Here is a 57,671-nt window from a genome sequence, read left to right as displayed (position 1 = left end):
AGCTGTATTGATGCCCATAAACTTCAAACGAGCTTGTATTTTTTTACCTATGCCCCAGATGTCACCTGCACCGAGCTTCGACAGTATGGTTCTGCGCTCTTGCTCGCTATCGAGAACACAGACTCCGTTATACCCTTGTATTTTTTTAGCGGCATGGTTAGCGATTTTTGCAAGTGTAAGAGTTGGGCCAAAGCCAACACAAACGGGTAAGCGACATTCTCGCCATACAGCTCGTCTCAGCTTCATTCCATGCGTTTTAAAACATGGAATGGCAGGGTAACAACGTTCGAATGATAGGAAAGATTCATCGATACTGTAGATGTGTTGTTCTGGAGCGAATCGACCAATTACTTGCATCATTTTGGACGATAGGTCGGCGTACAGTTCGTAATTGGATGATAATACAATTACTCCTTTCTGCTCACAAAGTGCTTTAACTTGAAAGAATGGTTTGAACTTTTCAATGCCCGCTTCTTTGGCTTGTCGATTTGCAGCCACTACGCACCCGTCGTTGTTGGAAAGAACAACTACGGGCTTACCTCGCCAGTCGGGACGGAAGACTTGCTCAGCACTACAATAAAATGAGTTCGCATCGACTAAGGCATACATTATTTTGTTCTCAGCAGGTGACTTGGTCTGTGACAACGTATCGAACGGATGACCACACCTTCTAGCGAGAAGGAGTCACATTCGGTAATCAGGGTTGGTTGATATTTATTGTTTGCTGACAGTAGCATCTTGCGATGGATATCAATCTGCTTACATATGAATTCACCATTAAGATTCGCGACAATAACGTCGTTATGTTTCACATCCACATGTCGATCAACGATCAGCAAATCTTGGTCAAATATACCTAGCCCTTGCATGGAATCACCACATGCTCTCCCGATGAAAGTTGCACTGGGGTGCTCGACTAAAAGCTCATCGAGATCTAGAGATAGTTGACTGTACTCGGTAGCTGGCGACTCAAATCCAGTGATGCCAGCTTGTGCGCTGATTGGGATAACTTGCATAAATAATACTGTATAAATAGACAGTATTATTTTGGTGTCAAAAAGCCAGTTTGGCAAGTAGGTGTGAACTGTTTGCCCACTATCTAAGCAAATTTAATTTGGCGATTTGAAAGTTTGTTTCTATGTTTCTGATAATCGGTATTTTATGAGGACAAACGTAGTGATGGAATTAGATCAAAGGCGACTTATAGTGGTTAAGAATTTGCTTAATCAGCTCGAGTTTTACACTGGTGAGGTGATCGAAGAGGGGAGTCGAAAAGGGTTGTGTATAGATATAAACGGTTGGCACCTTTACCCAGTGTTTCAGTTTGATGAAAACATGGAATTACAAAGTCAACTAAAGAGACGTCTCGATGACTTAAGAAGAGGCCGAGATGACATTGATGTCCTCTACTGGCTATTTGCTGAGAAAACCGTGCTGATGTGCAAAGCGGTTGCGCCTTACCAGTTGGTAGAGAAAGCTTTGGGTAATGGTGATCTAAAAACTTACGATGCGTTAGTTTCGGCAGAAGCTAGCCAGAGTGAATATCTGACCGCTCGTCCTATTGATTTACTTGATAGAGACGAATTCGACGTATTTGTCGACGATTGGAAGCTAGGAGACTATCGAATGATCCCAAGGAAAGAGGTTAAGGGCATTTCGGGCTGGTGAAGCTGAAGCAGAAAACATCAAAGCGTGACTGTGGGATAGCTGCTGGCTCATTGTTGCCTGAAGCCGCTCACAGTAAACACACCTTTGCCCCTTTCTGCGTCAGTAGCAATGAAGCCCATTGTGTACCGACTCCAATTTGAATTAGTTTTTCTAATTGCTTGCAACTACTTAAAACCAGAGCTACGCATTTTTTGACGCAATGATAAGCGCATGGTGACTTTTCAACCTAACTTTGCTTACCTCTTTGTTCCAAGCATCAGTTACGTACTCTATAAAATCAGCATAACGATCTTTGGGTATGTAGTCATAGATAGGCTGACTATCGAGTATAAAATCTAAATCCCTGTCCGAATTATTGAATGGGTAGTAAGACTCTTCTTTTGAATAGAGGACTGTAAAACCAATTAGTTCAAGCTGAGTCAAGAACCTTGTTAGATTTAGTTGTGAATAGAAAAAGTCGTCAACGTGTGCTCCGTTAAATTCAACGATTTTATTGTGGAGATATCTTTTTATATTTAGAGCGTTATCACTTAATGAAAATCTTAGGGCGATCATGCCATTATGTTTCAATACTCGGTAGCAATTCAATAGAACAGGGGGGAGTTGCTCATGCGTACCCAACCAATGAAATACAGCGTTAGAAAAAATTACATCAGATGAAGACTCTCTTTGTTTATCTAGCCACAATGCGATGTCTGCATGTTCGATTTCTGTAAAATCAGAAGAGTGCTTGCGAGTAAAAACATCGATCATTGAAGCGTCAGCATCAACACATTTCACTGTCATATTGGTATGCTGAGAAATTAACGATGAAAGCTCACCATTTCCACACCCCAAGTCAATTACCGACTTACCATTCAGATGATTTAATTCTGTAAGTTTTTCGAGTAAGGCTAGGCCTGAATGGTATTGGTACTCCTTTTGGAAACAGTCATATTTATTACCATTCCATCCCATAGCTAACTCCAAATTGTTGGGCATCTCGTGCATGGATACTTGCTGATTATTGCTTTGTCCGACATTAGATTGCAAACGCTTATCGGTACAGTGAGATCTTGCTAACACGAATAGTGATATGTGTGAAGTTGAGCAAATCAAGCGTAAGGAGTGGTTTGCTTGTTGGAAGATATGAGTAGTGTTTTTCGATACCAAAAATTATCCGTACAAATCTAAATTAGTAAAAGCCCTAAAATGGAATTGTCCAAAAAAGTGTTGAACCTACTGCGCTGTGTGAAACAGGGGCTCTAAAGCCCCACGCGTCATCATGCCTTAGATTTTTTCCCCACATTTACGGCTCTTCCCCTTAACGCTTCAAAGGTTGCTCTAACGCGAGATGTGGTGTTGGAAGTAGCGTTCCCTGAAAGCGGCGTCAATAAGCTTTCATCGCAGTTAGTGAAACGGGCTAAACAGTCTTGCTCGAATTTAGATTGCTTCTCCTTCTTGCCAAGACCTCCAATCGTTCGACCCATGTCATACTTTTTGTCCATGAATTTGGAGATCTCGTCATTTTGGTACTTCTCTACATTAAAGCTTTTATAGCCGTAGCCCATGTTAGACAGTATCGATTCTAGACGGGCCAAGGCCTGCTGAATGTCCTCGGCTTCATCCGCCTTTAGCTCTAATCCTCTTGAATCAGTTGTGCGACTGCCGTCGGCACGTTCAATTTGACCAATAGTTTCACACAAATGGTGGATCGGGGCAGCGAACTGATGAACGGTATCGCCGTTTTCGAGAGTAACTGTACCTCGCTCTTTGTTTGCAACGCGTTCGAGGTTTTCTTTGACTGCAAGTCTGCAATACACTTGTATTTTGTCGAAGTAGCTGTCCTTAAGAGACATAATGTCTGGTTGAAAATACTCTGTGGCGTATCTGCGCTCTATTTCGTACTTTGAGCGTGGTATGGTGGTGACCGCATCCAGTGGGATCTGAAAGATAACCTCAGAGGAGACCACTGAGTCGTTATCAATGACTGTTCCTCTTACTGATATAGACTTACCATTATCATTCGGTAGGCGAAGTTGATACCAGACCTTAATGTTTGCAGTATTTGCATTTTCTTCTCTCATGTCGGAAATGATTTTATTTGCTTCAATTACACTGAGCATAAGTTGTCCTTTTTATTATATTTATTAGTAAGGTTAATTAAATAGTAAGTTCTTATTTTTTTCTATGCAATAAAAAGTTATTTTACATATTTTTATTATTAAATATGAATTTGTAGTTATTTATATTTTTGGGTTTTTAAGTTAATGATTACTCTGTGTTAATTTTTTGGGGATTCATTTTCTTATATTAAAAAAAGAATTATAGTCAACTTACTATTCTGATTAAGATCCATAGTAAATTGACTAAAAGGAGTAAGCTAGAGTTTACTTTTTAAGGTTAGATCTAGCTCGTGCTCCTCGCTCATCTCCAAGTAGCGTTGGATATGTTCGCTTGCATTTGCATCTTTTATGGCATTTAGAATTTGGGGGATGGTGTGGACAGTGTTTAGTCCGTCGTCGCGCTTCAACTGAAAGTCTGGTTGCTCTCTGTAGTCTCCCAGGTGGCTTTCTGCATTAATATCAGGGGAACCAAAGCCCAACATATGCAGCAATGATTCGATGAACTCAATCAATAGCTCTGCTAGATGTTGATTGACCAATGCAGAGTATTCATCACGAGTCATTTTTGGAGAATTGAACCAAGATTGGCTGTAGCTCTCTTTGTGCCATCTTTGATTGATTCTGATCCTGAAGACAAAACCATGAAGCTTGGAAACGTACTCCCTTGAGCCTCCCTCATTGTATAGCTGAAGGTAAGTTCGGAGGTGAGAGTACTTGACAGCTTTATTGATTTTTGTGAAGTCTTTATCTCTGAAGCGAAGCACCACATTGCAGTAGCGGTCACCGTTACTAAGAAGATGACAATGCTCATTGTCAATCGTCTGGATTGGGTCTTTGACAATAGCATAAGCACGTTTAGATTCGCGAATGTTTAACTGTTTAAGGCTTTGACTGTCACTTTCGTTCATTGTTAATCGACCGTTATTCAGCAGGTTTTTTAGGGAATATGCGTTGCTGTGTCCCATCTTTGAAGAAGGAAAGTACAGGGCTGGCCTGTTAGTCCTGTTTCGTGCTTTGTTGGGCTTACTCAATCGATAGGACATACCGTTGGGTAGTTTGTCAGTTTGAGCTTTGTAGCTAAGCCTAACTTGTACACCAATAGCTTCTAGCTGCTCAAGAAAAACTGGAAGGGTGGGGGTGATATCAAGAAGCCTATTTTGCTCAAGTACAAAGTCTAATTTGCGTCGTATCTGGGCTTTATCACCTCCTTTAGTTTTCTTGTTTGGTGTGATGTGAATGGGCTTTAGTTTAGAGTTCTCAACTCTGTCGTTAAACTTATCGCCTGGGTTAGCGACGCTGCCGAGTCCAAATTCATTTTCAATTTCACGCATAACTTTCGTGGCTTCAGGATAGTTTTGCCATTCATTGACGACTTTTTTCGTTTTTACGTCTACGGTGCCGCAGTTGATGTGGATGTGGGTATGGTCAGTGTCATGGTGAATAAACACAACATATTTTGTGTGTTGAAGTCCCATCCTACGCATATACTTCTTCACGAGTTTGCGCCATTGTTCATGGCTAAGCCGCTCGCCTTTCTGAAGAGATATCATTCGATGGCTGGTGGGTTTCTGCATGCCAGTCTTGCTTTTATAATTTGCTATCTCACGACCGATGTCAGACCAATTCATCTCGTGAACCTTGAGGTGGGGCGTTTTTAAGATAGGGAGTGGTGATGAGATATTGTGCGCCATCAGAAATTCAGTTTTTTCACTAATGATGTCGTCTTCTTCATGGGGCTTGAACTTGCCAGAAGCGTATTCGACACGCACGCATTGCTCTAGATCTTTGGTTGTGCCCGCGGCGTAGTTGGTAGTTGTAGCAGACTGGTCTTCAATAGATTGTTTTTTGCTTGGCGTTTTAGTTTCGAATATCTTGTGAATAGCCATAAGTACACCTTTTTATAATTGTTATGTGGTGATGTAGATTCGATAGGTTCGACCCAACGGGGTCGGAAGGGAGCGACATAGTCGCCCCTTGGTTACATGTAAGTTGCTTCTTCGCGCAGTTCTTTGAAGTCAGCGAGTTTTTGAAGCTGCTCTTGGGTCAAATGCCTATTAGCAAGCATCAAAGCGAAATCTGAGTTGTATTCACCCAGCTCTTGTTGCTCTCGCTCAGCAAGTTTTTGTTGAATCAGTGATAGGTATTCGATGATGAGGTTTACTGTTTCTTTATCTAAAACATTCTCTTGCAGGGCATGCATCAGTTGAACGCTTGAGAACTGGATATCTTCATTGATAGATTCAAGAACACATTCATCAACGCTGGGCCTCTCAATCTGGCTGACTTGCAGATCTGGTGTAAGGTTCAGAGTGATATCACGCATGTAGGTGGACAGGTGTTTGTATCCTAGCCTAGTTTGGCGGTACTCGAGCTCTGCTCTTTCTTGCGGGGTTATATTTATTTTGACTTGTTCACTGCATTTGGCTTCTGCTGGTTTTCGTGGTCTACCACGGCTAGGTTTATTGAGGTATTGTTCAATAAGCTCTAAGGCTTGAAGCTTTTCTCCAGAGTCACGTAGATGGCGATACACGCCTCGTTCTTCGAACACGAGCTGACGTTGTTCAATAAGTTCAGCTTTGCTCATTTTTTCTAGTCTTTCTCTGATACTTAGATCGAAAATACTCATACTTGTTACCTTTATTATTTTTATTAGTGGTACTAGGAGCGGAGCGACGAGCGCAGAACCGTAAGGTTCGAGCACCGCAGCGCTAGCGAGGAAGCTCCGCAGGACAAGCTGCTAATTAATTTCGAGGAACGAGAAATAATTAGTACTGGCTTGTTTCCGTGTTTTTTAATTTAGTGGAACCATTGTGATTATTCTTATGCTCGCACTCACGGAGTGCGTTACCATTATTCATGGGCGTAAATAAACAGAGTGTTCCTATATTATATTTTAATTCACTGCATGCGCTTTATTCAACTTACATGAACTTTAATATTGAGTATGGTTTGATATTTTTTGGAAACTAAATTGTTTTTGTTACATAAAGTAAATTATGTATTGATAGGTTATTAAATGATAAAGTACTTACAATGGGAATATATTAGAATAGCTTACATCCCGTATGATATATAATTATAGTTAGTCAACTTATTACACTTTCAAAGGTATAGTGTGGTGATTTATTGTCTTAGATTGATTAAGTTAATAATTAACGATTCGAACCAAATTAATTGAGTAGGAGAAGAAATGCCATTATGCTTAAGGTTGATTATATGAGTATGTTGGCCGACTTCGTCGAGTTGACGTAACAAGTTATATGGGAGGCGTATGGCAGGTAAAGTAAAACAGCGCAAAGCTCGAAAGGTGTATTGAATTTGCGAAGGCGGTAAATTCGTCAGCTAGAGCTAGAAAAGCTGTTCTAAAACAGTCTCGCTGTAACTCAGATATTTCTACAAATAGTTTTCATGAATAAAGGTAGCCTTATCCATGCTAATACCTTTTGGTCTAAAAGACGGCAAGTACTTTGATGTCAGTGAAGTAAAAAGAGGGGAGGGCGTGTGCCTGTGCTTGCCCTAGCTGTAAACAGAACTTAGTTGCCAAAAAATGCCCCAATCCCGACAAGATGATTCATCATTTTGCTCACGATAACAAGTCGAAAGAGGAGCAGAGTGAGACGGTAGAGTGCAAAAATTTATTTTGTGTCGTTGCAAGGTTAGTAATCAAGCAGTGTTTACGAGAGCTAAGCCGATTTGAGATCCCCCTTCCTGAATGGAAACTGTTATTTACTAAGCAGGATAAGTACGGGAGGGAAGTTTCACTGGTCTGGTGACTCAGGCGCACGTATTGAACATTGATGCTTTTGAATTTGAACCAAATCCACCAATTTCAGAATTAGACGTGCTGTGTCATGTAAATGGTTATGCATTTGGGATCCATTTTAGCTATCAAGGTCGTACAATGATTGACAGTAATAGATATGAAGGAATCTCAGTTGTCGATATTAATCTTGAACCATTGCAATTATTGTACGCAACGTATGAACATGAAACTCGCGACTCTTTTAAGTCACTTGTGATAGATTATGTGGGCGTTGTTGATCAATTCAGCCTTGGAGACGCTTGAAGCCATTAACCTGCCATATTACTCAGTCTCTGACGAACAGGCATACCAAGCCCAGTGAGTTTGTTCAACGCCTTAACGTTAGCCAAGATCTCACCTACTTGACCATTGTATTTTCTCAGCGTCACTTTCCCACTAAGCAGTTGCTTGGAACGATACATCGCCGTCTCAGCTAGTGAGCGTTGGTGATAACGGCTGTCCACTTACCATTGCTCTAGTTGGTCTGACTGCTGGGCAATAACAGCTTCGTTTCTTGGGTGTTCGTCGTCCCAGAGAGCAGCATTCTTTCGGGGAGGGATCACCGCTTTCGCTCCCTTTGTACCTATCACTTCATAGCAACCTCGTGTGTCATAGGCACCATCTGCCGATACTTGTTCTATTTTCCTGCGTAAAGGATTCAAAAGGCCAGGCAGTACCTCGCTATCATGGACGCTATCTAGCGAAACTACGGCAGAGACGATATCGTGGCTATCTGCATCTACAGCAAAGTGGACTTTGCGCCATGTGCGTCGGCCTTCGCTGCCATGCTTACGAACCTTCCATTCCCCTTCGCCAAAAACTTTAACACCAGTGCGTCAATGACCAGGTGATCTACTGTATCTTTAGGAGGTTGGCGATAGTTCACTTCTACTGTCCGTGCTCGCTTGCTTATGCTGGTGTAATTTGGTGAACGTAAATCTACATGCATCAGACCAAACAGCGAATCAATAAAGCCCTGTAGAGCGCGGAGTGGCAGGTTGAAAATCCCTTTCAGCATCAGAGCAGTCTCTATCGCGGAATCACTGAACTCATTGCTTCTACCTCTGCGTCCAGACGGAGTATCACAGTACCAATTGGCGATAGCATCTTCGTCCATCCAGAACGTCAGCGAACCTCGGTTTATTAGCGCTTGGTTGTATTCTTTCCAGTTGGTGATTTTTTTCTTCGATTTACCCATCTGTTTCTGCCTATGCTCTGGTCTCAAAGGATCAGATCGCTGGTTTACGGAAAGGTTCCATCGATTTGGTCAACAACGCCGATTATGTGCTCAATTCAGGGCAAAGAAATTGGGTGGTTCATGCCCGTTATACGGGGAGACACAGAGAGCTTAGTCAGAAGCTAAATAAAATGCTCGAAGAGTCAGACCGAAACCCACCAGTAGAGACTCTACGCAAATCGGCTATTGAGACTGTTAAGCATAAACCTTACAAGAAGCCAAGAAAAGCTAGAGCAGCCGCATCTCATGTCCAGGCCACTACTAGGGAACAGGGACAACCATGTGTCAGATGTGGTCAGAAAAAGGCTGGTTATATTGATAATTTGATATGTACGCCTTGCTTGAAGAAATACTATAGCGAAGGAATTTTTCACACTGGGGCTATTAAGAAAGTAGTTTTAAGTACCTATTTTTAGATTGCGTTAACTATTCAATATGGCTTTGAAGGGCTATCTATGGTGAGATTTTGTCAACGCCCCATTCATGCACGACAGCCCTTAGTACCGAGTAAAGTATTACGACCTTATGTTGAAGTCTTTACCGCCAAATTACAAATAACGATTCCGAAGATGATTTTGGAAATGTAGAGGGTTTAGAGTTTCCCCTGTTGCCTGAGTGACTAGCTCGTCAGTCGTTAATAAGCTGCCTTTGCTCCAGATGTTATCGCTTAACCAAGCAAAGATAGGTGAAAGGTCACCCGCCTGAATCGCACCATCCACGTCTACAGTTTTCTTCATAGAAGCCATAAACTGTGCGGCATACATAGCTCCTAAAGTGTAGCTAGGGAAATATCCAAAACTTCCATCACACCAATGAATGTCTTGCATGCACCCATCTTTATAATTGTGCTTTTTCAGTCTTTTTCCTTTATTATCAGTGGTTTGAGTTGGAGTTATCACTGTTCGTTTGCCGTCTGTCCAATGGATATCTTGCATGCAACCGTTTTTAAAGTTGCCTTTGGTCGACAAGCCTAAGTAGGTTTGCATTTTCTGATCCCACAACTCCGGTACATCAGTATGTTTGATCACGCCATTGATCAAGTCACGCTCGATCTCGTAACGCAAAATAACGTGAGCAGGGTAGGTGAGCTCATCGGCATCAACGCGAATAAAGTCTTTCTTAACGCGTGTGTATAGCTTTTGGAAATTTTCTTGCGAGAATAACTTAGGATCGTGTCCTGTAAAGTGATTACCTGCAAGGCGTGCTAAGTGTTCAATAAACGCATTACTACGACCAATCTGCATCTCAAAGAACAGAGATTGAGATTCGTGAATCCCCATCGAACGTGCCTGCCCAGACGGTAAGCCGGCGAGAGATTTCGGCAGGCCTTGCTCGTAACGAGCATGACCTGTCTCGTGAACAATGCCCATTAGAGATTGTACAAACTCGCTGTCATCATAGCGTGTAGTGATACGAACGTCAGTGGGAACACCACCGCAAAATGGGTGGACACTTTCGTCAAGTCGGCCGTGTTCGAAATCGAATTGCAGCAGCTTCATCACGTCCAAGCCCAGCGCCTTTTGTGTGTCGCTCGGGAAGGTACCCTTTGGCTCAATGAACTTTTCTGATGACTGTTTTTCGATTGCTTGGTCAATCATTTCTGGCAACCAAGTTTTTACATCGCTAAATAATACATCTAATGAAGCAGTCGTTGTGCCCGGTTCATAGATATCAAGCATTGCATCATAAGCGGAAAGACCAGTTACTTCAGCGCGGATTTGGGCTTCTTCCTGAGACAGTTTTACCACTTCTGCCCAGTTCTTTTCAAAACCTTGCCAATCATTTTCACCACGTTGAGTACGCCAGGCATGTTCACACTTTGAACCAGCTAGAGATTTGGCTTGCACCAACTCTTCTGGTAGTACGTTAGCTTGCTGCCAGTTGCGTTTTAGTTCGCGAAGTGTCGTGCTATCTTGAGCGTTTAGTGCCTCTTGATCCGCTTCAGAAAACCAGTCAACGAGTTGTGGCTGAGTTTGCAAGTTATGCATATGAACATACAATTCAGCCATAGCTTCAGAACGAGCCTGGCTACCACCATTAGGCATGACCGCCGCTTGGTCCCAGCCGCAAATTGCTGCGAGATGTTGAAAATGTGAGAGTTTTAATGAGTGTTTTTTGAGTTTTTCGAATGCGCTCATGTGTCGCCTTCCATGACTATAGAGAAAACAAAAGTTTACCAACCCTCTCAGGGCTTACCAAGTTATTCGCGTAGAAAGTTAGATTTATTCCAATATGTTTCATAAACATTTTCGAAAGGATTTTACGATATGCAATCAAAATTTATTGAAATAACAGCGTAAATATGACAATAAAGGAGAAGTTTCTCTCTTTGCTTGGTGGATGTAAGCTTGATACACAATTTTGAAGCGTTTTTAATCGCTATAACCATACTGACGCTCACTCCGGGATTGGATACCGCGTTAGTCATTCGTAATTCGTCACGCGGTGGCTTTACTGATGGAGCGGTCACTAGCCTTGGTATTTGTCTAGGGTTATTTGTTCACGCGACATTTTCAGCGATCGGTATTTCTGCGATCCTTGCCCAGTCTGCAGAATTGTTTCATGTGGTGAAGATGGTCGGCGCGGCTTATCTTATCTACTTGGGCTTTACGACGCTTAAAGGATTATGGAACAACACAGCAGCACCGCAAGATACGGCTGGGAGAGTTATCCGTCACGAGTTCAGCTTCTCTCGTTCCTTGAGGGAGGGTTTCTTGTCTAATGTGTTAAACCCGAAAACCGCCGTTTTTTATCTGGCCTTCTTACCACAGTTCATCAACCCAGAAGGATCAGCATTTTTACAGTCGACCTTTATGGCGGCAATCCATTTTGTTATCGCAATGGTTTGGCAATGTGGTTTGGCTGGGGCGCTAACCTCCGCGAAAAGCTTACTTAAGAGTGCACGCTTTATGAACTGGATGGAAGGCACGACCGGTTTTGTGCTGGTGGGACTTGGCGTTAAGTTGATGTTAGAAGACAAATAGTCTTCATAAAGATGAGCAAAAGAGCGGCTGGATAGCCGCTCTTTTTTATGCTGGCTACTGCATTTGTTCGTTTTTTAGCTCAGCGAGCAATTCATAAGAACGTAGTTTCTTCTCGTGATCAAAGATTACTGAGTGAGCGATGATTTCGTCCGCTTGAGTACGCTCTAGTAGAGAGTTGATCTTCTCTAACACAAGGGTTTTGTCACCATGAATGGATTCTCTGAGCTGATGAGTGACTTGGTGCTTTTCATGTGGTTTCCAGAGCTGATCCATGTCGGCAACAGGGGCGGGAATTTTACCTTGGCCACCGCGAATCAACTGCAAGAACTTCTGATATTCTGTCGTCGCTAAATAATTTGCTTCTTCAGTGCTCTCGGCAACGACCACATTGACGCCAATCATCACGTAAGGTTTATCAAGCTGCTCTGATGGTTGGAAGTTTGCTCGGTAGATGTCCAGTGCACGCATCATTGCATCCGGGGCGAAGTGCGCGGCAAAGGCAAATGGCAATCCTTTTACAGCGGCAAGGTGCGCGCTGTAGGTACTTGAGCCCAGTAGCCAAATTGGAACCGATGAGTCGGCGCCAGGGCAGGCTTGTACTGGTTGAGCTTTAGATACCGGGCCCATAAAGAACTGCAGTTCCTCAAGCAATTCAGCGAAGTCCGGATCCATTCTTTCTGGGTCTCTGCGTAGGGCGTGCATGGTCGGGTAGTCGGTTCCCGGCGCTCGCCCGAGTCCGAGATCAATACGTCCTGGATATAGCGCTTCTAATGTACCGAACTGTTCTGCAATAACCAGAGGTGCGTGGTTTGGGAGCATGACACCGCCAGAACCGAGACGGATAGAGTGAGTATGAGCACCGATATGACTCATCAGCACAGAAGTCGCAGCGCTGGCTATGTCTGGCATGTTGTGATGTTCTGCCAGCCAAAAACGGTGGTAGCCTAACTTTTCTGCATGCTGAGCTAGGGATACCGACTTTTGGTAGGTTTCCGTATAGTTGGAGCCTTCTGCAACAGGGGCTAAATCTAAGATGGAGATTCGTGGGAATGGCATATGACCTCAGAGTTTCTTTCTTTATTCTTACTATGTGGAGTCAGTGTGGCACGAAATAAACCCCTAGCTCCTCAATGAGATGATTTGAAATCATAATGGTTAGGAATATGAAAAAAGGGAGCGAAATGCTCCCTTTTGGATGAATCTAACCTTTAAAGCTAGCCTTCGACTTAACTTGCGTTAGCGATAGATACCTTACCAATTGTGTTGGCGAAGTAATGTTTTGTCTCTTCTACAACAACTTGGCGCAGAGCAATCAAACCAATCAGGTTTGGAATCGCCATTAGGCCGTTCACGATGTCAGCCAGTATCCAAATCATGTCCAGATGCAGGAACGCGCCTGACGCCACTAAGCCAACAAAAACCAGTTTGTATGGAAGTACCGCTTTAGTGCCGAACAGGAATACAACGCAACGTTCACCGTAGTAGTTCCAACCAAGAATGGTGGTAAAGGCGAAGAACATCAGGCCGATTGATACCAACATTGGACCAAAGGTATCAGCATTTAAACCAACCGCAAAAGCGTGTGTTGTCATTGCTGCACCAGAGAAGTCACTCTGCCATGCGCCAGTCAAGATCAGAGCAAGACCGGTCATTGTACAAATGATGATGGTATCGAAGAAGGTACCTGTCATTGAAATCAGGCCTTGTTTGACACAAGAATCTGTTTTCGCCGCCGCTGCCGCCATTGGTGCACTACCCAAACCAGATTCGTTTGAAAATACACCTCGAGCGATACCCGATTGGATAGCCAGCATGATGCTTGCGCCTAGGAAACCACCTGTTGCCGCTGTCGAAGTGAAGGCTGATACCAACACTAACTCAATCGCATTCAGTAGTTGGTCTGCATTCATGATAATCACGCTTAGACATGCTAATACATAGAATACAGCCATGGTTGGTACAACTTTACCTGCGACCTTGGCGATAGATTTGATACCACCTAAAGTAACAAAAGCGACTAATAGAGTTAGGATGAAAGCAGATACCTCACGGTTAGCACCGAAAGAAATCTCTGTCGCATCCAAAATCGCATTTACTTGAGGAAAAGTACCGATACCAAAACAAGCCACACCTAAAGCAAATACAGCGAACATAATCGCTAGTGCTTTAGAGCCAACGCCATATTGTAGGTAGTACATCGGGCCACCAATCATTTGGCCTTTATCATCAACTTGGCGGTATTTTACGGCAAGTAGACACTCAGCGTATTTGGTTGCCATTCCGAATAGGGCAGCAAGCCACATCCAGAATAATGCACCCGGACCACCAAGTTTGATTGCAGTAGCAACACCAACGATATTACCGGTACCGATAGTTGCTGAAAGTGCAGTACATAATGCTGCAAAGCTAGAAACGTCACCCTGTTTATCAGATGACTTATCTTTACTAAATACCATCACTAATGCGGTCGGTAGATGTTTAAACTGGATCAAGCCGAGGCTAAAAGTGAAGTAAACACCGGTACCCACAAGCAAAAGCAGAAGTGGTGGACCCCAGACAAAGTTATCGATGGTTTGAAGTAAAGATTGTAGGTCGTTCATGATTTCCCCTTAATAAAACAACTATAAGGAGAAGAGGGAAAGGGCGAGATACAAGATCTCTAATAGAACAGAGCTATTTAAAAGACGGGAACGCCAAATAGTTAGGTTACAACTTTCCACTCCTCTGTCCTTTTGCCTGAGAGTTTCACCCTGTGCATGACACAGGACTTGCTCCTTCGGCGACCGATTAAACGGTTCTCTCCAGAGGTTCCTCCAACTACAGTCCCCGCTACCTAAGTAGCACCTGAAATAGTTAATTCTTCGGCAGGTTATGCTAATCAAACGTAAAACTTTGATTAATAACCACTCTCCTGCAGTCTTCATCGGAACAATTACCTAAAAAGATTCATAAACTTAGTAAATGTTACTAAATTGTTACAAACTCTCAGGTAATCAGATAGTTAGCTTTCGCTAACGCAGGTAATCTACCAAAAGTGTGATGTAGGTTTCAAGTGGTTTTTGAGTGAAAAGACAATTTGTATGCCAACTTAAACTTGGTTTTATCACTGTTGAATTGATCCATTTGTGTAAAGAACGCTCAAACACTGCTGAAATAAATAGTACAAAGCCCGCTGCTGATTCAATATGTATAAAACGGTTTATCGGACGATCAATCCAATCAATATATTGTCTTGGTCGGCGAGTCGGGTTAGGTGACGCTCTTTTTGCTTTTTACTCATTGTTTATCGACAATAGGTATTAAGTTCCCTTCAATGCCATTGAGAAACTTGAATAAATCGCTACTAGTAGACAAAACAAGTGTTGTGTTTTCAGAAATGACAGTAGAGTAAGATTGCATCGTTCGTGTGAACTCATAAAGATGTCTCGCTTGAGGGCTTTTATTGTAAGCTAGTGAGTAAATTTCGGCAGCTTTGGCATCGGCTTGCCCACGAATCTCCTCGACTTCACGATAGGCCTCGGATTGAATTTTATTCAAATCTCTGATTCGGTCGCCACGAATCCTCGCAGCCTCCCCATACCCTTCAGATAAAAAACGTTCTGCAATTTGACGACGCTCACTAATCATTCGTTCGTAAATTTTAGGGCGAACACTTTCATTATAATTAATACGTTTGAAGCGAATATCGAGTAATTCAATACCAAAGATTTTTATTTTTTCTGACGCTTCAGAGAATATTTCTTGTTCTACCAATTGACGACCTTTTTGGATAGGAACAAGGGCACCAATTTTCAATTCTCCTTCAGCATCACTTAATAAGGAATCTCGTAACGGTGTACGATTTTTGTTTGTACGAATGATTTCGATTAATTCATGTTTTGCCACAGCATTTCGCGTCTCACTACCCAAAATATCGTCAAGCCGAGATTGTGCACTGCGTTCATCTTTGAGCCGTAAAAAGTATTGAAGTGGGTCGGTAATTCGCCACCGAGCGAATAAATCAACAGAAATATACAGCTTATCTTTTGTTGGCATATCGGAAGGGTTGCCATCCCACTCTAACACTCGTTTATCTATTGTGTTAATCTCTTGAATGAACGGTATTTTTATCTTCAAGCCAGCATCCACAACAGGTTCCCCTATCGGTTTCCCAAACTGAGTAATAATGACCTGTTGTACTTCACTCACCGTGTAAAGTGTGCTGTATAGGCTAAGAGAGGCACCTAAAGTCAATGCGGTTATGATCCCTATTTTAATCGGTTTCATTGTGCACCTCCTTGCGTTTCGTTGAGGTTGAGCAAAGGTAAAATATTATTTGCTCGCTCATCAATGATAATTTTGGCACGAATATTCGGTAATACAGCTTGCATGGTTTCTAAATAGATTCTTCGTTTGGTCACTTCCGGAGCTTTAATGTACTCGAACAATAATGCATTGAAACGAGCAGTATCCCCTTCAGCCTCATTAATCCGTTTTAGACGATAACCATCAGCCTCCCTGATCCTTTGATCTTTTTCTCCTAAAGCTAAAGGGATCACTTTGTTGTAATCGCGACGAGCTTCATTAATGAGTTTTTCTTTCTCCTGTTGAGCTTGGTTCACTTCGTTAAACGATGCCTGGACAGGTTGCGGAGGGTTGATGTTTTTCAATTGCACTTGGTCAATACTTATCCCTAATGCATATTTCGTTGAGAGCGCCTGCATTTTTGAAAGGGCTTCATATTCAATTTCTTGTCGACCTATCGTGATCACTTCATCCACGGTTCTATCCCCGACGACTTCACGCATTACGGATTCAGAAACATATCGAAGCGTTTCACTGGGTTCTCGGACTTCGAACAAAAACTTTATAGGTTCAGAAATTCGATATTGAACTACCCACTCCACAAGGGCGGCATTTAAATCGCCAGTGACCATTTGTGTCTCTTGGCGACGATCGCTAACGGTTGGACTTTGATGAGGATCATTAGCTCCTGGAGTCGTAAAACCAAACTCTTGTTTGAGCTGCCGTTTAACTGGCACTATTTTTACCGTATCAATACCAAGTGGCACCTTGATATGAAGCCCCGCTGGAACATTATGTACATATTTGCCAAAACGTTGTATTACAGCGACAGAGTCACTTGGAACCGTATAAAATGCTGACCATAAAGTGAGCGCTAAAAGTAAAATAATAAATGGAGTAAAAAAGCTTGAAGGCCCGCCACCTATAAAAATTTTCTTGAAGTGATGAAGAATAGTATAAAAAGCTCTTTTCAAATGTGGGGGTTCTTGTTTCCCTCCACCCCAGGGGTTTCCTGAAGGATGGTTACTTTGGAGCATGAGAATGCCCTCCGATATAGGCAAGAATTTTTGACCTATATAAATTGAATGAGGTAGGAATCACTCAATCAACTCGAGGCAATTGTGCAGAATTTACCATTAATTATTGAGCGTTACCTTAAGATGGGAACTCTATTTCAACTTCTCATAAAAATAGGGTTCAACAACAAGCATAACTCCTTTCTGTTGTATCTACAGTAGACCTTAAATAAGCTCTTTGTGTCACAAATACAACACGACGCATCATTATGTAAAATTATACAAGTTCACCTATTTATTATAGGTTATATAGTCCCGTATGAAGGCAATTTTATTAGTTTTGCCATACTGCTATACCTATACGCTGGAACGAATGCTTTGAAAGGTTTAGGGGGTATGAGCTTACCTGTTCAAAAAGCTGAATAGCCACCAGTGTCGTAGCCACTTTTACAGTCCACATTAGATCATAAGTAAGGAAAGCTTTGTATCTGCCCTAAGCAACGATACTAATCTACCTGAAGAATTGGAACCTTGTCATAGTTGAATCGACTCCAAAAATAACACTTCGTTATTCAATCATCTGATCACCATCACTCCAACCATGCCAAGCACAAAACCTAGCACCGCGCCCATCGGGGGCAACCAATGTTTTGCGAGTTTTACTCTTGGAGCGATATCTTGAAACACGGAATATAAAATACCTCCCGAAGCCACAAGCACAATCACAGCAATGGCAATAGCTTGTTCTTGCATCCATAGATAGCTGGACACCCCGCAAACAGGACCGAGAAATGCCATCAAAAAGAAAATGGCCATAATTTTCTTCGGACCAAAATGATAAGAGCTGTTCAACTCACGATATGCGTTAAAACCCTCTGGGATATTTTGTAATGTGATTAGAGCCGCAAGCAACGCCGCATCTGTACTTCCGATTGCAAATGCGGTTCCAAGCGCCATGGATTCAGGGATGAAATCAAGGAGCATCGCAACGAGTTGACTAGCTGGCGTCTCAAATTTTTAGAAGATACACGTCAAGCATCATGAAAATGAACCCACCAACCAGGAGGCAGGTCGATGCTATCAACGGGTCAAGCTTGGCAATACCATAAGGAACTAATACGAGAGCTACAGCAGACAATAGAGCACCACCACCAAATGCTGTGATGCTGTGACTGAACTCGGCCTCGAACAATCGTGACTTAAATTTTCCGATGCTGGCCAGAAGCGCGCCGAAAGGCATAGCCAGTCCCGCTGCCAATGTGAGTCCAACAAGAATTACGAGGTTATTCACGAGATGTACTGCATAGACATAATGATTCCCTGCGCTGTGTCAGCCTCCTGTACAAGTCGTGGTGTCAACCGTTAGGAAAGCTACTTATTGCATAATATGTACATTAGACGAAATACGCTGGCATGTCTGAAGCAAATGTTATGGGGTATCCCACATTACGTCGCATTGAGCATCTATCGCAGACTTTAATAGTTCTATTAATGGAGCGGCGCGGAGATTCAGGCTTACTACCTGTTCAGATAGAGCTTCCTCTTCATCATCTTCAACATATCCAGTGGCAGAGGTGTCTTTTTGAACTTCTGTACTTTCTGCAGCGAGTGAAAACGTTAATTTAGAAAGTGCCTCAGGGATATCTGGGGCAAGAATAGCACCGGGTACTGTACCACTATGACCCATCATCTTTATCAGTTGCAGCCCAATGTCACCGAACATTGTGACGTTAGCATAGCTTTTGCAACGAAATGTAATAAGCATGTACAGCTCCTGTTTTCACTTGATTCTTTTGAAAAGAATTACGCTCTTATCCTAAGTTTAGCGTGTACGCATTTCCTTATACATTTCATTTTCAGCCCTAAATCACCTCCTTCAATATGTGATTATCATTCGCTTCGACTCTGCCTGTAGAACTACTTCTAGAGATGAAGGGTTATCATGGTTATTCTGTGACTCTCGATAAGTAGTTCAATTAAGAGCACAAAATTGATCAAAACAACCGTACTCATTTTAAAATCTACGTTATGTTGACGTTGAGAAATATAGAAATAGGTTACAATAAACTTTTGTAGTTTTGTCCATAGAGACAGAAAAACTACAATCGGACAAGGAGGCTGTATGACCAGATTGTTAGCCATAGTGGTTTTGATCGTGTTTGCATTCGTGCTATTTCGTTATCGAACCAATGAAAAAGTCCAAAAAGCGACCATCATTATTTTGATAGGCGCATTCCTGATTTACACCGCATCGATAATGGTCGCGGAACTGATTCGCTAGCAAAATAACGAGATTCCTTGGAGTAATATACGGTGAGTTCTCAGAATAATATTGAAGAACATGAAGACGTGGTTGTGATTGAGCAGCGTGACAAGCGCACTCAGGTTTATATCGCAATTGCAGCTGTCTTGGGCATAGCTTTGGGTGGCTTAGTTGGCTCAGTTTTGACCGCAAACAAATGGGAATCGGCTTACCAAGTTTTAGAAGATAAATATCAGGCACTTGCTCAGGACAAAACGCAGCTTGTATCGCAAGTGAAAGTTCGAGAAGAAGGTTTGGATAAAGAAGTTGAGGACAAAGTAGCGGCACTTCTTGCGGCAAAAGAAGCTGAGCATCAAAAAGAATTGAAAGCGTTACAATCGCAACTTACCGAAGTCGAGAAGGTTAACCTATCACTTGAGTCACAGGTGAAACAGCAGAACGACAAGATTAGTACGACTAAATCCGAGAACGACAAACTGACTCGCCAGAGTGGTATACAAGCGACAATGCTGGAGCGTTCGCGAGAAGTCTTCCAAAAAGAGCTTAAGGTTTCCCAAGAGTTAGAATCTTTAGAAAAAGAGCGCGAGAAATTACTACCGAAAATTAGTAAGTTGAAGAAAGAGTGCGACGTGTATTTAGAAGGTAAGTCTTGGGATGTTAAATCTGATGTTTGTAATAAACATGACGAAGCCACATCTCGTTTAAGCCAGGTTGATCAACTTATTGAAGTCCACAAAATGGATTTAAAGCAGATTAAAGAAATGAGTGAAGATATGGGGCTCTAAGTTAGATTCATAGTCACCACTCATACTTAAAAAGGAAAAAGGAGCATCAATAAGTGCTCCTTTTTCATACTGTTGCTTATTTTAACGGTTAAATACGTGACGCGTCATAGCCTGACGCCAGCAGTAGCTCTCTTTCACGTTTAATTAACTGTGCACGATCTTCGATTAGTTCGTTTAACGCTAGGGAAGGCTTACCCGCAAACGTTTTGAATTCAGCGAAAGTTGTCGCCTTGGCAATTTCATCGATCATGCTGCTGATGACGTTACGAGCTTCACACGGGTTATCAACGGTTTTGAAATATTCAACTTGTTGTGCTGCCGTTTTCATTTCTGTCAGTAGTTCAAGAGGACTACTATCCTTCGCCACTGCCATGTAGTTATCAAGCACGCGTTTTGCGTACAGGAGTTCTGTTAGTGGGATATCTCGTCCGCTTTCGATTAGGGACTCGCTAAGGATCATACTTGAGCTCATTGCCATTCCTTTTTTGTCTTCTACACAGCTGTTGGTTTTCACTTGAGTCTAATTTATTGAAGTCCCAATGGGAATGGGTGAATAGAAATTTAAATAATATTTTTAGTCTTTTTTGGTGAATAATAATTCATTTTTAGGTTAAGGGTTAAAAATGTTGTTTTCTCGGTACGGACTTTACCCACAATGTCGAGAAGGTGATTACTTTCCAGATGTGCAAATAGGAGCCAAAATAGCGCCTATTTGAATCAAAATTTTACCACAAAATCTTCTTCTTATTGGGAGGAGTACCAACCGTGTTGATATGCTTTTGATGCGAATAGTGCATTTGCTTTTGCTCTTTCAACAACGGTTCTTTCGACATCCAAAGGTAGCATCGTTTTGCTTTCAAAGTCGTATGACAAAGTAGTCACTTTTTCTCCAGGAGAGAACACGACTAAGTTATCACGCGTTAAGTAACCGAAGTTTTTGTCGTACTGCATCATAGCTCGTTCGTCTTCTCGTGCTAACGGCTTAGTCAGATCTCGCCCAATCATCGGGCTTTTAGCATCAACGCCAATCAGTGAAAGCAGTGTTGGTGGCATGTCGATGTTGTTTGAAATTCGATCGTCTTTGCGAGGTTCAACCCCTTTACCGATGATCAATGCAGGGATGTGGAAGTGTTTGACTGGTACTAAGTTAGCGCCTGATACACGAGCATCATGATCTGCAATCACGATAAATATGGTGTCATCCCAATAGGAAGATTTCTTTGCTTTTTCAAAGAAGGTACCAAGCGCGTAATCTGAATATTTCACGGCGTTATTACGCGTCATGTAGTTCTCATCATACTGCTCAATTTTACCTTGAGGGTATTCGTATGGGCTGTGATTACTTGATGTAAATACCAAACTGAAAAATGGTTTGTTATCCTTAGCCAAGCGTTCAAACTCTTCATCGGCTTTGTTGTATAAGTCTTCATCGCTCACGCCCCATGAACCAACGAAGCCTGGGTTGCGGTAATCTTTTTCTTCGACAATTTGTTCAAAACCGTTACCAAAGAAAAAGGTCTTCATGTTGTCGAAGTTTGCCTCACCACCATAGATGAACTGTGTGTGATAGTCTCGGTTTTTCAACAAATCTGCAATGGTAAAGAATCCAGTTTGGCTTTTGCTTAATTTCACTACCGAACGTGAAGGGGAAGGAGGGAAACCGGTGGTCACAGCTTCAATACCTCGTACTGAGCGCGTACCAGTGGCGTACATTTGCGTAAACAACCAGCCTTCTTCTGTTAATTTGTCTAGGTTTGGTGTCAATGGCAAGCCACCTAAAGCGCCCACAAACTGCGTACCCAAACTTTCTTGCAACAGGATGACTAAATTTTTAGGTTTTCCTTTGTAAGTCGCAGAGTTGTGATTCATTGTTGGTAATAGCTCGGGATTAAAATCCGACTTTCTGGAAGATAAGCGAACGATCTCCAACATTTTTTGGCTATCCATTTTGCCGTAAAACTGCTCAGCACTCTTTTCTGACTTCATATTATTGACGGCAAACAGCAGTGAGTATGAGGAGTTAAGGGTAAGGTCGTTCAGTAAAGGATCACTAGAGAAGGCAACCATGGCTGGATTAAGAGGACGGTGACCAAAAGAAGAGCGCGCGCCTGCGACACCAATCAGTACGACCAAAATCGCTAACAAAGGGCGCCATTTCCAGTTGATCTGCTGTGCAGAATCAGTCAGTTTTTTACTCCATTTCCAACCCAAAATGAGAGTGAGAGCCGTACCAGCGGCGCCAATGAACAGTTCTAGCTTATAACCTGTCCAGAGCATGCTCATGACTTCTTTAGGATAAATTAAGTATTCGATGAACAGGCGGTTAGGGCGTAGGTCATACTCCTGAATGAACGGTGCGGTTGCCAATTCCATGTAGACTAAAATCCACAGGCCAGCGACCATCCACAGACGCAGAATCCACTTCCAGCCATCGCCTATTTTTCCGTTAAAAGGTAGCAGCGCAGAGAGCAGGGCTGGCAGAACAAATAACCAGCACAATGTGGCGGCATCAACTCGTACACCTTGGCCAAGAATATAGATAAGATCTTGAAACGATTCGATTCGGTCAGATTGCCAACAGAGTAACAACACTCGTGAAAGAGATAAAAAAGTGAGTGAAAACAAAGAAAAAACAGCAATTGGCTGTAGTGGCCCAAAAATGGGTCTGTTAAAAGTACTTCTCATATTTACTTATTTGATAGATTTAATAATTGTGCGATGCGGTTTTAACACGCGTGGTGTGAAATAAACGTGAAACATAACCGCAATCTATATGTGAAAGGAGAAGTATCTGGGCTTTTACTAGGGGATGCGACGAGCCTCACTGATAGTTAAGTCAATAGCCATGCAGCCATGCGCATTCGCGGTGGGTTCGCTTATTCGGAGTTGGGGAACACGATCACAAACGTATTCATCCCGTTATGCCGAGGAGCAATCTCAATAGTGGCATTGTGCAGTAAAGCAATGTCTTTGCAAATTGACATACCGAGACCAGCACCATCGCCGGTTTCTGAATGACCGCGATAAAATTGTTCGAAAATTCTTTCGCGAGTTTCTTGTGGGATCTCTGGGCCTGTATCGGATACTGATACTTTGATGGCATTCTGATTCTTAGAAACCTGCACCTGAATTTCACTATTCGCTCCGGAATATCGAATGGCGTTATCTATCAGATTACGGAACAGGACACCGAGTAACATCGGGTCTCCGGACAACTGAACATCTAAAGAGGACAGGCTGATGTCTTGCTCTTGTCTCAATGCCAGCGGAGCCAGTTCGGCGACCACCGTTTGTAGCAGAGGAGTAAGCTCGACGGTGTTAAATATACGCTCAGAGAGACTGTCTACTTTCGCTAATGTGAGAAGTTGGTGAATAAGTCGGTCGGTTCGTTCTATACCTTTGAGGATATTCTCTAGGTCACCGCGCTGCTGGTCTGGGTCATTACTTTGAAGCGCATTTTCAGCGTTTAGGCGCAGTATTGTTAGTGGCGTTTTCAACTCGTGAGCAGCGGCGCGAGTAAAGCGCTTTTCACGTTGCCATGCTTGTTCCAGCTCTAACAGCAGTGAGTTTAGCGCATTTACCAAAGGGTCCAGTTCAATAGTGTGGTCTGTTACGTGAATTCGATCTAATCGATGTACATTTCTCTGTGTGATGGCACTACGAAGTTCGTTAATAGGGCGAAAATAGCGTTGAATCAACCAAATCAGCAAAAGCAACAATGTTGGGATCAGCAAGATCTGTTCAATCAATGTCGACAGAGCAATTTCACGAATGATCTCTTGTCTTATTTTCTGTTTCTCAGCTACCACGACATACTCGTTGTTATGGGTGGTATGAGGGAAAGAAAGCTGAAAGGTTCTCCACGCTGTGCTGTTTACTTTAATGTCAAAGTAGCCGTTGTTGTTGGATGAAGACGAAAGCGGAGGTAGGCTGGGGGACGAACTCCAAATGAGTTCATCATTCCTGAAAAACTGAAACACGAGGTTTTGTTCATAGGGGTGGCCGAACTTGGTTGCTTCATCATCCCCTTTGGCTAATTGCTTGATGTTCTCCATCCACTGCTGGAATAACTCTCTATGATTGGCGAGCGTGCTCTCTTCCTTCGAAACCGAAAGCGCAAGGAACATCAGTTTTGCCGATTGTCCAAGCCTCGCGTCATAAACTTCTTCCACTTCATGCTTGGCCGATTGAAAGCTGAAAAATAACGATATCAGCATTAGAGTCGAGACCAGAAAAGTTACAGAGATGGTAAGCTTACGTTTTAGAGAGTAGGGCTTGTTATTTTTCAAGAATGTACCCCACACCGCGAATGTTTTTAATTGCTACGTTCGGCGCTTTTTTACGTAAGTTGTGTATGTGAACTTCTATGGCGTTGTCACTGGCGCCTTCATCCCAACCATGCAGAGATTGTTGTAACTGCTCTTTACTTTGCACCCGACCGGCATTGGTGATTAAACTCGTTAAAATTTTAAACTCATTGCGGGTGAGCTTCAGTGGTACGTCGTCATAGCGAATACTCTGCTCAGATAACGATAGGGATAACAATCCAACTTGAATGAGCTCATCGGCACTACCAGATTGGCGTCGAATCACGACACGCAATCTCGCGAGTAACTCTTCAAGAGCAAATGGTTTACCCAGATAATCATCCGCGCCGCTATCCAGGCCTTGAACGCGATCGCGTATATCATCTCTTGCTGTGAGTATCATTACTGGTAGCTTATAGCCATTTTTTCGAATATTACGTAGTACTTCTAATCCATCAATATCGGGTAGGGTGAGATCTAAAATCACAGCGGTGAACGCTTCTGTTTTTAGAGCGCTAGTCACACCTGCGCCTTTTTCCAACCAGTCCACGGTGTATCCATGGCGACTAAGTGAAGTCACCATGGATTGGCCGAGTAATTTGTCATCTTCTACCAGCAATAAGCGCATAAATTACTTTAGTCTCCCTAGCGTTGATTCGATTTCTTGTCTTCGCCCTTTATCAGCTAAAGGGCGGTCAGGGCGAGGAGAGGCTTGCATCGCGTGAGTGAGATACACTTTCGCTTCTTGATCTCTTCCTTCCTCTGCAAGGAAATCACCATAAAAATAGTTCGGGTCGATGCCGTTTGGATTGATCTCTAGAGCTTTTTTCAACATTTGTTCTGCTTTATCGTCATCACCAAAGCCAATTGGCCATCCCGGAACTTTATAATATAGCGAACCCAGGCTGGTGTAAGCCGATCCATCAAGAGTTTGTGGTGAGGTTTGAATGACTTGCTCAAGTAGCGACTTGGCTTCTTTGGCTAAAGACAGTGCACCCAGTCCACCTTTCGCGCCAGCGAGAGACGCTTTATTGATAGCCAGCCAAACCGTCAGCTCTGGGTTGCCTGGTTCTCTGTCTAAGTAAATACTGGTTTTTGCAATCGCATGGTTAAAGCAACTTTCCTTTTCATCACCGTTAGGAGTGCTGTACTGGCATTCTGCCCATTTCTTTTGCACATCTTGAAGTGGAGTATTTCCTGCCAATGAAGCGGTGGAAGCCAACGCTGAACATACAGTTAGAGTGCATAGTATTTGTTTGGTATTCATCGTTTCTGTCCTATTAGTGGCTAACGCGGTTTACGTATTGATGGATGGTTTCTTGCTGTTTTCTGATCGCTGACGAAACGACGTTTGGCAGCAGTTGATTAATGCGCGCAAACAGCTTTTCTGGCCAGCCGATCCATTTTGCGGAAATCTCTTTTTCCAGCATGGTGGCGACATGTTCGGCGACCACTTGTGGAGAATCGGTTTTGTTTCCTAGTTTCTGGTTCAGCTCATTAACAATGTCGCTGTTCAATGACGTTTCTGTGGCTCTTGGAGCTAGGTACAACGCACGAATTCCGGTAGCAAATAACTCACGATCCAGCGCTTCAGTGAAACGGTGCAGTCCCGCTTTAGCCGCGCAATAAGAGGTATAACCTGGATAACCGATGGAGCCGAATGTGGAACCAATGTTTAGGATAACGCCTGGTTGCTTCAGCCAGGAAAGTGCAGATTGACAAAGCAGCATTGGTGCGACTAAGTTGAGTTGAATATCCGCCTCAATTTGTGTCGGATGTTTTTGACTTAATAAAGAGAAATCATTACATCCGGCGTTGTTTATTAAGGCATCCACTTTTTGTTTTTGTCGGGCTAGTTCTCGTACGGCATTCAGTCCATCGGTAGTGGTAATGTCTGCGACTAACACGTCGTGAGTGTCTGGGTTTGCGAGTGAAGCCTTTAGTGCAATTAACTTTTCTTCATTTCGCCCAACGAGAAGCAATGTAGCACCGCGATTGGCCAATTCCGTTGCGATAGACTGACCAATTCCACCAGTCGCACCAGTGAGTAGAATCGTACTTGCTTTGATCTTCATGACTCACCTCACGCCGCTTGCTGATTTGAATAAGACGGCAATGTTCGTAACATCTGGCCATACAGAGAAAACACCATGTTGGCTGAGTCGATGATGACTTGCTTATCTTCCTCTTTGGTGATTTTGTTCATTAATGACTCGAAAAACTGCAGGTGGTCTTGATCCAACACGCTGTGAGAAACGAGGTAGGTCATTGCTGAGGGCGGAAGATCCAATGTAGACTGGATTTTTTCAGCCATCTTCCCGCCGATACCGACACTTGTCCCCTCTAGTACCCATACCATGCCAAAGAGGGCTAATGGGTTATTTCGATCGATGTTGTGGTAAAGGTATGAAACCATCAACTCGATCGCTTGTCCGGTTCGGCCTTCTCCCTGATTGTTACGTACAGATTCGACGTTACCGCCACAAGCCTGGATGTCATTAAGAATCCATTCCTGATGGCCTTTTTCTTCCTCAATATATTCAACAATGGCTTCACGTACCCACTCATAGTCAGCGGATAGTCGACCACCACAGGCCATCAGAAGCGGTACAGTGTGTTTAACGTGATGATAAGCCTGAGTCAGGAAAGCAATATACATTAGCTTGGAAATTTGGCCTTGTTGTACATCAGCAATCACGGGTGCGGTTAGCATAGTTTGCTGGGCGGCCGCAGTTTGTTGTTTTAGTTGTTCAAAAAAAAGGGTCATAACCTTCTCCTTAAGAAGCGATAGATTGCTGTAAAGGCAGGTCAAGTTTTTGTACCTTTTGACCTTCCAGCATGAATTCAGAATGAGTGTTATTGAGGAGTAGATTAACGCTGTGTTCGATTTCACTGCGTTTGAGTTTGTCGTTTTCGGTGTACCAACTTCTGATGGCCCTAGGATTATGAATGACCAGCAAAGTCTGGATTCGCGCGTAATCGGGCAGCGTGCTGTTTAGCGCAGAAATTTTTTCTATCAATTTCTCGCTGGTGGCGACGATGGCACATAAAGCAAGTCGTCCGTCACCAGTGACAATGAGTGGAACATTGGGTAGAAATGCCAGTGCTTCAGACTCAATCCACTCGGGTGACACATTTCTCCCGTATGCGGTGACGATAAGGTTTTTCTTGCGGCCGGATAAGGTGACAAACCCTTGTTCATCAAGCTGTGCTAAGTCACCAGTTGCGAACCACTCCTGACTAAAGGGTTCGTTCAAGTAGCCCAGTGCGATGCTGCCCTTAACATGCAGTTCGCCATCTTCTGCGATACGGATTTGTGTGTGAGGCAGTGGTTTTCCACACGTTCCCGCTTTGAACGACGAAGGGGTGTTTAAACAAACGACCGAGCCACATTCAGACAAGCCGTAGCCTTCAAAGGCAGGAATGTTCAAGGAGTGAGCTGCGTTAATCAGTGACGATGAAACTCGCGCTCCTCCAACAGCAACGAATTTCAAAGAATTAGCTAGGTCCGGCTTCTGTTTGGCAATTTGGATAAGAGCAAGCAACAGCGCAGGCGTTAACACTAAGCTATCTGGGTTAACTTCGGCGAGCACTTTGGCAAATAGCGCTGTGTCAAACTGACTGGAACCGATCAAACCGGTTTTATTACCGGGTAGAATATAGGAAGTTGCACCCAAAAAAAGCGGTACGTATATCCCTGTAATGTTTTCCAGCAATGTGGATAGCGGAAGCAAGACCATATGTGATTTTGCTAAACCATCAACACTTTGTGCCAGTGAGCGGGCAACTTCACACAGGTGAACATTGCTCAAACAGACGCCTTTGGGCTGACCTGTTGAGCCTGACGTAAAGGTGATTTTGCCTGTTCCTGTGAGATAAGAAGCCGCGCCCTGAACTGTTGTGCGTAAGACAGCCAAGCCCGAAATTTCGGTGTTTATATTCTGGTTCGCTTGAGGGTCGATAGATGCCGGAAGGGAAACTTTTTGCCAGTCGCCGATCAGCGCGTCTACGCGAGATTCCCTCAATGTATGCGCCACTTGCGCGTCAGAAAAGAAGGTCGGAATAGGGACAACGACGATATTCGCAGCCATTGCCGCCAAATCGATAATTGCCCAGTTCACGCTGTTGTCAGTACGCAGCGCTAATGCTTCGATATTGAGCGAGTTCAACGCTTCAGCGGTGTGCTCTATTTTACTCAGCAGGGCAGAGTACGTAATTTGAACCGTTTGTCCCAGTTCATCTTGACCAACAAGGGCGACGTGATTGGGTTGAGTGATAGCCCATTTGTTAAGTGCATCGAAGAGAATATTCATATTTTACCTATGCTTGTTTGCATTTTCTTTCGTGGACCAAACGAAGACGTTCTAACCCTTTTACTAAGTTTCCGGCGAGAACACGTGGTTGGTAATCGTAATACGATCCCCAAGTTGAACCTGAATCCGGAACTTTGTTTGGGTCCGCTTGCGCAAGGAGTTGGGGTTCTAGACCAAGACGAGCCATCAAGGCGTGAAGTGGGTCAGTGGCTGTAAAAATGCACCACTCAAAGCCAAGGTCTACCAACATTTGAGCGATTAGGTAAAAGTGCAGGGCAGACATCCCCTTAGCGAACGAGGCAAGGTGTCCAAACTCAACCAGATTGGAACGTTTCACGTCAGATTGAAAAGCAGTTGATACGAGGTTCTGAGCTTCGTCCTCCAGGTACTGTTCAAGAAATAAAGGCTCTTGTTCTGCAATACGAAACCCACAAACTGAAATAATATTGTCGTTATCAATGAGCGTTAAATACGCAGGCATGAAAACTTTAAGTTCGGCAAAGAATGCTTCCTGATAACGCAGAGAAACATGCTCGATCACTTTATGCCAAAGAGGGTGAGTGGGGCTTACGATATCTAAAGTAAAACCCTGAATAGAAGTCTGTGCATGTTTTTTCATTGGCGCTTCCATTTATTGATTCGTCATCAACAAAATAAAACGCGAAACTTAAGAAACTCTTAAGGAAAGAAATTTAACTGAATTTATGATTTGGAAATGTGTCCTCAATCGTTTCGAAGACATGGAGTGCTTTTTTTGGGGTGGGAGGTGGGACTGGTGTGGAAAGAGCAAAAAATAAGAGCCAATTGGATAAACAAGTGGCTCTTATAAGCGTTTTATCTTGTGCTGTCACATAGCACGATAATAGTGATTAGTTGATGGTTACATCGCTGCTTTCTTAGCTTCGGCTACCCAACCATCGAACGTTTTTTGGTGCGCTTTGATCCAGCCGTTCACATGAGATTCGATATCTGCAGTACTGTTTTTGCCTTGGCTCATCATCATGTTTTGCGCACTCACATCATTAATGTTGAGCTTAATGATTTCAAACAGCTTGGCGGCAGCCGGGTTTTTCTCGGTAAACTCTTTGTTCGCGACGATGCGCATTGAGTTCATTTCGAAACCGTAGTTCTTACCGTTTGGAAGCGTAGTGTCGATATCGTCACGCTCACCAGGAAGTGAAGAGAATGGCACTTCCAACCAAACGACGTCTTTACCCGGAACCAATACGCCACTTACCCAGTATGGAGTCCAAGTGTAGTAAAGAATCGGGTCGCCTTTCTTATAGCGAGAAATAGTGTCTGCGATGATCGCTGCATAGTTACCTTGGTTGTGTGTGACGGTGTCACGAAGTTTGAAAGCATCCATCTGGTGCTCAACCACCATTTCACAACCCCAACCTGGGTTACAGCCTGTTAGATCGGCTTTGCCGTCACCGTTCGCATCAAACAGTTTTGCCAGTTTTGGATCTTTCAATTGGCCAATATTGGTAATGCCATATTTCTCTGCGGTTTTCTTGTCGATCAAGTAGCCTTGAGCTGCACCGCTGACGTACTGGCCTTTACGATAGAATTTGTCGTCACCACCAGACATGGTGTACTTGTCGGCGTGAAGAGGGAACCAACCTACGGCTAGGAACGTAGCATCACCTTTTGCAATGGAAGTGTAACCCACGTTGTAGTCCACTTCTTTGGTTGGTTTGACGTCGTAGCCAAGCTCTTCCAACGCACGATTCACGATTAACGTTTGAAACGTCTCTTCTGCTACGGTTGATTGTACTGGTTGAACAGTCACACCTTCACCTGGTAGATCCGCTGCAATACTACTTGTCGAAAAAGCAATGGTGCTTAGTGCCCCAATAGAAAGGGTTTTCTTCCATGAACTATTCATTCGTTTTTCTCCTAAGTTTTTGGTCGTCTTGGTTCGTTTTCAGTTTTAATAGGTATGAAACAGGACCCGTGTGATACCAGCGCAGTTTTGTATTACCAGCGTTTACGCCTAATACCTGAGTGATTCGGTCTAAAAGAATCGCAAGGATTACGATGCCGATACCACCCACAGCCGCTAGGCCCATATCAAGCCGCCCGATACCACGTAATACCATTTGGCCCAAGCCTCCGACAGCGATCATGGAGGCGATAACCACCATAGAGAGCGAAAGCATCAGAGTTTGGTTTACACCCGCCATGATGGTTGGCAGTGCCAAAGGTAATTGGATGCGATAAAGCATCTGTTTTTTGCTTGCCCCGAAGGAATGACCTGCTTCGATCAGCTCTTCTGGTACTTGTTGAATGCCCAGTATTGTCAAACGAACAACGGGCGGAAGTGCAAAAATAATCGTAACCACAACACCAGGAACATTACCGATACCAAACAGCATTACGATAGGCACCAGATAAACGAACGCTGGTGTGGTCTGCATGGCATCTAAGATCGGCCTGACAAATTTTGCTGCTGTGTTACTTCTTGCTAGCCATATACCCAACGGTAGCCCAATCAATAGACAGAAGAATACGGCGGTTAAGACTAGTGACAGTGTGGTCATCGCTTGAGACCATGCGCCAATCAATCCGATGAATATGAGAGATAAAGCGGTCGAGACACCCAGTTTGAAGTTAGAGAATTGCCACGCGAGTAGAAACAGAACCAGAACCATGATCGGCGCTGGCGTTGATACTAGTGCGGTTTCAAAGGAGGTCAAAATAAAGTCGATAGGAACTCGAACTGCCTGAAAAACCGGACGACCGTGATCCACTAGCCAATTTAGTCCCGTTTCTACCCAGTCATCGAGAGGAAGCACCGCTTCCTCAAACGGGTTCATGATATCGAAAGGTGCATGTTCAACCGTTTCTGAGCTGAGCCAGTCGTTACTCGTCGCCGAGTCTGATGTTTGACCCCAGGGATCATCTTGCGCAGGAGCAGGCTGTGCCCACGGATCATTGTTTGTTTCTTCTGATGACATTGCCTTACTCCTTGTCTAGTGTTTGCAGAAGACGTGATTTAGTCACGACGCCAAAGTAGGTACCTTGTTCATCTACAACGGGTACTGCATAAGGAACGTCTGCAACCACGCCCAGAATATCGTTAATGGATTGGTGTGGTTGGAGCGTGACATCGTTTTCTAGCTGTGCACTGGACAAAGAACGGTTCTCTTTGTGTGCTGAACGCAATGACTCAAGGGAAACAATGCCGGAGTAGCGGCTGGATTTGTCTATGACGATACCGTATTCACGATCATGGTCCATGAGTATCTGCATTGCAGAGCCCGGACCGTCGTTATCCGATTTTTTAAAGACGGCCGCCGGTTTTTTACGAGCGATATCTTTAACCGTCAAAACACTTGCTATGTTTACGCCGCGGAAGAAGGCCTCGACATAATCATTTGCAGGATTGTGAAGGATTTCATCTGGTGTACCGACTTGAACAACCGCACCATTTTGCATGATCGCAATTCGGTCACCGATTCGCATCGCTTCGTCAAGATCGTGAGAAATGAACACAATCGTCCGCTTATCGTCGTTCTGTAAACGGATAAGCTCATCTTGCATTTCAGTTCGAATTAATGGGTCAAGGGCAGAGAAAGCCTCGTCCATCAGGAGAATATCAGGGTCACAGGCAAGGGCTCTAGCCAGGCCAACTCGCTGCTTCATACCACCCGATAATTCATCCGGAAAAGACTCTGCATAAGGGTCAAGCCCTACTCGTTCAAGAGCGGAGAGCGCACTGGCATGACGTTCTTCCACACCAACGCCCGCGAGCTCAAGACCAAACGCTGCGTTTTCAATCACCGTCATGTGCGGCATTAGTGCAAAGCTTTGGAATACCATTGAGATATTGTTTCTGCGAACTTTTCTTAGTGCATCTTCAGAGATGTGGGCGATATCTTCACCTTTAAGGTAGACACTCCCTTTGGTTGGTTCAATCAGTCTGTTTAGGAGGCGGACAAGAGTGGATTTACCTGAGCCAGAAAGACCCATAATTACGAAAATCTCACCTTCGTTGATGGAAAGAGAAACATCATTTACACCGACCGTTAAACCAGTTTGCTCGAAGATGTCATCTTTATCGACACCTTTGTCGATAAGTGAGAAAGCACGCTCTGGGTTTTCACCAAACACTTTATAAAGTCCCTTAACTTCCAGTATGGGGTCCATGTAATCGTCCTTTTTTGTATCTAACGTTTTGTACTCTAATTAATTTTTGAAAAAATATCAACGAACTAGGTGCAAATGTGATTTTGGTTCCACCTGTATTGAGGTGATTGCCAGTAATGTGCCTATATTAATATATATTAATAAATACAGATGCTTAAGTCTTTTTTGTTGTGGTTTATTTAGTCCTTAACGCGAGAGTAAATTAATTTTGAAGTTTATTAGACATTTTTGTGTAGATAATGTGTATGCATCGCAACCAATTTTTGAGCGATTCCGCCTCAGATATAAATTTAGAGGTCAAATGTTTAGACGCCGAATGGCTGGTGCATGTGTAAGAGTTGAGATACATCCACTAGTAAAATGGTGACGAGAATTGTTTGTAAACTTAGATCAATTGATTAGCTAGGAACCAATTTGAGTGCTTGATGGGATGAAGGAGCCAAAAAGAGCACCTTCGTTCATTGATAGGCTTTATTTTCTCCCGAAAAATAGAGAGCGCTCAAAATTATATTTGCTAATTTACCGTGTTCCGCGTTACTAACAGCTTCTGGATAAGATTAGAACTCAAATATTTTAATGTATGGTTAAATGGCTTAAAAGTGTGATTCGTGTCACATAAATGCGGATATAATCCACGAATATTTGATTTTTAGTGGCGAGAAATGCCCATAATAATAGCGAAATTAATTAGACCTCAAAGGATATGAATTTTCACATGATCACATCAGCACCTTGGGTCCTCTATCCAGAGATTGAAGAGGAAACAAGAAACAAATGGATTTTTCGTGAACCTAAGATCTCTGATGGTGACGACATCTACAGCTTAATTGCTGACTGTCCGCCGTTAGATATGAACTCTTCTTATTGCAATTTCCTTCAGTCAACACATTTTAGTAAAACCAGTATTCTGGTTGAATGCAATAAAGATATCGCCGGTTTCATATCGGGTTATCAGAAACCAGACGAACCAGAAGTGTTATTTGTCTGGCAGGTTGCAGTTTCACCTCGTTACAGAGGTCACGGTTTAGCGTTTCGCATGCTAAAAGAGCTTCTTACCAGAGAAGGCCTGAGTAGCGTGAAAATGGTAGAAACGACTATCACGGAAGACAACAAAGCCTCTTGGGCTTTATTCAAAAAGTTAGATGCGATGAACGGCAATTCTGGCCAAGTAAGCACATTTTTGGATGAAGATGCCCACTTTAAAGGCAAACACGATACAGAGTACTTGTATCGAATTCCCCTAAAATAATCCTCTAACTATAGGAATTAAAAAACGGTCTCATCATGGATATTTTCAAAAAGCAGGAATCCAACGTACGCTCATATTCAAACAACTTTCCAGTCGTATTTCGCAAAGCGAAAGGTTGCTGGCTGGAAACAGAACAGGGCGAACGCTATTTAGACTTCCTTGCTGGAGCGGGATCTCTAAATTACGGCCATAACAACCCTGTACTTAAGCAAGCATTACTTGAGTACATTGAAATGGACGGCATTACACATGGTCTGGATATGCACTCAGAAGCGAAAGCAACGTTTCTTGAAGCGCTGGACAACTACATTCTTAAGCCAAGAAAACTGGATTACAAAGTTCAGTTCACTGGGCCTACTGGTACAAACGCAGTGGAAGCTGCACTCAAGCTAGCGAAAAAAGTGACGGGCCGAAGCAGCATTGTCGCTTTCACCAATGGCTTCCACGGTTGTACAGCTGGCGCATTGGCGGCAACAGGTAACCAGCACCACAGACAAGGTAATGGTTCTAGCCTACACAACGTGTCTCGTATTCCGTTTGAAGGTTACGCAGGCGTTGATGGTTTGGCTCTGTTTGAAACGATGCTTAACGACAACTCAGCTGGTATGGACAAGCCTGCCGCTGTACTTCTTGAAACAGTGCAGGGTGAGGGCGGCTTGAATGTCGCTTCAAACGAGTGGCTACAACGTCTAAGCAAAATTTGTAAAGCAAACGACATTCTTATGATTGTCGATGATATTCAGGCTGGTTGTGGACGTACGGGTACGTTCTTTAGTTTTGAGCCATCAGGCATTCAGCCAGATATCGTAACCTTGTCAAAATCTATTGGTGGTTACGGTTTGCCAATGGCGGTCGTGCTTCTGAAACCAGAGCTTGACCAATGGAAACCAGGCGAGCACAACGGTACTTTCCGAGGTAACAACCACGCATTTATTACTGCCGCTAAAGCGCTTGAAATTTACTGGGCGAACGACGACTTTGAAACGCATATTAAGCAGTGTTCAGAAAGTGTAAGTAACGTTATTGAACGTTGTGTACGTCGATTCCCACAAATGTTCGTGAAGAAAAAAGGGCGCGGCATGATGGTTGGTATCGAGTGTAACAGTGGTGACCTGGCATCAGAAATTGCTAAATCGTGTTTTGACAGTGGCATGGTCATCGAGACTGCTGGTCCTGACGACGAAGTCGTTAAATTCTTCTGTCCACTAACGATTAGTGAGTCAGAGCTCGATCAAGGACTAAGCATTTTTGAAAATGCAGTAGAAACCATTGCTGCAAAACACTTCAAACAAGCATCTTAATAAGGAAAATTAATAATGATTGTTAGAACACTCGAAGAGTGTCGCAACAGTGAGCGACGTGTAGTTTCAGATACTTGGGAAAGTGTCCGTATGTTGTTGAAAGACGACAAGATGGGTTTCTCTTTCCATATCACGACTATTTACGAAGGCACGGAAACACACATCCACTACAAAAACCACCTAGAATCTGTTTTTTGTATGAGTGGTGAAGGTGAAATTGAAGTGGTAGGTGGTGAAACCTATCCAATTAAACCAGGTACACTGTACATTCTGGATAAAAACGACGAGCACTACCTAAGAGCATATAAAAACAAAGAAATGGTAATGGCGTGCGTATTTAACCCACCTATCACAGGTGCTGAAGTACACGATGAGAACGGCGTGTATCCTCTTGTTGACTAAAGCGAAATAGTCACTGTGAGGTGGGTTTCCACCTCACATTTCAATTCTCTCTTCTTTATTACTTTTAAGTTACCAATCAAAAAAGGCTTATCATGACTTTTACCGTAGAAAAAATCGGCGGTACTTCAATGACAGCATTTGATGCTGTTCTAGACAATATTATTCTTCGTCCCAAAACACCATACAACCGAGTTTTCGTTGTATCGGCTTACGGTGGTATGACTGACGCGCTATTAGAATGTAAAAAAACCAGCAAAGCGGGCGTATACCAACTGGTTGCTAAGCGCGACGACACATGGGAAGAAGCGTTGGCATACGTAGAAAACCGTATGTTACTGACAAACGAGAATATTTTCGCCGATCCAATGAATCGAATGCGAGCGGATAAGTTCATTCGATCTCGTATCTCAGAAGCGAAAAACTGTATCGCTAATATCCTGGAGACTTGTCAGTACGGCCAGTTTTCACTGCGTCACTACTTGCCTCAAATCCGCGAGTTTCTTTCTTCAATTGGTGAAGCGCACAGTGCTTACAACACCGCATTGAAACTGAAAAATATGGGCATTAACGCGAAGTTCGTTGATTTGTCTGGCTGGGATACGACAGAGCCACAAACTCTTGATGAATCGATTAGTGAAGCGTTCGCGAACATCGACGTAACAAAAGAACTGCCTATTGTTACCGGTTATGCATATTGTAAAGAAGGCTTAATGCATACCTATGACCGCGGCTACAGTGAGATGACTTTCAGTCGTGTCGCTTCGATCACGAAAGCGGATTTAGCGATCATCCATAAAGAATACCACTTGAGTTCTGCTGACCCACGCGTCGTTGGCCCTGAGAAAGTATTGCCAATTGGTAGCACTAACTACGACGTAGCTGACCAGTTGGCTAACCTGGGAATGGAAGCTATCCACCCTAATGCTGCTGCGGGTTTGCGTGAAAGTGGTATCGAACTGCAGATTAAAAACACATTTGAGCCTGAACATGAAGGTACTTTGATTTCTTCTAGTTACCGTCCAGAGGAAGACAAAGTGGAGATCATTGCTGGTAAGCAGAAAGTGTTTGCGTTGCATCTGTTTGATCAAGCGATGGTCGGCAAGGTGGACAACGTAAGCTATGAGTTGATGGAAATCATCTCTGATGCACGCGTTACGTTAGTTGGTAAAGAAATGAACGCTAACTCGATTACTTACTACCTTGGCGGTAGCGCGGATAGCTTGAACAAAGTTCTGTATAAAGCGGAAAAATGTTACCCGAAAGCGTCAATCAAAGGGCGTATGGTGGCATTGATTTCAGCGATTGGCTCTCATATCGACACCAACAAAACGTTGGCCAAAGGTGTACTAGCGCTAATGAACAGTGGTGTTACTCCAGTTGCTTTACACTCATCACTACGTAATGTGAACGTTCAATTCGTTGTGGGTGATAAAGAGTATCAGCGAGCAATTTGTGCGCTGCATGATGAGTTCTTCGAACCAGTGGAAAGCGCTGAATCAATAGAAGACGTAGCGTAAGTCAATTACTCAACAAGCCGTGATACAAAGGGAGCCTTTTTGGGCTCCTTTGTTGTTTCTACTTTACTGTGTTTAATTCGGCTATGGAAAAGCTGCTTAATTGAACGATAAGAGACGGGCTGTGTACGTTTGCTTATTCACCCATTAGCTTAAACTTTCTGTCACAACAGGTCTGGAGTTACGTCTTGCTATCCAATACGCGATACCTCCCCAGAACAGAGTAAGCAGCCACAGGGCGGTCCAGTGCTTAGCCACTTGTTGCCATGTTGCCCCCATTTGATTTAAAGCGAGAAAGCCCTTGATTGCCCAAGTGCTCGGGCTTAAGTCTGCTATCCAAAGTAGGGGGGCCGGAATGGATTCTACTGGCCAAATGAATCCAGCAAGGAAGATAAGCGGCATTGAACTTACCAGTACGACTAAGGTAACCAACTCTCTTCGTGGTAAAAGGTAACCAAGCCAGAACCCCAAACCACAGCAGCTTAAAAGAAACGGTACGAGCAAGGTAAGCAGTTCAGTCGCCTGAGCGATGTGATTAACGCTTAACCGTTCAAAGCTAGCGCCAAAATAATACGCACTTAGCAGAAAATAAATCGCGACAAAGATAAGCGTCCGCACCAGTAGTAATGAAGTGGTCGATACTTGTGACCAGTAACCTCGTCCATGACGCTGTGATCCTGTTTGTAACCCAACCGCCATGATTAATGTTTGTTGTAGAATCAGAACGAATACCGCAGGTACCACGTACTCGATATAACCCATGGTGGGGTTAAAGGTCGGTTTCATATTGAGTTTTATCGCCGAGTAGTTATGGCTGGCCATACTCAAAGGTACACCTTCAATCACCAGCTTACTGACTTTTACCTGCGCGCCTAGCGTCCCACCAGCCTGTGCTAGACCTTCTACGACTGTGCCATACACCAAAAAGTAAGACGCGTCGGCAGCATAGGCTAGAGTAGGGCTTTTACCTAGCATCAAATCTCTATAGAAGTGCTCAGGAATCACTAAAAAACCAGTGATGTCGCGGCTCAAAAAGGCTTGTTTGGCGTCTTCGATGGTATGTAACCTAGATACAATTTTTACCTGAGGTGTTGCATCAACCATACGCTCTAATTTCAGACTGGTCTGGCTTCCATCCAGATTAACGACGGCAATCGGCTGCTCACGAGGGGTTTGCTGTGTGTAGGGCAGAGGGTAGAGGAATGAGTAAAATACCACGCCACCAAAAACGGTCAGTGTCACTACAGGGTTGGTCAATACCGAGCGGATTTCCGCTTTAATCAGTTGCCAGAGTGTCATATGACCTCCTGATTATGGTTAAGGCGTGCTGTATTTCGGTGCTTGTTAATCAACGCAGCGGTTACAAGCAAAGGCACTGCGTAGCCGACCATTGTCCATAGTGAGTTCAGTGATTGAGCGGCTGGCACGCCGTAGCTTGCCTGGCTCACTTGAACTTCAATGTAATGACTGATTGGTAATAAGGAGCGCCAGGCCGTCGCGAGCGTATTCATGTCTGTCACCGGAAAAGTGATCCCCATAAAGGCAAAACTTGGCGCAGTAAACGCACCTGCGAAACTCATCGCGCGAGCAGGATCCATAGACAGAAAGAAAAACAGTGCACCCATAATAATACAGGCGATAACAGTCACCAGTTGCGCCAGTAATACAACAATTATACTGCCTTCCATTGGCCAGCCCAGCAAAACGTAAAACCAGTAGATAAACAGTACACCTTGCACCATAAACACGGGGATGTAAGAGCCTAGAATAGAAGCCAGTCTTAAGAAGGGTTTTTCGCCCAGAAACTGAAACCCACTTTTGTCGCCATAAATACGAAAATGAGCGCCAAGAATTAAAATCGTACTGACCACGATACAAATCTGCCAAATAGCGGGCACGATCGCCGTCACCAGAAACTGAGCGTAATTGGTATTACGATTAAAAAGTGCCGTAATTTGGGTAGAAACAGGCACAGCCTGCCCGATAGCAGAAATTGCTGTGGTATCGCCTTTCGCAAGGTTGCCCATGGTTTGCAACTGAGCATCAAAATGGCCTTGCGCTTGTGCAACCGCGGAATTAATTAACTTCGCAACCAGAATATATTGGCTGTTAAAAAACACCGATAGCTGGGGCTGACGATGCTGCAAAATGTCTTGATCGAATTGAGGAGGAATGACCGCGTAAGCGTAAATGTCACCTTCAATCATGGCATTTTTTGCCTCGGTCGCACTGACGTAATGGTAATCCACGGACAAAGTTGGAGAGGCATCGAAGGACTGGATTAATTTGCGTGAAAGTTGAGAGTGCTGCATGTCCACGATACCGATGGGCAAATCGCGTGCAATGCCAGCAGAGAAGACTCCCCAAATGGTCAACGCGAGTAAAATAGGAACCCAAGTGAGGCAAGAAAATAACCACTTATCGCGCCGTAATATATGCCGTTGTGAAATCTCTATCGTCATAGCGTAAACCGTAGTTGCCAATGTTCAGATGTATTCATTCAGAGTTCAACCACAACACTCATGCCCATGCGCAAATTAGGCTCTTGCTGAACTGGTCTCGCTTCGACTTCGAAAGTACGTAAATCAAATCCTTGAGCAGAGTCTGTTGCGCGCCACGTGGCGAAGTCACCCATTACCGCAACATGCGTCACTTTAAATTCTACTTTCTTATCCAAAGCGGGTAAGTAGGCAAGAAACGTTGAGTCTTCGCTGAAGTACTGCAAAAGATCTTCACGTACATTAAGCGTTGCCCACGCGTCTTGCGTATCTATAACCGTAACGACAGGAAACCCTTGTGGTGCAAGCTCGCCACTTTGCAGTAGAACTTGAGAAACTTCGCCTTTAAACCAGCTGTGAATTTGCGTGTCTTTCGCGTAAGCTTCCACCTCAGCAACCGCACCAGACGCCATGCGCGCTTTTTCTGCCGCAGCGACTTTGGTTTCACTGCGTGCACCTTCCTTCGCCATTTCGTACATTTGGAAAGCCGCACTTTCTGTGTATTTAGCTGCCTGCCATTGCGTTAACGCTTCATCACGTTTTTGCTCAGCAACGACCCCGTCTTTGTACAGATTATTGACTCGGTTATACGTCTTCTCCATTAGATTCGCCGCAGCTTGAGCTTTTAACCATTGATCTTTTGCCGCTTGGATTTGCTGTTCGCGAGCCCCTTTTTCTGCTTCTTGCGCCAGGGCATCTGCCGCTTTTTCTCCCGCTTTGGCTTGTTCTAATTTTGCTGCTATTTCTGGGCTATGAAGCGTGAAAATAAGCTGGCCTTTTTCTACGTCATCCCCTTTACGTACCATAACTTGATCAATACGGCCGGGCACCTTTGAAGAAATACTGTACTGCTGCGCTTCGATCATACCTTGTAGGCGAATGGGTTTTGGCTGATACGCCTGATAAAACTGAAAACCAACCCATGAGGCAACACCTAAAGCACACAGTGATAATAAAACGGGTTTTAATGATTTTGCTGCCATGGTTTATCTAATCTCTTGATAAGTTGAAACAGGGGTATAGGCGGTGTTTTGATAATGTTGGAAACTGTCAATTTCGCTACTTAATGCCAGTAACTTGGTCAAAGAGATAAGATAGCGGAATCTTGCTGCCGAACGTTGAGTTTCTATATTGGCGACATAGAGCTGTGCATCAACCACATCGAGAGAAGAAGACAGGCCTTGGGTAAACGCTTTTTCCCGTAGAAGCAGATTTTCGTTTGCAAGCGCGATACTCGATTCCAGCCCTTGCACTTCATCAATCGCTTGCTGTGCTTCCAGATAGGTTTTCTGAACCAACAGCGATAAGTCTTGTTTCGCCTGAGACTTTAACGCATCAACTCGCGAAACCATGCTTTGAGCGGCTTTGGTTTTTTCACTTCGGCCTGTGGATTCAATCAATGGGACACTTACACCAACGCCGACTAACCAATCTGGCTTGAGTTGGCTGGCAAGGGAATCGTCTTCGTATAAGGTGTAATCACCGTATAAATAGACTTCCGGATAATACTTTCCTTGTTCCGCTTTAATTAAACTTCGTGCTTGTTTGTCTTTAGCATCGAGCAGATCTAAGCCCGGGTAGGTAAGTAACGTTTGATCAATAAATGCAGTTAGCGGTGGGAGGTTTTGGTTAATGAATAAGGTCTCGGCTGGCTCAACAGACTGTTCCTGTGTGAGTAGTTTGCCCAGCGCCGCCTCGGCAATGGTTAGATCACTTACTGCTTTGCGCGTTTCTACCGAAGCTTTGTCGAGTGAGGCTTCCGCTTGCAAACGTTCCACACGAGCGATTTGTCCTTGTTCTTCCAGCTTAATCGCGAAATCCCGGTGTTTTCTCAAGCCTTGTTCTACCGCCTGACGCGTGGCGAGAACTTCTTTTGCGAGCACGACAGAAAAATAGTATTTCGATAGATCTTCAAATCGAGCTTGTTGTTCCATCGCCAGTTGGCTTTTCGCTTCGTCGGTTTTTCCTTCTGCCGCGGTCTGTGCGGCTGAGATACGACCGCCCGTAAATATAGGCCAGATTGCGCGAATAGAAGAGGAAAAAATGTCACGCTCGGTAATGGTCGAAGTGGTGTTTGCTAACGAGCCTAATAGGTTTTGAAAGACTGGAGGAACCACAAGTTCTGCCCCTGTGCTGTCAAAGATCTGTTTTCCGGATAGGGTCACGTCAGTATCCAAACGCGTATAGTTTGCACCGAGAGAAATTTGTGGCAGATTAAGATTGCCTGTTGCTTCCTCTTGATACTGATAACTTTCCACATTAGAACGTTGCGCTTTCAGAGAGTAGTTGTTTTCTAACAGCATTTGCCATGCACTGTCTAACGTTATAGGAGTGGAATGACAGGGAATGGAAATAGAGCTACTGATGAGAGCAAGTACCCAAAACTTTCCAGTTTGTTTCATAGTGGCTGCTTTGTTGTAGAGTATTAGCTCTAATATAGAGGAATAATGGTTTGTTGTTAAGTGGTTGAAACGAGAAAGTCGGGCTACAAAGACGTCCGGTTAATGCTTATCGCCAGACGCCTTAGCACAACTTTATTTTTGGTAAGGGCAGTGGAACTCGGCTCTCCACTCTAAATGGCGAGAGCCACAAATTGTATTCAATAGATCCTTACCACTCATTTGAGGGAATGACAGCAGAACTTTAAGTTCTGAAGCGCTACCTTCATTTTTTTCGTAAGCACGAACATGCGTGAAAGTTGAAGACATATTTTCTGACAGCATCGCCTTATTAAGACAAATTCCAAAGTTATCACGTTCCATTATTTAGTGTTCCTTCTAACTATAAATACACCTCTGTTTATCGTTTTTTAGTTATCAGAGGGTGTCCTAACTATTTGTCATATCGCAGTATTTCTTTTAATAATTTTTTTCGAATTTACTGACAATTATGTTGAGCTCTTTATAGACTTCCGGTTTCACTGCTTTATTAGTGAGAGGCTCTGTTCGGCCTTCCTGACTAAAAATTATACGCTTTAAAGTAGGGCGTCGCTTTAAAAATCGCCTAAATTGATGTGATCAAAGTCATGTTTTAGAGTGAGTACAATGTGTGCTGTTTGGTATAAAGTGGTTGACCATTTTGGGGTGAGTGATTGCCCTCAACTCTTTTATGTCGACCATTATTTGACCACAAACTTTGCTGTTTGTTTGTGTTGTTCACAGATTTGCTATCTGAGAACAGTCTGACTGTTAACTCAATGTTAACTTATGTGGCTTGGAAGGTGTTGATGAGGAGTGAATAGTGAGTTGGAGCACCATTAGCTTTCGTAAACGAATGCTCATTATTATGACACTTTCTGGTCTCATTGAGTTGCTGCTGCTTGTCGCTGCAGGGGTCACGTACCTAAAAGTAAACCAAGAGCAAGAAATGGGTGAGAAAGCACTCGGTGTCGCCCAATTTTTAGCAAACTCCGAGATCGTGCGTGAAATCATTGAGAGTGATGATCCAGAGCCTTATCAAGATCGTTTTCGCGAGCTGACTCAAGCTATCGGTGCGGCATTTATTGTCATTGGCGACCGTCAAGGGATACGTGTGATCCACCCTATTGATGAGCGGGTAGGGAAGCCAATGAAAGGTGGTGATAACCAACGAGCGCTTGACGAGGGCAAGTCATATATATCTACGGCAAAAGGTTCATTAGGTTACTCGATTCGAGGCAAAGCCGCGATAATTGATGATGAAGGCCAAGTAATTGGGGTCGTGTCGGTAGGTTATTTGCTCGAGCGGTTACAAGATCGCATCGAGCCTTTCTTAACTTTCTTAATCCTGATGGTAATTATCGTGGTTATCGCAAATGCCGTGGTTTCTAACTATGCCTCAAGAAAGTTTCAACGTGCCATTCTGGGTTTTGAACCTGAAGAAATTGGCCGTTTGTATGGTGAACTCGAAGTCACAATGGGAACCATAAAAGAAGGGATTTTAAGCATTGACTCTCAAGGCATCCTGCGTTCGATAAACCGCAGCGCGTGTCAGATATTAGGGATAGATAGAGAAACGGCACTTAATAAACCGTTAACAGACACATTACGTGATAGTGATTTATATACCGTGCTTGAAACGGGTCAAGAAGATCACGACATTGAAATTTACCTCAATCACAAACGCTTAATTGCCAATCGCTCCCCAATATACGTTGACGGAAAAGTGGTAGGTGCGGTATCCAGTTTTCGATTACGTGACGAAATCAGTGAGCTAACAGAGCAGTTATCTCAGACCAAGGAATACTCGGAACTGTTACGTTCGCAAACGCATGAGCACAGAAATAAGCTCAACACCATTAGCGGGCTTGTCCAGATGGGGGAGCTTGACGCCGTGCAAAAACTGATAGGGCAAGAAACCGCGCATTATCAAGCGATGATCGAGTTTTTACGCGACACAATAAAAGACCCTCTGATTGCTGGTATGTTATTGGGAAAAACAGAGCGTGCTCGTGAGCTCGGTTTAAATCTCGTTGTGGAAGAAGGCAGCCGGCTAGAGCCACTCCCTGAATGGTTGAACGCAGAGGATATGGTGACCATTTTGGGTAACTTAATTGACAACGCTTTTGATGCAACATTATCGGCGATTTGTGACGAATCTACGGTCGCAATTGAACGCCGAGATATTGAGGTATCGCTGAGTGACTACGGTAACGAAGTGATCATGGAAGTCAGCGATCAGGGGTGTGGGCTGCCAGACAACATTGAACCACAAACACTTTTCAAAAAGGGCATTTCAACAAAAGCGCTCCATAATCGGGGTGTGGGGTTGCACTTGGTCAATCAACTCGCCACACGCTATCACGGTCATGTTGAGATGCTGCCGAATACGCAATATGGAACGAGAATAACCGTGTATTTGCCTAAGGAAGAACAAATATGAAGACGGCGACGCGTGTAATGATCATCGAAGATGATCTCGCTATTGCAGAACTCCACCACAAATACCTAAGCCAATTGCCTGGCTTAGAGGTGGTGGGCATAGCGACAACGCGAATGGAAGCAGAAATGCAACTGGAGATACTCAAACCCGATTTATTGCTGATGGATGTTTACCTTCCAGATGGGACGGGGCTGGAGATCCTCAACACGTTGCGAGCTAAAAATCAAACTTGCGACGTGATTTTGATTACCGCTGCAAGAGACGTCGATACACTGCAAACAGCTATGCGTGGTGGTGTCGTCGACTATCTGCTAAAACCGATCATGTTTCCGAGGTTAGAAGTAGCACTGAAAAAGTACCTTTCGCAGCGTGAGCGATTTGATGTCGCAGGTAGCCTGGATCAGAATCTGGTCGATAAGATGTTTCAATCGAACAGTATTGCTGACACAGGAGCAAAGCGTCTGCCGAAAGGGATTGATAGTGTAACACTGGATAAAATCCGAGACCTGTTCCCGGGCGGAGAAATGCTCACTGCGGATGAGGCCGGAGAAAAGATCGGAGCGAGCCGAACCACTGCAAGACGATATTTGGAATACTTAATTAGCTCTGGTGAATTAGAAGCGGATTTAAGTTATGGCACGGTCGGACGCCCTGAACGCTGCTATAAGAAAGTGACAAGGTAACTTTATCAGACCAGTTAGAGCTCTGAAAACGGTGGCGTTGAAGGCCACCGTTTTTTGTTACTTTCAGTCGAAACATTGTCGGCTAATTAAAAGTTATACTCTAACTTCGCTTCGACAGAGCGTTCTGCGCCAAACCAGCAGTTACTTTTGTCATAGCAAGAGTAGTACTCTTTATCAAACAGATTCGATGCTGATAGTGTGACCGATGCACCCTCGAGTGATTTGGATACGGAAGAAAAGTCATAGCTTGCCGATGCATCGACCAATGTATAGTCAGGGACTTTTTCACTATTCTGTGCATCCATTTTCGACTCACCTACGTAACGAACTCCTGCGCTGGTTTGAAGCCCAGTCAGTACGCCTTCAAAGTAGTAGTTCGCCCACAACGATGCCATTTGTTCCGGAACCCAGACCGGACTTTTACCTTCTTGGTTGTAATAGCTGTCTTCAGTGATCTCCATGTCAATGTAGGTGTAATTAAGCGTCAAGTCTGCTTGTGGCGTTGCCTGCCATTTTGTTTCTAACTCTGCACCTTGGGAGACCACTTCGCCTGCCTGATAATTTGGCGCGTAAGGGTTATTCGGATCGGTCAAGATAGTGTTTTTCTTGGTGATATGAAATAGTGCTAAGTTGCCTGAGACATTACTTTCCCAGGGCGCGTATTTAAAGCCAAGTTCCCACTGATGCCCCGTTGATGGCTCAAATGCGTTGCCATTTGCATCGGCTCCAGCAATAGGTTCGAAACTTTCGGAGTAGGTGAGATAAGGTGATACACCGAAATCCAGTTCGTATAATCCGCCAACACGGAACGAAACATTGGTGTCATCCAGCTCTTCTTTACTGTTGGATACCGAGCCAAGGTAGTCACTGACGGTATCGGTGTCTGACTCGTATTTATCCCAACGTAGGCCCGCAATCATCACCAGTTTGTCGTAGCGTACTTGGTTCTGGAAATAGACACCGATCTGTTTGGTTTTGATATCAAGATCTTGTTGATATTGGAAATTAAGAGAGTTTTTATCAATTTGGTTGTGGTCTGGATTAAAAATGTCCTGTGCCAGCGAGTAATCGAGCGTGTCTTTATATCTCACATCAGATTCTAGGTATTGATAGTCTAATCCAAGCAGTAGGTTGTGCTCCCAATTACCTGTTTTGATAAAACCAGACAATTGGTTGTCGATAACAAATGACATTGATTCTTCGTCTGTGAGGTAAGCGTTACGCCCAATGGTACGGTTGTCATCAGCTAGGGCACTGTTATAGGTATTTTCTTGGTAGGCGTCTGCATTCATGTAGCGGGCGTTTTGCAAAAATTGCCAGTTACGATTGAAATCATGTTGAATTTTGTATCCCACCATCAGCACTTCACGCTCATATGTGTTCCAGTTCTCATCGCCTAAATACGTATTCGGAGACATTGAACCCAACGGATTATTTGACGCAGAACCCGATGCTGGAACGGTGGTATAGATGCCAGCCGACGGATCATTTTGGTAATACACATTCACGTTTACAAGCGTATCTTCCGTCGCTTGCCAATTAACTGAAGGTGCAAATACATAACGTTCATCCTCTGAAGTATCAGCCTGTCCGTCGCGTTGTTTCGCCAGACCAACTAGGCGGTAATCCAGGTTAGAATCGCCCAACTGACCAGTTGTATCGACATTCAACTCTTTCAGATGATTCGAACCAGTGCTGATGGCGATTTTATTCGCAGGTTCTGATTGTGGTGTTTTAGCAATGATATTCACCATGCCACCTGGTGGGATGTTTCCGTACAGTACTGATGTAGGTCCTTTGAACACCTCTATCTGCTCTAAGGCAACCGCATCAATTTGTGGCTGAAGATTCCAGCCGTTGTACAGCAGTGGCAGGCCATCATAAAAGTTGGTGTAGTTGATGAAACCACGAATATTAAACAGATCGAGACGGGAGACGGCACCACCGCGTAATTCCGTATTTACGCCCGAAGCATAGCGTAACGCCTCACCCACGGTACTGACACCACGTAAATCCATCTCTTCTTTAGTTAGAACAGTAATCGCCTGGGGCGTTTCTTCTGGATCGAGCGCCGATTTTGTTGCTGTGTTTCGATAGGTTTCACCAAGTACAGTGATGGTTTCGTATTGAGATTGGTCTTCATCGGCAATGACTGACCCTGAGACAAATGCAGAAACAACGGCAGCAAGTACTGAGCGTTGAAATCTAACGGAGCTTTTCATATGAGTTCCACTACTTAGTTATTATTTGATAATGATTGCTATTTGTATTTTATAGAGTGGGGAATGCGAAAAGTTAACAATTTGGTGCAAATATAGCTTTGAAGATACAAGTTTTAGGGCGGATTCATTTTGAGCTTATCGATTTTACCGGGAGCCAGTATTGCATCTGAGCATTCTCACTCTCGGGTTGATAATCTTGAGGATAAATTTCCAGCTCGTAACCGTCGAGACTACGATAGTTAGAGTTGGGCAGCCAATGTAGGATAAACCATTCCAGAGTCTCAGCTAGTTTGGAGATTCTGCCAGAGTGGGTGATGACCGCGTAGCTTTGTTGCGGAACCAACAACGTTTCCAGTTGAGTGAGAGCATCATTACTGGATGTCGATGATGCTTCTGTTTCTAATTGGTAACCCGCCCAATACTCAAGTTGAGAGTTACCTGCATGAGCGTTGGCTACATCGATGACACCTAGATAAGCGCGTTGATCTAGGCTCTTCTCAATAGACCCAAGTCTTGTCCAGAGTCTCGGCACTGTCGATTGAAAATCGGGCTCGGAGGAGAATAAACCATTGATGGGATGGTGAACGCCTTTGAGGCTAAACGCCGGTTTTGTTTCAATTTTGACGTCAGCGAAACGCGCACTTAACTTTGAAGCCTCAGATACCGGCAGCAAGACGAAAGGTTGCCTTACGCCATACAATTGCCGCTTCTGGCGATATTCCCTTGGACTCAGCGAAAACATTTGTTTGAAAGCTCGGCTGAAGGCATTTTCCGATGTAAAGCCGAGTTCAATTGCTATATCCAGTGAGCGTTCGGCACTGTTTATCAGTCGTTCGGCTGCAAAGCTTAACTTTAGTTCTCTAACGTAATGAGCTACCGACATGCCAGTATGTTGCTGAAACACACGTTGTAGCTGCCAGCGTGACCAACAGCTTTGTTGCGAGATGTTGTCGACATTGAGCGGTAACTCCAGATTATTATGTATGTAATCAAGCACATTCTGAATGCGATTAATGGGGTGCGTACGGGGTGTGCCAGAGTTCATTACGTTCTCGTTGAGTGTAGACATGTACGTTATTATCTCTCATTGAGAATGATTATCAATAATGTTGAATGAAAATTACCTGTGTTAGGCATATTGTTATTATTGGTTTGATTACTAAATGAATGTTTTTCATTCAATGTAGAGTTTTAACTCAAATTGTAAGCAGATCTGAATTAAGTTTTTTTATATATAAAATACAATAAGTTAATTGTTTTTCTGCAACTTATTTAAACGTTTGCACTGGCAAGTGTTGATGTAAATCAAATTGTCGTAGACAATACTGCACCGTGTCGGACTCTCCTTGACCTATGTAACGGGAGGGCTCCTTGACCTAAATGACCTCAACAAGTCGTGCTTTGATGTGGTTAATGAGCATGACTTATTGAGGTTCTTTGGGCCTAAGTAGACTTGCCTATCAACGTAATAGGTAAGAGCAATTTTCTATTTTGAAGTGCCGTTGATAGGATAGGCTCATTCTTTTAGCCATATCCTGGCACACAATAAGTACCTCGTTTTTAAGGGAAAGATGATGGTAATACCAGAAAACAGCAGCATCGTGATTTTTGGTGCTTCAGGCGACCTTACATACCGTAAGTTAATTCCTGCTTTATACCACCTTTATGCGAATAAGCAGCTTCCAGATAACTTTACGATTCTGGGCGTAAGTCGAACTGAATACAGTGATGAATCTTATCGTGAGAAGCTGAAGAAATCGCTTCAGGAGATGGAAAAAACAGAGCCAGAAACGCTTAATGCATTTATTAACCATCTGCACTACCAAGCAATCAATACCTCTGACACCCAAGATTACGGCAAGTTGGTGACTCGTTTAGATCAGCTAGCCGACGAATACCAGCTAGAGCAGCGTAATACGCTTTTCTATCTAGCGACCCCTCCAAGCTTATACAGCGTGATCCCGGCAAGTCTTGCAGCGCACGGACTGAACAACGAAGAAGATGGTTGGAAACGTCTGATCATTGAAAAGCCTTTCGGTTACGATCTTGAATCTGCGCGCAAACTGGACCAAGAAATCCACGAGCATTTCCAAGAGCACCAGATCTACCGTATTGACCACTACTTGGGTAAAGAAACGGTTCAAAACCTGTTGGTGTTCCGTTTCTCAAACGCGATGTTTGAACCGCTATGGAACCGTAACTTCATTGATTACGTTGAAATCACAGGTGCGGAGTTCCTTGGTGTAGAAGAGCGTGGCGGTTACTACGATAACTCTGGCGCAGTACGCGACATGTTCCAAAACCACCTACTTCAAGTATTGGCAATGGTTGGCATGGAGCCACCAGCGCAAATCAACGCGGATTCAATGCGTGATGAAGTGGTTAAGGTTCTTCAGTGTCTGAAACCATTGGACGAACAAGCGCTACGCAGCGACCTAGTGTTAGGTCAGTACACGGCTTCTGACGTTCGTGGTCAACACCTACCAGGTTACCGTGAAGAAAGCGGTGTGGCGGATGACTCCCGTACCGAGACTTACATCGGCCTGAAAGCCTACATCAACAACTGGCGCTGGAACGGTGTGCCTTTCTACGTACGTACAGGTAAACGCCTGCCGACACGCGTAACAGAAGTGGTTATCCACTTTAAAGCAACACCACACCCAGTGTTTGGCCAAAATGCACCAGAAAACAAACTGATCATCCGAATTCAGCCAGACGAAGGCATCCAGATGAGCTTTGGTTTGAAAGAACCAGGTGCAGGTTTTAAAGCCAAAGAAGTGAAGATGAACTTCCACTACACTTCTCTAGAAGAAACGCAAATGCTGACCGCTTACGAGCGTCTGCTGCTTGACTCACTAAACGGCGACGCGACACTATTCGCACGTAGCGATGCGGTTGAAGCGTGCTGGCAGTACGTGCAACCAATTCTGGACTTCAAGCAAGATCCACAATCGCTGTTTGGTTACGCGTGTGGTACTTGGGGACCAAAAGAAGCAGACGATTTGCTGCAACGCGACAACCGCGCATGGCGTTTCCCTTGTAAAAACTTAACAGATACGGACTACTGCGAACTATGATCAACCATAAGATCTTCAACACAGCACAGCAGGTTGTGGAAAGCTTAGCCAACGACATGAAAGCGCTGAGCGAACAAGGGCGACCTGTTCATATCTCACTATCTGGTGGTAGCACACCAAAAATGTTGTTTAAGCTTCTAGCAAGCGCCGCGTACGCAGAGTCAATTCAATGGCAAAACCTTCACTTTTGGTGGGGTGACGAGCGCTGTGTCGCACCAGATGATGCAGAGAGCAACTACGGCGAAGCAAACGCATTGCTGTTCAGCCAAGTGAACATTCCAGCGGAAAACATCCACCGCATTCTTGGTGAAAACGACCCACAGGGCGAAGCAGAACGTTTTGCAAAAGAGATGGCCGACGTTATCCCATGTGAAAACGGCACTCCAGTATTTGACTGGATTCTGCTAGGCGTTGGTGCGGATGGTCACACGGCTTCTTTGTTCCCAGGTCAGACTAACTACGCAGACGAGAACTTATCTCTGGTTGCATCTCATCCAGAGTCTGGTCAACTTCGTGTGTCTAAAACCGCGAAAGTGCTCGAAGCAGCAAAACGAATCAGCTACCTAGTGCTAGGCTCAGGTAAAGTTGAAATCGTTCACGAAATTCACACCACTCCGGCAAGCGAGCTGCCTTACCCAGCAGCAAAAATCCAGTCTAAAGCTGGTGAAACGGAGTGGTACTTAGATTTAGATGCAGCGGCGAAAATCGTCTAGTACGGTCGCTCGTCCATTAGAGAAAATTGGAGAGAAATAATGAAAGGTGATATCGGTGTAATTGGCCTAGCAGTAATGGGCCAGAACCTTATCCTAAACATGAACGACCACGGCTTTAAAGTTGTGGCTCACAACCGTACGGCTGCAAAAGTAGACGAGTTCCTAGAAGGCCCTGCAAAAGGCACGAACATCGTTGGCGCATACTCTCTTGAAGAGCTAGTAGAAAAGCTAGAGACGCCACGTAAAGTGATGCTAATGGTTCGCGCGGGTGACGTGGTAGACAAGTTCATCGACGCTCTAGTGCCTCTACTAGACAAAGGCGACATCATCATCGACGGTGGTAACACGAACTACCCAGATACAAACCGTCGCGTTGCAGCACTACGTGAGAAAGGCATCCACTTCATCGGTACTGGTGTGTCTGGTGGTGAAGAAGGTGCACGTTTTGGTCCATCTATCATGCCTGGCGGCGCAGCTGAAGCTTGGGAAGCGGTTAAGCCTATCTTCCAAGGTATCTCAGCAAAAACTGACGCGGGCGAGCCTTGTTGTGATTGGGTTGGTAACGACGGTGCAGGTCACTTCGTTAAGATGGTTCACAACGGCATCGAATACGGCGACATGCAGCTGATCACGGAAGCTTACCAGTTCATGAAAGACGGCCTTGGTATGTCTGCAGACGAGATGCAAGCAGTATTCGCTGACTGGAACAAAACTGAGCTAGACAGCTACCTAGTTGAAATCACGGCTGACATCCTTGGCTACAAAGATGAAGACGGTGAAGCACTAGTAGAGAAGATCCTAGACACTGCTGGCCAAAAAGGTACTGGTAAATGGACTGGTATCAACGCGCTAGACCTAGGCATTCCTCTAACGCTAATCTCTGAATCTGTATTCTCTCGTTGTCTGTCTGCACTGAAAGAGCAACGTGTTGAAGCGGAAAAACTGTTCGGTAAAACAATCACTCCAGTTGAAGGCGACAAGCAAGAATGGGTTGATGCACTGCGTCAAGCTCTTCTAGCGTCTAAGATCATCTCTTACGCTCAAGGCTTTATGCTGATGCGCGAAGCGTCTAACGAGAACGGCTGGGACCTAAACTACGGTAACGTTGCGCTAATGTGGCGTGGTGGTTGTATCATCCGCTCTGCATTCCTAGGCAACATCCGTGATGCGTACGAAGCGAACCCAGATCTAGCATTCCTAGGTTCTGATGATTACTTCAAAGGCATCCTACAAAACAGCATAGTCGCATGGCGTAAAGTAGCAGCTAAGTCTCTAGAAGCAGGTATCCCAATGCCATGTACGACTTCTGCGCTTACTTTCCTAGACGGTTACACAACAGCACGTCTGCCGGCTAACCTACTTCAAGCTCAACGTGACTACTTCGGTGCTCACACTTATGAGCGTATCGATCGTGAGCGTGGTGAATTCTTCCACACTAACTGGACAGGTACAGGCGGCAACACAGCGTCAACAACTTACGACGTTTAATACGTTTTAAGTACACCGACACAATCTAAATGGATGCCCAAGTGGCATCCATTTTGTGTTGGAAAAACCAAGGGCAGAGTTTTCAGGCACTTTTGCCTTTGGAGTGAGTTTTAGGGTGTGCAATCTTGTCTTTCAAGTAGAGGATTGCGCTGACGATAAGAGCCGCGGCGGAAACGGTAAAGAGCGCGTACATGCTCAGAATCCAGGCAAACGTGGCGGTCAGAAACGCAATAAAAGAAAACATTCTGCTGAATGACATTACATGACCTAGCTTGTTACTTTTCATAACGCCTCCCAAAGTTTAAAGGGGAGAGACAATAGTGATGTCTCACTTCATAATGATTGTCTCCATTTCTTTGGTTTGGCGCCTAAAAAACAGCTAAATATTTCTCAAAAAAGGTGGAATGTTGAACCTGTAGACAAAATTTGTGCTGATCTGAGGACGAACTCAGGCCAAAACTACACCACATTGTTTGCTACGTCTCATCCTTTTCGCGTTAGCGCGAAGATGTATTTTTTCTTTTTGGGACAATAGGTTGTTTTTAGAAACGTAATAAAAACTGTTCTTGCGTAACGTCTCACAGGGGCGTTTATGCTGAAAAGAGTATTAGGTAAGCCCTTGAACTACGCCTGAAATATCCTCGTAAATGGAGGATGTCCAACTTTTAGAAACACCTTATCTTCGATATCAACAATAAGTCACCAGAGGAAACCGTTTTCACTGGCACGATTTATTTTGAGTTATAAGGCGGTAAATACAATTAATTGAGGTTCTAATGATGACTCTTAACAAGTACTTTGTTTTCAACCCTGCGAAGTTGAAGCAGGATATACAAAAGAACACGGAAGTGGTATCTGAAAAGGAAACTCAACGTCAGGCATTGGTCAAACAGGCACAACAAGCTGGTGGATTGTAACGCCAGACTATAAAAGGAAGAGCGCCCATCGCGGGTGCTCTTCTAAACGCCTTCATAACCACCAATAACGATGATTGTTTATTTAATCATTCCCATACTCTTCAGCTTCCGATAAATCGTATTCCGGCTCACACCAAGCATACGAGATGTCTTACTAATGTTACCTTGATTGGCTTGGTAAGTTTTCACAAGTTTTTCTTCTACTGTCGCTCGCATATCCGTGCTGGGTTCTGCACTTGCGCTTTCTTGTTTGTGACTGAGCTTTTTGGATAGATGAGTTGGGACATGAGCAAGCTCTAACATCGCTTCACCTTGTGCCATTAGCGCAGAAACTTTGATGAGGCTATCGAGTTCTCGCAGGTTGCCCGGCCACGAATAAGAGAGCAACAGAGATAACAGGTGAGGGCATAATTGTTGATTTGGTTCGGCATGACGACGGTGAAGACTCTCGATCAGCTTCTGCTTATCGTCTCGTTCTTCCAAACGAGGTAGTTCGATGATTAACCCGTTCAGGCGGTAATATAAGTCTTGTCGGAACTCGCCTTGTTCAACCAATGCTTCGAGATCTTTATGGGTTGCTGCAATAATTTGTAAATCCACCTGGACGCTTTGATTGGAACCAACAGGAAGTACGGTTTTGTCTTGCAGAACATGCAACAGACGGCTTTGTGCAGCAAGGGGGAGGTCAGCAATCTCATCGAGAAATAGAGTGCCTTTATGCGCTTGACGGATCTTACCCTGATAGCCTTTGCTGTTTGCTCCGGTAAAGGCGCCCGCTACATAGCCAAACAGTTCAGACTCAATGAGGTCTTTCGGCAAGGCACCACAGTTGACTGCTACTAGTGGGCCGCCTTTTCTCTGGCTATTTTTATGCAGAGCCTTTACAAACTCGTTTTTACCCACACCTGTTTCGCCCAATATCAGCAAGCTAATGTCTTTGTCGATGACTCGGTTCGCTTGTTGCCAACAGTGTTCAACTTTAGAGTCGCCATAATGAAGATCATTAGAGGCAGTGATGGATCGGGACTGGATTTTTGTTTTTGAGAGCGGTTCCGTTCTGAATACGATAGGTTGGTCTGAACTCTGATGAGCTAAAATTTCTTCTAATGATTGACCTACCACCGTGCTGCGATCGAGTAACTGCGATGCGACTTGGTTATGTGCCAAAATTTCACCTGCTTCGTTGGCGATAATAATGCCTTGCCAGCCGCTGTTTAATAGATTTTTATCGCACGCTAAATCGACTCTAATATGACCACTTGGGATCTGATTTAACATCTGGTTTTCGACCAGCTGAACCATATTCTGCACTAACACTTGAGTGGACAGATCATGCTTTTCCTGCTCACTCGTAATGTCCAAGACCCCTAGGAGCCTGCCTAGGTGGTCGAATATAGGATTCGCAGAGCAACTGATGAAACGATGTTGCTGAATAAAGTGTTGATCGCCAATTACCGAGACTGGTTTGGCCTCAATCAGTGCAGTGCCGATGGCGTTAGTTCCTTTGAGTTTTTCTTGCCAACATGCTCCTGAACTAAGCGCGATTTCTGTAAGTTTCTCTCTAAACCTTGGCTTACCCCAGCTGCCAATAATCACCCCATCCGCATCAGTCAGAATCAATCGACTATTACTGTGAGCATACATTTGGTTAAACAGGGGAAGCGCAAATTGTTTTACTGCATCCAGCAGAAAATTCAATTGGTGACGTCTGTCCTTAAGTGTCGCCGAGTTGACACGGACATCTTCTGGTAGTCGACGCTGTTTTAAACCCGCTTGCTCGCTTCTGAGCCAAGAGGTCGAGAGCCAGTTGTTATCGGTAATATGTTGAAGTTCCATGACTGTACCATTTTGTCACAGTGAGCATGTGCCATTTTGCAACACTTGAACACTGGTGTTCACACCATACATCTATTCAAACAACACTCACTTAAATTGTTATCGCTTGGTAATCATAGTGTTACATTTAATTAGCAACAAGTCTGTCTTACTTGGCCTGTGACTTGCGTATTACTCTTTGTTAACAGTGACCTATGACACTGTCAAAAAAACAAAGTGTTTCAAACACTAACTGAACGAGAAACAAAAGGAAGAGTTATGATTTACGCACAGCCAGGTAGTGAAAATGCCATCGTGAACTTCAAGTCACATTATGACAACTTTATCGGTGGAGAGTGGGTGAAACCGGTAGGTGGAGAGTACTTCGACAATATTTCGCCAGTCAACGGAAAGCCTTATTGTAAAGTTGCTCGCTCAGGTGAAGCAGATATCAATTTAGCATTGGATGCAGCACACAACATCAGAGAAAAGTGGGCGAAAACCAGCGCTGCAGAGCGTTCTAATCTTCTTTTAAAAATTGCAGATCGTCTTGAACAGCACGTTGAAGAGCTAGCGTTGGTGGAGACATGGGAAAACGGTAAACCGATCCGTGAAACACTGGCAGCAGACATTCCACTTGTTGTCGACCATTTCCGTTACTTTGCAGGTTGTATTCGAGCTCAGGAAGGCAGCGCCGCTGAAATTGATGAGACAACAGCCGCGTACCACTTTCCAGAACCAATTGGTGTGGTAGGTCAGATTATTCCTTGGAACTTCCCAATCTTGATGGCGGCGTGGAAAATAGCACCGGCACTTGCTGCGGGTTGTTGTGTGGTGCTCAAACCTGCAGAGCAAACGCCAACGTCTATTTTGGTTCTGATGGAAAAAATTGCTGATTTGCTTCCTCCGGGTGTTATCAACGTCGTTAACGGCTATGGTTCAGAGGCGGGACAGGCACTGGCAACCAGTAATCGCATTGCTAAACTGGCATTTACAGGTTCAACGCAAGTGGGTAACCACATTCTAAAATGTGCAGCCGATAACCTGATCCCTTCAACCGTCGAGTTGGGTGGTAAATCACCGAACATCTACTTCCCAGATGTGTTTGATCACGAGGACGAATTTGTCGATAAGTGTATCGAGGGTACGCTTTTGGGCTTCTTTAACCAAGGTGAAGTGTGTACCTGTCCATCGCGTGTGTTGGTTCACGAGTCAGTCTATGACAAGTTTGTCGCTAAAGTGGCTGAACGAGCGAAGTTAATTAAGCAAGGCAACCCGTTAGATACTGAGACCCAGGTTGGCGCGCAAGCGTCGCAAGAGCAATTCGATAAGATTTTGAGCTACTTGGAAATCGGTCGTCAAGAGGGGGCGCGAGTCGTCTTTGGTGGTGATGCTGCGAAACAAGAGGGTGATCTTGAGCAAGGCTACTACATTCAACCAACACTATTGGAAGGCCACAACAAGATGCGCGTTTTCCAAGAAGAGATCTTTGGCCCTGTTATTGCTATAACGACTTTCAAAGACGAAGCAGAAGCGCTTGCGATTGCCAATGACACTGAGTACGGCTTAGGTGCTGGTGTTTGGACGCGCGATCAAAACCTCGCATATCGCATGGGTCGTAACATTGAAGCAGGCCGTGTTTGGATTAACTGTTACCATGCGTATCCAGCTCACGCTGCGTTCGGTGGTTATAAGAAATCTGGTATTGGACGTGAAACGCACAAAATGATGTTAGGTCATTACCAAAATACGAAGAACCTTCTGATCAGTTACAGTGTCGATCCGCTAGGGTTCTTCTAATCTGGTTACCCCGCGGTCACTAAGAAAAAGCAGTATTAAACCAAGCCCCGTAAAGATATGAAGTGACCCCATAAAGTTGGACATTTCTGTTAAGCGGCTTGTAAGGCCTGATTTCGATATTCAATCGGAGTCAGGCCTTTTAGTTTTGCCTTGATCCGTTTGGTGTTGTAATACTCGATGTATTCTTCAATTTTCTCTATAAGATCATTCGCGTCT

52 protein-coding genes, 1 pseudogene and 1 riboswitch (1 of these 54 running past the window's edge) are annotated in these 57,671 nt (G+C 44.1%); of the genes and pseudogenes, 16 read left to right on the top strand and 37 right to left on the bottom strand.

What is annotated here, in order from left to right:
• Positions 1 to 609, bottom strand: partial view of a Y-family DNA polymerase gene (locus L3V31_RS15255; RefSeq protein ID WP_237317087.1) — the 5' end (the start) only. 651 nt of this gene lie to the left of the window's left edge; only the first 609 of its 1,260 coding nucleotides appear in the window; its start codon is at positions 607 to 609; its stop codon lies off the left edge, out of view.
• Complete coding sequence (gene umuD / locus L3V31_RS15250; RefSeq protein WP_237317085.1) at positions 609 to 1,016, bottom strand: translesion error-prone DNA polymerase V autoproteolytic subunit; 408 nt, start codon at positions 1,014 to 1,016, stop codon at positions 609 to 611. Before umuD ends, L3V31_RS15255 begins: the two co-directional genes overlap by 1 nt.
• A 190-nt stretch (positions 1,017 to 1,206) precedes the next feature.
• On the opposite strand from umuD, the gene L3V31_RS15245 reads away from it, so the two are divergent.
• Positions 1,207 to 1,668 carry a hypothetical protein gene (locus L3V31_RS15245; RefSeq protein WP_237317083.1) on the top strand — a complete coding sequence of 154 codons (462 nt, stop codon included), beginning with the start codon at positions 1,207 to 1,209 and terminating at the stop codon, positions 1,666 to 1,668.
• Between the two features lie 180 nt (positions 1,669 to 1,848).
• Here the strand turns inward: L3V31_RS15245 and L3V31_RS15240 are convergent, their stop codons facing one another.
• The 4 genes from L3V31_RS15240 to L3V31_RS15225 all read right to left on the bottom strand — a co-directional run bounded on the left by L3V31_RS15240 (position 1,849) and on the right by L3V31_RS15225 (position 6,399).
• Positions 1,849 to 2,700, bottom strand: a complete 852-nt coding sequence (locus L3V31_RS15240; RefSeq protein ID WP_237317081.1) for a class I SAM-dependent methyltransferase — start codon at positions 2,698 to 2,700, stop codon at positions 1,849 to 1,851.
• A 230-nt stretch (positions 2,701 to 2,930) separates the two neighbouring features.
• Positions 2,931 to 3,773: a hypothetical protein gene (locus L3V31_RS15235; RefSeq protein WP_237317079.1), complete on the bottom strand. Its 843-nt coding sequence runs from the start codon at positions 3,771 to 3,773 to the stop codon at positions 2,931 to 2,933.
• A 257-nt stretch (positions 3,774 to 4,030) separates the two neighbouring features.
• Positions 4,031 to 5,659, bottom strand: coding sequence for a relaxase/mobilization nuclease domain-containing protein (locus L3V31_RS15230; RefSeq protein ID WP_237317077.1), 1,629 nt, complete (start codon positions 5,657 to 5,659; stop codon positions 4,031 to 4,033).
• A 92-nt stretch (positions 5,660 to 5,751) separates the two neighbouring features.
• Positions 5,752 to 6,399: a hypothetical protein gene (locus tag L3V31_RS15225; protein ID WP_237317074.1), complete on the bottom strand. Its 648-nt coding sequence runs from the start codon at positions 6,397 to 6,399 to the stop codon at positions 5,752 to 5,754.
• Between the two features lie 1,161 nt (positions 6,400 to 7,560).
• On the opposite strand from L3V31_RS15225, the gene L3V31_RS15220 reads away from it, so the two are divergent.
• Positions 7,561 to 7,839, top strand: coding sequence for a hypothetical protein (locus L3V31_RS15220; RefSeq protein WP_237317073.1), 279 nt, complete (start codon positions 7,561 to 7,563; stop codon positions 7,837 to 7,839).
• Positions 7,840 to 7,844: 5 nt separating this feature from the next.
• Here L3V31_RS15220 and L3V31_RS15215 read toward each other — a convergent pair.
• Positions 7,845 to 8,773 (bottom strand): annotated as a pseudogene (locus L3V31_RS15215) (IS5 family transposase).
• Positions 8,774 to 9,360: 587 nt separating this feature from the next.
• The gene (locus L3V31_RS15210) at positions 9,361 to 10,950 is read right to left on the bottom strand and encodes a carboxypeptidase M32 (protein WP_237317071.1); all 1,590 of its coding nucleotides are present in this window, start codon (positions 10,948 to 10,950) and stop codon (positions 9,361 to 9,363) included.
• Between the two features lie 210 nt (positions 10,951 to 11,160).
• Here L3V31_RS15210 and L3V31_RS15205 point away from each other — a divergent pair, with 210 nt between their 5' ends.
• The gene (locus L3V31_RS15205) at positions 11,161 to 11,796 is read left to right on the top strand and encodes a LysE family translocator (protein WP_237317069.1); all 636 of its coding nucleotides are present in this window, start codon (positions 11,161 to 11,163) and stop codon (positions 11,794 to 11,796) included.
• Between the two features lie 54 nt (positions 11,797 to 11,850).
• Here L3V31_RS15205 and L3V31_RS15200 read toward each other — a convergent pair whose 3' ends face one another.
• The 7 genes from L3V31_RS15200 to L3V31_RS15170 form a co-directional block, all read right to left on the bottom strand.
• Positions 11,851 to 12,852: an LLM class flavin-dependent oxidoreductase gene (locus L3V31_RS15200; RefSeq protein ID WP_237317067.1), complete on the bottom strand. Its 1,002-nt coding sequence runs from the start codon at positions 12,850 to 12,852 to the stop codon at positions 11,851 to 11,853.
• A 170-nt stretch (positions 12,853 to 13,022) separates the two neighbouring features.
• The gene (locus L3V31_RS15195) at positions 13,023 to 14,396 is read right to left on the bottom strand and encodes a sodium:alanine symporter family protein (RefSeq protein WP_237317065.1); all 1,374 of its coding nucleotides are present in this window, start codon (positions 14,394 to 14,396) and stop codon (positions 13,023 to 13,025) included.
• A 114-nt stretch (positions 14,397 to 14,510) separates the two neighbouring features.
• A riboswitch (glycine riboswitch) is annotated at positions 14,511 to 14,611 on the bottom strand.
• 461 nt (positions 14,612 to 15,072) lie between these two features.
• Entirely contained in the window at positions 15,073 to 16,062 is a 990-nt protein-coding gene (hflC, locus tag L3V31_RS15190; protein WP_237317063.1) for a protease modulator HflC, read from the bottom strand.
• The gene (hflK, locus tag L3V31_RS15185) at positions 16,059 to 17,117 is read right to left on the bottom strand and encodes an FtsH protease activity modulator HflK (RefSeq protein WP_237317061.1); all 1,059 of its coding nucleotides are present in this window, start codon (positions 17,115 to 17,117) and stop codon (positions 16,059 to 16,061) included. The genes hflC and hflK overlap by 4 nt, the downstream gene beginning before the upstream one ends.
• Before the next feature lie 555 nt (positions 17,118 to 17,672).
• The gene (locus L3V31_RS15180) at positions 17,673 to 18,080 is read right to left on the bottom strand and encodes a hypothetical protein (RefSeq protein WP_237317059.1); all 408 of its coding nucleotides are present in this window, start codon (positions 18,078 to 18,080) and stop codon (positions 17,673 to 17,675) included.
• Positions 18,081 to 18,105: 25 nt separating this feature from the next.
• Entirely contained in the window at positions 18,106 to 18,387 is a 282-nt protein-coding gene (locus tag L3V31_RS15175; protein WP_237317057.1) for a hypothetical protein, read from the bottom strand.
• 138 nt (positions 18,388 to 18,525) lie between these two features.
• Positions 18,526 to 18,861, bottom strand: coding sequence for a DUF1840 domain-containing protein (locus L3V31_RS15170; protein WP_237317055.1), 336 nt, complete (start codon positions 18,859 to 18,861; stop codon positions 18,526 to 18,528).
• Between the two features lie 357 nt (positions 18,862 to 19,218).
• Here L3V31_RS15170 and L3V31_RS15165 point away from each other — a divergent pair, with 357 nt between their 5' ends.
• Both L3V31_RS15165 and L3V31_RS15160 read left to right on the top strand, forming a co-directional pair.
• Positions 19,219 to 19,377 (top strand): hypothetical protein, encoded by a 159-nt coding sequence (locus L3V31_RS15165; RefSeq protein ID WP_014231978.1) that lies wholly within the window; start codon positions 19,219 to 19,221, stop codon positions 19,375 to 19,377.
• 32 nt (positions 19,378 to 19,409) lie between these two features.
• Positions 19,410 to 20,144, top strand: coding sequence for a chromosome partitioning protein ParA (locus L3V31_RS15160; protein ID WP_237317053.1), 735 nt, complete (start codon positions 19,410 to 19,412; stop codon positions 20,142 to 20,144).
• An 88-nt stretch (positions 20,145 to 20,232) separates the two neighbouring features.
• Here the strand turns inward: L3V31_RS15160 and L3V31_RS15155 are convergent, their stop codons facing one another.
• From L3V31_RS15155 to proV, 12 genes are all read right to left on the bottom strand, one after another.
• The gene (locus L3V31_RS15155; protein ID WP_237317051.1) at positions 20,233 to 20,616 is read right to left on the bottom strand and encodes a hypothetical protein; all 384 of its coding nucleotides are present in this window, start codon (positions 20,614 to 20,616) and stop codon (positions 20,233 to 20,235) included.
• Between the two features lie 272 nt (positions 20,617 to 20,888).
• Positions 20,889 to 22,829, bottom strand: coding sequence for an LTA synthase family protein (locus tag L3V31_RS15150; RefSeq protein ID WP_237317049.1), 1,941 nt, complete (start codon positions 22,827 to 22,829; stop codon positions 20,889 to 20,891).
• A gap of 191 nt (positions 22,830 to 23,020) precedes the next feature.
• Positions 23,021 to 24,433: an ATP-binding protein gene (locus L3V31_RS15145; protein ID WP_237317047.1), complete on the bottom strand. Its 1,413-nt coding sequence runs from the start codon at positions 24,431 to 24,433 to the stop codon at positions 23,021 to 23,023.
• Positions 24,423 to 25,079 (bottom strand): response regulator, encoded by a 657-nt coding sequence (locus L3V31_RS15140; protein ID WP_237317045.1) that lies wholly within the window; start codon positions 25,077 to 25,079, stop codon positions 24,423 to 24,425. Before L3V31_RS15140 ends, L3V31_RS15145 begins: the two co-directional genes overlap by 11 nt.
• 3 nt (positions 25,080 to 25,082) lie before the next feature.
• On the bottom strand, positions 25,083 to 25,718 hold the full coding sequence (locus tag L3V31_RS15135; RefSeq protein WP_237317043.1) for a hypothetical protein: 636 nt from the start codon (positions 25,716 to 25,718) through the stop codon (positions 25,083 to 25,085).
• Positions 25,719 to 25,731: 13 nt separating this feature from the next.
• Positions 25,732 to 26,526 (bottom strand): SDR family oxidoreductase, encoded by a 795-nt coding sequence (locus L3V31_RS15130; RefSeq protein WP_237317041.1) that lies wholly within the window; start codon positions 26,524 to 26,526, stop codon positions 25,732 to 25,734.
• Between the two features lie 8 nt (positions 26,527 to 26,534).
• A complete protein-coding gene (locus L3V31_RS15125) occupies positions 26,535 to 27,218 on the bottom strand; it encodes an iron-containing redox enzyme family protein (RefSeq protein WP_237317039.1) in 684 nt (227 codons plus the stop codon).
• Positions 27,219 to 27,228: 10 nt separating this feature from the next.
• Entirely contained in the window at positions 27,229 to 28,764 is a 1,536-nt protein-coding gene (locus tag L3V31_RS15120; protein WP_237317037.1) for an AMP-binding protein, read from the bottom strand.
• Positions 28,765 to 28,771: 7 nt separating this feature from the next.
• Positions 28,772 to 29,383 carry a thermostable hemolysin gene (locus tag L3V31_RS15115; protein ID WP_237317035.1) on the bottom strand — a complete coding sequence of 204 codons (612 nt, stop codon included), beginning with the start codon at positions 29,381 to 29,383 and terminating at the stop codon, positions 28,772 to 28,774.
• A 261-nt stretch (positions 29,384 to 29,644) separates the two neighbouring features.
• The gene (gene proX / locus L3V31_RS15110; protein ID WP_237317034.1) at positions 29,645 to 30,652 is read right to left on the bottom strand and encodes a glycine betaine/L-proline ABC transporter substrate-binding protein ProX; all 1,008 of its coding nucleotides are present in this window, start codon (positions 30,650 to 30,652) and stop codon (positions 29,645 to 29,647) included.
• On the bottom strand, positions 30,645 to 31,724 hold the full coding sequence (gene proW, locus L3V31_RS15105; protein WP_237317032.1) for a glycine betaine/L-proline ABC transporter permease ProW: 1,080 nt from the start codon (positions 31,722 to 31,724) through the stop codon (positions 30,645 to 30,647). The genes proX and proW overlap by 8 nt, the downstream gene beginning before the upstream one ends.
• A gap of 4 nt (positions 31,725 to 31,728) precedes the next feature.
• On the bottom strand, positions 31,729 to 32,916 hold the full coding sequence (gene proV / locus L3V31_RS15100; protein WP_237317030.1) for a glycine betaine/L-proline ABC transporter ATP-binding protein ProV: 1,188 nt from the start codon (positions 32,914 to 32,916) through the stop codon (positions 31,729 to 31,731).
• A gap of 715 nt (positions 32,917 to 33,631) precedes the next feature.
• Here proV and ectA point away from each other — a divergent pair.
• The 4 genes from ectA to L3V31_RS15080 all read left to right on the top strand — a co-directional run bounded on the left by ectA (position 33,632) and on the right by L3V31_RS15080 (position 37,385).
• Positions 33,632 to 34,165: a diaminobutyrate acetyltransferase gene (gene ectA / locus L3V31_RS15095; RefSeq protein ID WP_237317028.1), complete on the top strand. Its 534-nt coding sequence runs from the start codon at positions 33,632 to 33,634 to the stop codon at positions 34,163 to 34,165.
• A 35-nt stretch (positions 34,166 to 34,200) separates the two neighbouring features.
• The gene (gene ectB, locus L3V31_RS15090) at positions 34,201 to 35,466 is read left to right on the top strand and encodes a diaminobutyrate--2-oxoglutarate transaminase (protein WP_237317026.1); all 1,266 of its coding nucleotides are present in this window, start codon (positions 34,201 to 34,203) and stop codon (positions 35,464 to 35,466) included.
• Between the two features lie 15 nt (positions 35,467 to 35,481).
• Positions 35,482 to 35,868, top strand: coding sequence for an ectoine synthase (locus L3V31_RS15085; RefSeq protein ID WP_020336355.1), 387 nt, complete (start codon positions 35,482 to 35,484; stop codon positions 35,866 to 35,868).
• A gap of 92 nt (positions 35,869 to 35,960) precedes the next feature.
• Complete coding sequence (locus tag L3V31_RS15080; RefSeq protein WP_237317024.1) at positions 35,961 to 37,385, top strand: aspartate kinase; 1,425 nt, start codon at positions 35,961 to 35,963, stop codon at positions 37,383 to 37,385.
• 144 nt (positions 37,386 to 37,529) lie between these two features.
• Here L3V31_RS15080 and L3V31_RS15075 read toward each other — a convergent pair whose 3' ends face one another.
• The 5 genes from L3V31_RS15075 to L3V31_RS15055 all read right to left on the bottom strand — a co-directional run bounded on the left by L3V31_RS15075 (position 37,530) and on the right by L3V31_RS15055 (position 42,642).
• On the bottom strand, positions 37,530 to 38,681 hold the full coding sequence (locus L3V31_RS15075; protein ID WP_237317022.1) for an ABC transporter permease: 1,152 nt from the start codon (positions 38,679 to 38,681) through the stop codon (positions 37,530 to 37,532).
• The gene (locus L3V31_RS15070) at positions 38,678 to 39,844 is read right to left on the bottom strand and encodes an ABC transporter permease (protein WP_237317020.1); all 1,167 of its coding nucleotides are present in this window, start codon (positions 39,842 to 39,844) and stop codon (positions 38,678 to 38,680) included. Before L3V31_RS15070 ends, L3V31_RS15075 begins: the two co-directional genes overlap by 4 nt.
• Positions 39,845 to 39,882: 38 nt before the next feature.
• Positions 39,883 to 40,863, bottom strand: a complete 981-nt coding sequence (locus L3V31_RS15065; protein ID WP_237317018.1) for an efflux RND transporter periplasmic adaptor subunit — start codon at positions 40,861 to 40,863, stop codon at positions 39,883 to 39,885.
• 3 nt (positions 40,864 to 40,866) lie between these two features.
• Positions 40,867 to 42,282 carry a TolC family protein gene (locus L3V31_RS15060; protein WP_237317016.1) on the bottom strand — a complete coding sequence of 472 codons (1,416 nt, stop codon included), beginning with the start codon at positions 42,280 to 42,282 and terminating at the stop codon, positions 40,867 to 40,869.
• Between the two features lie 132 nt (positions 42,283 to 42,414).
• Positions 42,415 to 42,642, bottom strand: coding sequence for a hypothetical protein (locus tag L3V31_RS15055; protein ID WP_237317014.1), 228 nt, complete (start codon positions 42,640 to 42,642; stop codon positions 42,415 to 42,417).
• A gap of 478 nt (positions 42,643 to 43,120) precedes the next feature.
• Between L3V31_RS15055 and L3V31_RS15050 the strand changes: the two genes are divergently transcribed.
• The gene (locus tag L3V31_RS15050; RefSeq protein WP_237317012.1) at positions 43,121 to 44,740 is read left to right on the top strand and encodes a sensor histidine kinase; all 1,620 of its coding nucleotides are present in this window, start codon (positions 43,121 to 43,123) and stop codon (positions 44,738 to 44,740) included.
• Positions 44,737 to 45,423, top strand: coding sequence for a response regulator (locus L3V31_RS15045; RefSeq protein ID WP_237317010.1), 687 nt, complete (start codon positions 44,737 to 44,739; stop codon positions 45,421 to 45,423). The genes L3V31_RS15050 and L3V31_RS15045 overlap by 4 nt, the downstream gene beginning before the upstream one ends.
• An 86-nt stretch (positions 45,424 to 45,509) precedes the next feature.
• Here L3V31_RS15045 and L3V31_RS15040 read toward each other — a convergent pair whose 3' ends face one another.
• Positions 45,510 to 47,645 carry a TonB-dependent siderophore receptor gene (locus L3V31_RS15040; protein ID WP_237317008.1) on the bottom strand — a complete coding sequence of 712 codons (2,136 nt, stop codon included), beginning with the start codon at positions 47,643 to 47,645 and terminating at the stop codon, positions 45,510 to 45,512.
• 124 nt (positions 47,646 to 47,769) lie between these two features.
• Positions 47,770 to 48,690: an AraC family transcriptional regulator gene (locus L3V31_RS15035; RefSeq protein ID WP_237317007.1), complete on the bottom strand. Its 921-nt coding sequence runs from the start codon at positions 48,688 to 48,690 to the stop codon at positions 47,770 to 47,772.
• A 529-nt stretch (positions 48,691 to 49,219) separates the two neighbouring features.
• On the opposite strand from L3V31_RS15035, the gene zwf reads away from it, so the two are divergent.
• The 3 genes from zwf to gnd are packed head-to-tail and all read left to right on the top strand — an operon-like array spanning position 49,220 to position 52,923.
• Positions 49,220 to 50,722: a glucose-6-phosphate dehydrogenase gene (gene zwf / locus L3V31_RS15030; protein WP_237317005.1), complete on the top strand. Its 1,503-nt coding sequence runs from the start codon at positions 49,220 to 49,222 to the stop codon at positions 50,720 to 50,722.
• Positions 50,719 to 51,435, top strand: a complete 717-nt coding sequence (pgl, locus tag L3V31_RS15025; protein WP_237317003.1) for a 6-phosphogluconolactonase — start codon at positions 50,719 to 50,721, stop codon at positions 51,433 to 51,435. The genes zwf and pgl overlap by 4 nt, the downstream gene beginning before the upstream one ends.
• A gap of 39 nt (positions 51,436 to 51,474) precedes the next feature.
• The gene (gene gnd / locus L3V31_RS15020) at positions 51,475 to 52,923 is read left to right on the top strand and encodes a decarboxylating NADP(+)-dependent phosphogluconate dehydrogenase (protein ID WP_237317001.1); all 1,449 of its coding nucleotides are present in this window, start codon (positions 51,475 to 51,477) and stop codon (positions 52,921 to 52,923) included.
• 82 nt (positions 52,924 to 53,005) lie between these two features.
• Here the strand turns inward: gnd and L3V31_RS15015 are convergent, their stop codons facing one another.
• Positions 53,006 to 53,209: a hypothetical protein gene (locus L3V31_RS15015; RefSeq protein ID WP_237316998.1), complete on the bottom strand. Its 204-nt coding sequence runs from the start codon at positions 53,207 to 53,209 to the stop codon at positions 53,006 to 53,008.
• Positions 53,210 to 53,699: 490 nt separating this feature from the next.
• Here L3V31_RS15015 and L3V31_RS15010 point away from each other — a divergent pair, with 490 nt between their 5' ends.
• Positions 53,700 to 53,840 carry a hypothetical protein gene (locus L3V31_RS15010; RefSeq protein ID WP_237317284.1) on the top strand — a complete coding sequence of 47 codons (141 nt, stop codon included), beginning with the start codon at positions 53,700 to 53,702 and terminating at the stop codon, positions 53,838 to 53,840.
• Positions 53,841 to 53,918: 78 nt separating this feature from the next.
• Here L3V31_RS15010 and L3V31_RS15005 read toward each other — a convergent pair whose 3' ends face one another.
• Positions 53,919 to 55,676 carry a sigma-54-dependent Fis family transcriptional regulator gene (locus tag L3V31_RS15005; RefSeq protein ID WP_237316996.1) on the bottom strand — a complete coding sequence of 586 codons (1,758 nt, stop codon included), beginning with the start codon at positions 55,674 to 55,676 and terminating at the stop codon, positions 53,919 to 53,921.
• A gap of 258 nt (positions 55,677 to 55,934) precedes the next feature.
• Between L3V31_RS15005 and L3V31_RS15000 the strand changes: the two genes are divergently transcribed.
• Positions 55,935 to 57,455, top strand: coding sequence for an aldehyde dehydrogenase family protein (locus tag L3V31_RS15000; RefSeq protein ID WP_237316994.1), 1,521 nt, complete (start codon positions 55,935 to 55,937; stop codon positions 57,453 to 57,455).
• Positions 57,456 to 57,544: 89 nt separating this feature from the next.
• On the opposite strand, the gene L3V31_RS14995 is transcribed toward L3V31_RS15000, so the two are convergent.
• Positions 57,545 to 57,671: IS3 family transposase (locus L3V31_RS14995; protein WP_237317272.1), on the bottom strand; the 127-nt coding region annotated here is incomplete at its 5' end.

It is taken from the genome of Vibrio sp. J1-1 (assembly GCF_021728395.1).
In the GTDB taxonomy this organism is placed as follows: domain Bacteria; phylum Pseudomonadota; class Gammaproteobacteria; order Enterobacterales; family Vibrionaceae; genus Vibrio.
The sequence above is the reverse complement of the archived record's forward strand: the minus strand, read 5'-3'. Positions and strand labels throughout refer to the sequence as shown.

Coding starts and splice junctions, on each gene's coding strand:
- umuD (WP_237317085.1), bottom strand. CDS start 1,016: ATGCAAGTTATCCCAATCAGCGCACAAGCTGGCATCACTGGATTTGAG.
- L3V31_RS15235 (WP_237317079.1), bottom strand. CDS start 3,773: ATGCTCAGTGTAATTGAAGCAAATAAAATCATTTCCGACATGAGAGAA.
- L3V31_RS15230 (WP_237317077.1), bottom strand. CDS start 5,659: ATGGCTATTCACAAGATATTCGAAACTAAAACGCCAAGCAAAAAACAA.
- L3V31_RS15225 (WP_237317074.1), bottom strand. CDS start 6,399: ATGAGTATTTTCGATCTAAGTATCAGAGAAAGACTAGAAAAAATGAGC.
- L3V31_RS15210 (WP_237317071.1), bottom strand. CDS start 10,950: ATGAGCGCATTCGAAAAACTCAAAAAACACTCATTAAAACTCTCACAT.
- L3V31_RS15200 (WP_237317067.1), bottom strand. CDS start 12,852: ATGCCATTCCCACGAATCTCCATCTTAGATTTAGCCCCTGTTGCAGAA.
- L3V31_RS15195 (WP_237317065.1), bottom strand. CDS start 14,396: ATGAACGACCTACAATCTTTACTTCAAACCATCGATAACTTTGTCTGG.
- hflC (WP_237317063.1), bottom strand. CDS start 16,062: ATGAAACCGATTAAAATAGGGATCATAACCGCATTGACTTTAGGTGCC.
- hflK (WP_237317061.1), bottom strand. CDS start 17,117: ATGCTCCAAAGTAACCATCCTTCAGGAAACCCCTGGGGTGGAGGGAAA.
- L3V31_RS15180 (WP_237317059.1), bottom strand. CDS start 18,080: ATGCTCCTTGATTTCATCCCTGAATCCATGGCGCTTGGAACCGCATTT.
- L3V31_RS15170 (WP_237317055.1), bottom strand. CDS start 18,861: ATGCTTATTACATTTCGTTGCAAAAGCTATGCTAACGTCACAATGTTC.
- L3V31_RS15165 (WP_014231978.1), top strand. CDS start 19,219: ATGACCAGATTGTTAGCCATAGTGGTTTTGATCGTGTTTGCATTCGTG.
- L3V31_RS15155 (WP_237317051.1), bottom strand. CDS start 20,616: ATGAGCTCAAGTATGATCCTTAGCGAGTCCCTAATCGAAAGCGGACGA.
- L3V31_RS15150 (WP_237317049.1), bottom strand. CDS start 22,829: ATGAGAAGTACTTTTAACAGACCCATTTTTGGGCCACTACAGCCAATT.
- L3V31_RS15140 (WP_237317045.1), bottom strand. CDS start 25,079: ATGCGCTTATTGCTGGTAGAAGATGACAAATTACTCGGCCAATCCATG.
- L3V31_RS15135 (WP_237317043.1), bottom strand. CDS start 25,718: ATGAATACCAAACAAATACTATGCACTCTAACTGTATGTTCAGCGTTG.
- L3V31_RS15130 (WP_237317041.1), bottom strand. CDS start 26,526: ATGAAGATCAAAGCAAGTACGATTCTACTCACTGGTGCGACTGGTGGA.
- L3V31_RS15125 (WP_237317039.1), bottom strand. CDS start 27,218: ATGACCCTTTTTTTTGAACAACTAAAACAACAAACTGCGGCCGCCCAG.
- L3V31_RS15120 (WP_237317037.1), bottom strand. CDS start 28,764: ATGAATATTCTCTTCGATGCACTTAACAAATGGGCTATCACTCAACCC.
- L3V31_RS15115 (WP_237317035.1), bottom strand. CDS start 29,383: ATGAAAAAACATGCACAGACTTCTATTCAGGGTTTTACTTTAGATATC.
- proX (WP_237317034.1), bottom strand. CDS start 30,652: ATGAATAGTTCATGGAAGAAAACCCTTTCTATTGGGGCACTAAGCACC.
- proW (WP_237317032.1), bottom strand. CDS start 31,724: ATGTCATCAGAAGAAACAAACAATGATCCGTGGGCACAGCCTGCTCCT.
- proV (WP_237317030.1), bottom strand. CDS start 32,916: ATGGACCCCATACTGGAAGTTAAGGGACTTTATAAAGTGTTTGGTGAA.
- ectA (WP_237317028.1), top strand. CDS start 33,632: ATGATCACATCAGCACCTTGGGTCCTCTATCCAGAGATTGAAGAGGAA.
- ectB (WP_237317026.1), top strand. CDS start 34,201: ATGGATATTTTCAAAAAGCAGGAATCCAACGTACGCTCATATTCAAAC.
- L3V31_RS15085 (WP_020336355.1), top strand. CDS start 35,482: ATGATTGTTAGAACACTCGAAGAGTGTCGCAACAGTGAGCGACGTGTA.
- L3V31_RS15080 (WP_237317024.1), top strand. CDS start 35,961: ATGACTTTTACCGTAGAAAAAATCGGCGGTACTTCAATGACAGCATTT.
- L3V31_RS15075 (WP_237317022.1), bottom strand. CDS start 38,681: ATGACACTCTGGCAACTGATTAAAGCGGAAATCCGCTCGGTATTGACC.
- L3V31_RS15070 (WP_237317020.1), bottom strand. CDS start 39,844: ATGACGATAGAGATTTCACAACGGCATATATTACGGCGCGATAAGTGG.
- L3V31_RS15065 (WP_237317018.1), bottom strand. CDS start 40,863: ATGGCAGCAAAATCATTAAAACCCGTTTTATTATCACTGTGTGCTTTA.
- L3V31_RS15060 (WP_237317016.1), bottom strand. CDS start 42,282: ATGAAACAAACTGGAAAGTTTTGGGTACTTGCTCTCATCAGTAGCTCT.
- L3V31_RS15055 (WP_237317014.1), bottom strand. CDS start 42,642: ATGGAACGTGATAACTTTGGAATTTGTCTTAATAAGGCGATGCTGTCA.
- L3V31_RS15045 (WP_237317010.1), top strand. CDS start 44,737: ATGAAGACGGCGACGCGTGTAATGATCATCGAAGATGATCTCGCTATT.
- L3V31_RS15040 (WP_237317008.1), bottom strand. CDS start 47,645: ATGAAAAGCTCCGTTAGATTTCAACGCTCAGTACTTGCTGCCGTTGTT.
- L3V31_RS15035 (WP_237317007.1), bottom strand. CDS start 48,690: ATGAACTCTGGCACACCCCGTACGCACCCCATTAATCGCATTCAGAAT.
- zwf (WP_237317005.1), top strand. CDS start 49,220: ATGGTAATACCAGAAAACAGCAGCATCGTGATTTTTGGTGCTTCAGGC.
- pgl (WP_237317003.1), top strand. CDS start 50,719: ATGATCAACCATAAGATCTTCAACACAGCACAGCAGGTTGTGGAAAGC.
- gnd (WP_237317001.1), top strand. CDS start 51,475: ATGAAAGGTGATATCGGTGTAATTGGCCTAGCAGTAATGGGCCAGAAC.
- L3V31_RS15015 (WP_237316998.1), bottom strand. CDS start 53,209: ATGAAAAGTAACAAGCTAGGTCATGTAATGTCATTCAGCAGAATGTTT.
- L3V31_RS15010 (WP_237317284.1), top strand. CDS start 53,700: ATGATGACTCTTAACAAGTACTTTGTTTTCAACCCTGCGAAGTTGAAG.
- L3V31_RS15005 (WP_237316996.1), bottom strand. CDS start 55,676: ATGGAACTTCAACATATTACCGATAACAACTGGCTCTCGACCTCTTGG.
- L3V31_RS15000 (WP_237316994.1), top strand. CDS start 55,935: ATGATTTACGCACAGCCAGGTAGTGAAAATGCCATCGTGAACTTCAAG.